The 49,176-nt window shown below is 71.7% G+C and carries 44 protein-coding genes and 1 pseudogene; 19 read left to right on the plus strand and 26 right to left on the minus strand.

Annotated features, from left to right (window positions below; all coding sequences use genetic code 11):
• The 11 genes and pseudogenes from ACIQGV_RS23640 to uvrC form a co-directional block, all read right to left on the minus strand.
• Positions 1 to 714: pseudogene (locus ACIQGV_RS23640) on the minus strand (glucose-6-phosphate isomerase); the annotation flags it as partial.
• Positions 715 to 787: 73 nt separating this feature from the next.
• Positions 788 to 1,066 carry a hypothetical protein gene (locus ACIQGV_RS23645; RefSeq protein ID WP_402497136.1) on the minus strand — a complete coding sequence of 93 codons (279 nt, stop codon included), beginning with the start codon at positions 1,064 to 1,066 and terminating at the stop codon, positions 788 to 790.
• Positions 1,067 to 1,233: 167 nt separating this feature from the next.
• Positions 1,234 to 1,521 carry an RNA polymerase-binding protein RbpA gene (locus tag ACIQGV_RS23650; RefSeq protein WP_019885342.1) on the minus strand — a complete coding sequence of 96 codons (288 nt, stop codon included), beginning with the start codon at positions 1,519 to 1,521 and terminating at the stop codon, positions 1,234 to 1,236.
• Positions 1,522 to 1,781: 260 nt separating this feature from the next.
• A complete protein-coding gene (gene secG, locus ACIQGV_RS23655) occupies positions 1,782 to 2,018 on the minus strand; it encodes a preprotein translocase subunit SecG (protein ID WP_402497138.1) in 237 nt (78 codons plus the stop codon).
• Between the two features lie 140 nt (positions 2,019 to 2,158).
• On the minus strand, positions 2,159 to 2,935 hold the full coding sequence (gene tpiA, locus ACIQGV_RS23660; RefSeq protein ID WP_402497139.1) for a triose-phosphate isomerase: 777 nt from the start codon (positions 2,933 to 2,935) through the stop codon (positions 2,159 to 2,161).
• A gap of 6 nt (positions 2,936 to 2,941) precedes the next feature.
• Positions 2,942 to 4,153, minus strand: coding sequence for a phosphoglycerate kinase (locus ACIQGV_RS23665; RefSeq protein WP_402497141.1), 1,212 nt, complete (start codon positions 4,151 to 4,153; stop codon positions 2,942 to 2,944).
• A gap of 170 nt (positions 4,154 to 4,323) precedes the next feature.
• On the minus strand, positions 4,324 to 5,334 hold the full coding sequence (gene gap, locus ACIQGV_RS23670; protein WP_402497143.1) for a type I glyceraldehyde-3-phosphate dehydrogenase: 1,011 nt from the start codon (positions 5,332 to 5,334) through the stop codon (positions 4,324 to 4,326).
• Between the two features lie 394 nt (positions 5,335 to 5,728).
• Entirely contained in the window at positions 5,729 to 6,718 is a 990-nt protein-coding gene (gene whiA / locus ACIQGV_RS23675) for a DNA-binding protein WhiA (protein WP_383706147.1), read from the minus strand.
• On the minus strand, positions 6,709 to 7,776 hold the full coding sequence (gene yvcK, locus ACIQGV_RS23680; RefSeq protein ID WP_402497145.1) for a uridine diphosphate-N-acetylglucosamine-binding protein YvcK: 1,068 nt from the start codon (positions 7,774 to 7,776) through the stop codon (positions 6,709 to 6,711). The genes whiA and yvcK overlap by 10 nt, the downstream gene beginning before the upstream one ends.
• A complete protein-coding gene (gene rapZ, locus ACIQGV_RS23685; protein WP_402497146.1) occupies positions 7,773 to 8,789 on the minus strand; it encodes an RNase adapter RapZ in 1,017 nt (338 codons plus the stop codon). The genes yvcK and rapZ overlap by 4 nt, the downstream gene beginning before the upstream one ends.
• Positions 8,786 to 10,960 carry an excinuclease ABC subunit UvrC gene (gene uvrC / locus ACIQGV_RS23690; RefSeq protein WP_402497148.1) on the minus strand — a complete coding sequence of 725 codons (2,175 nt, stop codon included), beginning with the start codon at positions 10,958 to 10,960 and terminating at the stop codon, positions 8,786 to 8,788. Before uvrC ends, rapZ begins: the two co-directional genes overlap by 4 nt.
• 443 nt (positions 10,961 to 11,403) lie before the next feature.
• Between uvrC and ACIQGV_RS23695 the strand changes: the two genes are divergently transcribed.
• On the plus strand, positions 11,404 to 12,351 hold the full coding sequence (locus ACIQGV_RS23695) for a hypothetical protein (RefSeq protein ID WP_402497150.1): 948 nt from the start codon (positions 11,404 to 11,406) through the stop codon (positions 12,349 to 12,351).
• A 69-nt stretch (positions 12,352 to 12,420) separates the two neighbouring features.
• On the opposite strand, the gene ACIQGV_RS23700 is transcribed toward ACIQGV_RS23695, so the two are convergent.
• Positions 12,421 to 12,843 (minus strand): Rieske (2Fe-2S) protein, encoded by a 423-nt coding sequence (locus ACIQGV_RS23700; protein WP_402497151.1) that lies wholly within the window; start codon positions 12,841 to 12,843, stop codon positions 12,421 to 12,423.
• A 542-nt stretch (positions 12,844 to 13,385) separates the two neighbouring features.
• On the opposite strand from ACIQGV_RS23700, the gene ACIQGV_RS23705 reads away from it, so the two are divergent.
• Both ACIQGV_RS23705 and ACIQGV_RS23710 read left to right on the plus strand, forming a co-directional pair.
• Complete coding sequence (locus ACIQGV_RS23705; RefSeq protein ID WP_402497153.1) at positions 13,386 to 14,519, plus strand: LacI family DNA-binding transcriptional regulator; 1,134 nt, start codon at positions 13,386 to 13,388, stop codon at positions 14,517 to 14,519.
• On the plus strand, positions 14,516 to 15,424 hold the full coding sequence (locus ACIQGV_RS23710; protein ID WP_402497154.1) for a carbohydrate kinase: 909 nt from the start codon (positions 14,516 to 14,518) through the stop codon (positions 15,422 to 15,424). Before ACIQGV_RS23705 ends, ACIQGV_RS23710 begins: the two co-directional genes overlap by 4 nt.
• 87 nt (positions 15,425 to 15,511) lie before the next feature.
• Here the strand turns inward: ACIQGV_RS23710 and ACIQGV_RS23715 are convergent, their stop codons facing one another.
• Positions 15,512 to 16,375 (minus strand): helix-turn-helix domain-containing protein, encoded by an 864-nt coding sequence (locus tag ACIQGV_RS23715; protein ID WP_402497155.1) that lies wholly within the window; start codon positions 16,373 to 16,375, stop codon positions 15,512 to 15,514.
• Between the two features lie 102 nt (positions 16,376 to 16,477).
• Here ACIQGV_RS23715 and ACIQGV_RS23720 point away from each other — a divergent pair, with 102 nt between their 5' ends.
• A complete protein-coding gene (locus ACIQGV_RS23720) occupies positions 16,478 to 17,050 on the plus strand; it encodes a YceI family protein (protein WP_402497156.1) in 573 nt (190 codons plus the stop codon).
• Between the two features lie 195 nt (positions 17,051 to 17,245).
• On the opposite strand, the gene uvrA is transcribed toward ACIQGV_RS23720, so the two are convergent.
• Positions 17,246 to 20,281, minus strand: coding sequence for an excinuclease ABC subunit UvrA (gene uvrA, locus ACIQGV_RS23725; protein ID WP_402497157.1), 3,036 nt, complete (start codon positions 20,279 to 20,281; stop codon positions 17,246 to 17,248).
• A 222-nt stretch (positions 20,282 to 20,503) separates the two neighbouring features.
• On the opposite strand from uvrA, the gene ACIQGV_RS23730 reads away from it, so the two are divergent.
• The 5 genes from ACIQGV_RS23730 to ACIQGV_RS23750 all read left to right on the plus strand — a co-directional run bounded on the left by ACIQGV_RS23730 (position 20,504) and on the right by ACIQGV_RS23750 (position 24,824).
• Positions 20,504 to 21,190, plus strand: coding sequence for a maleylpyruvate isomerase family mycothiol-dependent enzyme (locus ACIQGV_RS23730; protein ID WP_402497158.1), 687 nt, complete (start codon positions 20,504 to 20,506; stop codon positions 21,188 to 21,190).
• Positions 21,191 to 21,319: 129 nt separating this feature from the next.
• Entirely contained in the window at positions 21,320 to 21,976 is a 657-nt protein-coding gene (locus ACIQGV_RS23735) for an MBL fold metallo-hydrolase (RefSeq protein ID WP_402497159.1), read from the plus strand.
• 312 nt (positions 21,977 to 22,288) lie between these two features.
• Positions 22,289 to 23,161, plus strand: coding sequence for an ABC transporter substrate-binding protein (locus ACIQGV_RS23740; RefSeq protein WP_402497160.1), 873 nt, complete (start codon positions 22,289 to 22,291; stop codon positions 23,159 to 23,161).
• A complete protein-coding gene (locus tag ACIQGV_RS23745) occupies positions 23,158 to 24,072 on the plus strand; it encodes an amino acid ABC transporter permease (protein ID WP_402497161.1) in 915 nt (304 codons plus the stop codon). The genes ACIQGV_RS23740 and ACIQGV_RS23745 overlap by 4 nt, the downstream gene beginning before the upstream one ends.
• Positions 24,073 to 24,095: 23 nt before the next feature.
• The gene (locus tag ACIQGV_RS23750; RefSeq protein WP_402497616.1) at positions 24,096 to 24,824 is read left to right on the plus strand and encodes an amino acid ABC transporter ATP-binding protein; all 729 of its coding nucleotides are present in this window, start codon (positions 24,096 to 24,098) and stop codon (positions 24,822 to 24,824) included.
• A gap of 67 nt (positions 24,825 to 24,891) precedes the next feature.
• Here ACIQGV_RS23750 and aroQ read toward each other — a convergent pair whose 3' ends face one another.
• Positions 24,892 to 25,365 (minus strand): type II 3-dehydroquinate dehydratase, encoded by a 474-nt coding sequence (aroQ, locus tag ACIQGV_RS23755; RefSeq protein WP_402497163.1) that lies wholly within the window; start codon positions 25,363 to 25,365, stop codon positions 24,892 to 24,894.
• A gap of 103 nt (positions 25,366 to 25,468) precedes the next feature.
• Here aroQ and ACIQGV_RS23760 point away from each other — a divergent pair, with 103 nt between their 5' ends.
• Positions 25,469 to 26,515: a S66 peptidase family protein gene (locus ACIQGV_RS23760; protein WP_402497164.1), complete on the plus strand. Its 1,047-nt coding sequence runs from the start codon at positions 25,469 to 25,471 to the stop codon at positions 26,513 to 26,515.
• A gap of 62 nt (positions 26,516 to 26,577) precedes the next feature.
• Entirely contained in the window at positions 26,578 to 27,888 is a 1,311-nt protein-coding gene (locus ACIQGV_RS23765; protein ID WP_402497166.1) for an MFS transporter, read from the plus strand.
• Positions 27,889 to 27,914: 26 nt separating this feature from the next.
• Here ACIQGV_RS23765 and ACIQGV_RS23770 read toward each other — a convergent pair whose 3' ends face one another.
• The 7 genes from ACIQGV_RS23770 to ACIQGV_RS23800 all read right to left on the minus strand — a co-directional run bounded on the left by ACIQGV_RS23770 (position 27,915) and on the right by ACIQGV_RS23800 (position 36,713).
• The gene (locus ACIQGV_RS23770) at positions 27,915 to 29,015 is read right to left on the minus strand and encodes a calcium:proton antiporter (RefSeq protein ID WP_402497167.1); all 1,101 of its coding nucleotides are present in this window, start codon (positions 29,013 to 29,015) and stop codon (positions 27,915 to 27,917) included.
• A 98-nt stretch (positions 29,016 to 29,113) separates the two neighbouring features.
• On the minus strand, positions 29,114 to 29,413 hold the full coding sequence (locus ACIQGV_RS23775) for a hypothetical protein (RefSeq protein ID WP_402497168.1): 300 nt from the start codon (positions 29,411 to 29,413) through the stop codon (positions 29,114 to 29,116).
• A gap of 131 nt (positions 29,414 to 29,544) precedes the next feature.
• A complete protein-coding gene (locus ACIQGV_RS23780) occupies positions 29,545 to 30,546 on the minus strand; it encodes a TerC/Alx family metal homeostasis membrane protein (protein WP_402497170.1) in 1,002 nt (333 codons plus the stop codon).
• A 272-nt stretch (positions 30,547 to 30,818) separates the two neighbouring features.
• Entirely contained in the window at positions 30,819 to 32,846 is a 2,028-nt protein-coding gene (locus ACIQGV_RS23785; RefSeq protein WP_402497171.1) for a TerD family protein, read from the minus strand.
• A gap of 61 nt (positions 32,847 to 32,907) precedes the next feature.
• A complete protein-coding gene (locus ACIQGV_RS23790) occupies positions 32,908 to 33,486 on the minus strand; it encodes a TerD family protein (protein WP_402497172.1) in 579 nt (192 codons plus the stop codon).
• A 184-nt stretch (positions 33,487 to 33,670) separates the two neighbouring features.
• The gene (uvrB, locus tag ACIQGV_RS23795; RefSeq protein ID WP_402497173.1) at positions 33,671 to 35,815 is read right to left on the minus strand and encodes an excinuclease ABC subunit UvrB; all 2,145 of its coding nucleotides are present in this window, start codon (positions 35,813 to 35,815) and stop codon (positions 33,671 to 33,673) included.
• A gap of 40 nt (positions 35,816 to 35,855) precedes the next feature.
• The gene (locus ACIQGV_RS23800) at positions 35,856 to 36,713 is read right to left on the minus strand and encodes an MHYT domain-containing protein (RefSeq protein ID WP_402497175.1); all 858 of its coding nucleotides are present in this window, start codon (positions 36,711 to 36,713) and stop codon (positions 35,856 to 35,858) included.
• A 536-nt stretch (positions 36,714 to 37,249) separates the two neighbouring features.
• Between ACIQGV_RS23800 and ACIQGV_RS23805 the strand changes: the two genes are divergently transcribed.
• Positions 37,250 to 37,804, plus strand: coding sequence for a methylated-DNA--[protein]-cysteine S-methyltransferase (locus ACIQGV_RS23805; protein WP_402497177.1), 555 nt, complete (start codon positions 37,250 to 37,252; stop codon positions 37,802 to 37,804).
• Between the two features lie 31 nt (positions 37,805 to 37,835).
• On the opposite strand, the gene ACIQGV_RS23810 is transcribed toward ACIQGV_RS23805, so the two are convergent.
• On the minus strand, positions 37,836 to 38,264 hold the full coding sequence (locus ACIQGV_RS23810; protein ID WP_402497178.1) for a VOC family protein: 429 nt from the start codon (positions 38,262 to 38,264) through the stop codon (positions 37,836 to 37,838).
• A gap of 101 nt (positions 38,265 to 38,365) precedes the next feature.
• On the opposite strand from ACIQGV_RS23810, the gene ACIQGV_RS23815 reads away from it, so the two are divergent.
• Together ACIQGV_RS23815 and ACIQGV_RS23820 are read left to right on the plus strand one after the other, a co-directional pair.
• Entirely contained in the window at positions 38,366 to 39,271 is a 906-nt protein-coding gene (locus ACIQGV_RS23815; RefSeq protein WP_402497619.1) for a pseudouridine-5'-phosphate glycosidase, read from the plus strand.
• A complete protein-coding gene (locus ACIQGV_RS23820; protein ID WP_402497179.1) occupies positions 39,268 to 40,239 on the plus strand; it encodes a carbohydrate kinase family protein in 972 nt (323 codons plus the stop codon). The genes ACIQGV_RS23815 and ACIQGV_RS23820 overlap by 4 nt, the downstream gene beginning before the upstream one ends.
• 101 nt (positions 40,240 to 40,340) lie before the next feature.
• Here the strand turns inward: ACIQGV_RS23820 and ACIQGV_RS23825 are convergent, their stop codons facing one another.
• Positions 40,341 to 41,294, minus strand: a complete 954-nt coding sequence (locus ACIQGV_RS23825; RefSeq protein ID WP_402497180.1) for a methyltransferase domain-containing protein — start codon at positions 41,292 to 41,294, stop codon at positions 40,341 to 40,343.
• Between the two features lie 388 nt (positions 41,295 to 41,682).
• Between ACIQGV_RS23825 and ACIQGV_RS23830 the strand changes: the two genes are divergently transcribed.
• The gene (locus ACIQGV_RS23830; RefSeq protein WP_402497181.1) at positions 41,683 to 42,810 is read left to right on the plus strand and encodes a magnesium and cobalt transport protein CorA; all 1,128 of its coding nucleotides are present in this window, start codon (positions 41,683 to 41,685) and stop codon (positions 42,808 to 42,810) included.
• Between the two features lie 77 nt (positions 42,811 to 42,887).
• On the opposite strand, the gene ACIQGV_RS23835 is transcribed toward ACIQGV_RS23830, so the two are convergent.
• Together ACIQGV_RS23835 and ACIQGV_RS23840 are read right to left on the minus strand one after the other, a co-directional pair.
• Positions 42,888 to 43,307 (minus strand): CBS domain-containing protein, encoded by a 420-nt coding sequence (locus tag ACIQGV_RS23835; protein ID WP_402497182.1) that lies wholly within the window; start codon positions 43,305 to 43,307, stop codon positions 42,888 to 42,890.
• Between the two features lie 254 nt (positions 43,308 to 43,561).
• Positions 43,562 to 44,194 carry a uridine kinase gene (locus tag ACIQGV_RS23840; RefSeq protein WP_402497184.1) on the minus strand — a complete coding sequence of 211 codons (633 nt, stop codon included), beginning with the start codon at positions 44,192 to 44,194 and terminating at the stop codon, positions 43,562 to 43,564.
• Positions 44,195 to 44,368: 174 nt separating this feature from the next.
• Here ACIQGV_RS23840 and ACIQGV_RS23845 point away from each other — a divergent pair, with 174 nt between their 5' ends.
• The 4 genes from ACIQGV_RS23845 (at position 44,369) to ACIQGV_RS23860 (ending at position 48,961) form a co-directional block, all read left to right on the plus strand.
• Complete coding sequence (locus tag ACIQGV_RS23845) at positions 44,369 to 45,067, plus strand: DUF2293 domain-containing protein (protein WP_402497185.1); 699 nt, start codon at positions 44,369 to 44,371, stop codon at positions 45,065 to 45,067.
• 183 nt (positions 45,068 to 45,250) lie between these two features.
• Entirely contained in the window at positions 45,251 to 45,730 is a 480-nt protein-coding gene (locus tag ACIQGV_RS23850; RefSeq protein WP_402497187.1) for a DUF1772 domain-containing protein, read from the plus strand.
• Positions 45,731 to 45,997: 267 nt separating this feature from the next.
• On the plus strand, positions 45,998 to 47,485 hold the full coding sequence (locus ACIQGV_RS23855; RefSeq protein WP_402497188.1) for a glutamate synthase subunit beta: 1,488 nt from the start codon (positions 45,998 to 46,000) through the stop codon (positions 47,483 to 47,485).
• Positions 47,486 to 47,536: 51 nt separating this feature from the next.
• The gene (locus ACIQGV_RS23860) at positions 47,537 to 48,961 is read left to right on the plus strand and encodes a PLP-dependent aminotransferase family protein (protein WP_402497189.1); all 1,425 of its coding nucleotides are present in this window, start codon (positions 47,537 to 47,539) and stop codon (positions 48,959 to 48,961) included.
• Positions 48,962 to 49,176: the final 215 nt, after the last annotated feature.

Below are 49,176 nucleotides of genomic sequence, written 5' to 3' on the forward strand. Positions count from 1 at the left end.
CTTCTCGTCGCCGCCCAGGGCCTCCAGCAGCCAGGTGCGCGCCGAGGTGGCGTTGGTGATCGTCTCGATGGTGGTGAAGGTCTTGGAGGCGACGATGAACAGGGTCTCGGCCGCGTCCAGGTCGCGGATGGCCTCGTGCAGGTCGGCGCCGTCGACGTTGGAGACGAACCGCAGCGTCAGAGCGCGGTCGGTGAAGGCCCGCAGCGCCTCGTACGCCATCGCCGGGCCCAGGTCGGAGCCGCCGATGCCGATGTTGACGATGTTGCGGATCGGGCGGCCGGTGTGCCCGGTCCACTCGCCCGAGCGGACCCGGTCCGCGAACCCGGCCATCCTCTCCAGCACCGCGTGGACCTGCGGCACCACGTTCTCGCCGTCCACCTCCACCACCGCGTCCGCCGCCGCACGCAGCGCGGTGTGCAGCACCGCCCGCCCCTCGGTGATGTTGATCTTCTCGCCGCGGAACATCGCGTCCCGCAGCCCCGCCACATCCGTCGCCGCCGCCAGCTCCTGCAGCAGCGCGAGCGTCTCGTCGGTGATCAGATGCTTGGAATAGTCGATGTACAGGTCGCCGACCTGGAGCGTGTACGAGGAGCCGCGCCCGGGGTCCGCGGCGAACAGCTCGCGCATCCCCGTCCCGCCGAGCTCCTCACGGTGCTTGGCCAGGGCGGTCCACTCGGGCATCTGGTTGAGCCTGGTACGGCCGTGTGCGTTCATCTCGGACTTCAGCCTTCTTTCCTACCTGTCCCTGCTGCGTACCTTGCCCCGCTGCCGGTCCCAACCTAGTTGATCAGCGGGTGACATGAGCTGTCGTACGGGCGTCGCCGGACGCAACAACAGGTACGTCCGGCAGACGCGCGGGTATCAGCGCGATGACGGACAGAGCGAAGAAGGCGGCCGCGATCGGCGGCGGGGCATGTCCAAGGGCCACGGCGGCGGCGAGGACGGCGAGCGGCGGCAGCACGGCCGTGCGCGGCACACCACCGGGTCCGGACACGGCGGCGGCGCTCCGCAGCCGTCCGAGTCCCCCGCGCCGCGCGGGCGCGCACGTGCCCGGGGCGTCGTCCATGGCCACAACTCCCCCCTCACGGTCTCCGGTTCGCGGAGACGACCGATGAGAAGACCGTAGAGGCCACCACTGACAACGGGCCGGACCGAGCGGTGCCCCAGGGCGGGAGGAACCGCGGCTTCGGCCGCGGCGAACCGGCACCCGAAGGACGGTCGGGGCCGGAACTCCTAGATCTCGCCCCGCAGTTTGGCGAGGGCTTCCGCGAGGATCGCCTCGCCGTCGGCGTCGCTGCGCCGTTCGCGGACGTAGGCGAGGTGCGTCTTGTACGGCTCGGTGCGCGGCGGGGCCGGCGGGTTGTCCCGGTCCTGTCCTGCCGGGAACCCGCAGCGCGGGCAGTCCCAGGTGTCGGGCACCTGCGCGTCGCTGGCGAAGCTGGGCTGAGTCTCGTGTCCGTTGGAGCACCAGAAGGAGATGCGCAGTCGCGGCGCGGACTCGCCGCGCTCGGCCTCGCCCATCGGCCCCGCCCCGACCCGGCTACCTCGGATCGCGTTGCCACTTGCCACGGTGTAACTCCCTGCGTGATGGTGCCGCGAAGCGAGTCGGCGTGTCGCTTCGTTGCGAGCGCCTCAGTCTACGTAAGGCCCAACGCACGTCCAGTGATTGGAATGACAAAGGCCCCGCTCCCAGACGCAAGCCCCATGATAGGCCGCGCCCTGGAGCGCGTACCGAACATGGGGCCTTACGTATCGGATTGTTCCGGCGTGCGTGCCGTGGGTCAGTTGTTCACCTTCATCAGGAGGCCGAGCACGACAATGCACGCGAACCACAGCAGACCGATCACCACGGTGATGCGGTCGAGGTTGCGCTCGGCGACCGAGGAGCCGCCGACAGAGGACTGCATGCCGCCACCGAACATGTCGGAGAGGCCGCCGCCCTTCCCCTTGTGCATCAGCACCAGCAGCATCAGCAGCAGGCTGAAGACGATCAGGGCGATGGAGAACCCCAGAACCACAGCTGGACCAACTTCCTCGGATTCGGATGGACGACGCGGGGCCCAGCAACAGTGCTGGACCCCGCAAGGGTACGACGGATCGCCGCTACCGCATACTCATGTCCTCCCGGTTCCCCGCAGGGCGTCCCGGGAGGGCCGTGTCACTGGTCGCGGAAGCGGACGATCTTGACGAACTCGTCGGCGTCGAGCGACGCTCCGCCGACCAGGGCGCCGTCGATGTCGGCCTTCGCCATGATCTCGGCGACGTTGCCGGACTTCACGGAGCCGCCGTACTGGATGCGGACCTTGTCGGCCAGCTCCTGGGAGTACAGCTCGGCCAGCTTGCCGCGGATGGCGGCGCAGACCTCCTGCGCGTCGTCGGCGCCGCAGACCTTGCCGGTGCCGATGGCCCACACGGGCTCGTACGCGATCACGACGGACTCGGCCTGCTCGGCCGGAAGGTCCTTCAGACCGCCCTCGACCTGGGCGAGGGTGTGCGCGACGGCGTTGCCCGCCTCACGGACGTCCAGCTCCTCGCCGACGCACATGATCGGGGTCAGGCCGTGCTTGTAGGCGGCCTTGACCTTGGCGTTGACGACCTCGTCGGTCTCGGCGTGGTACTGGCGGCGCTCGGAGTGGCCGATGGCCACGTAGGTGCACTTCAGCTTGGCCAGCATCGGGCCGGAGATCTCGCCGGTGTAGGCGCCCGAGTCGTGCGCCGAGATGTCCTGGGCGCCGTACTTGATCTTCAGCTTGTCGCCGTCGACCAGCGTCTGCACGGAGCGCAGGTCGGTGAAGGGGGCCAGGACGGCGACCTCGACGGCGTCGTAGTCCTTGTCGGCGAGGGCGAAGGCGAGCTTCTGGACGTGGGCGATGGCCTCGAGGTGGTTGAGGTTCATCTTCCAGTTGCCCGCCATGAGCGGCGTACGGGTGGTCATGCGGGGTCAGTCCTCCAGTGCGGCGAGGCCGGGGAGCGTCTTGCCCTCGAGGTATTCGAGGGAGGCGCCGCCACCGGTCGAGATGTGTCCGAACGCGTTCTCGTCGAAGCCGAGCGTACGCACGGCCGCGGCGGAGTCTCCGCCGCCGACGACGGTGAACCCGTCCGAGTCGACGAGGGCCTGGGCGACCGCCTTGGTGCCCTCGGCGTAGTCGGGGTGCTCGAAGACGCCCATGGGACCGTTCCAGAAGACGGTCGCGGCGTCGGTGAGCTTGCCGGCGTACAGCTCGCCGGTCTTCGGGCCGATGTCCAGGCCCAGCTGGCCCTCGGGCATCGAGTCCGCGTCGACGGCCGTGTGCTCGGTGGGCGCCTTGGCCTTCAGGTCCGGGAAGCCCGGGGAGACCACGACGTCGACCGGGAGCACGAGCTCGACGCCCAGCTTCTCGGCGCGCTCCAGGTATTCGGTGACGGCCGGGATCTGGTCCTCCTGGAGCAGCGAGGTGCCGACCTCGTAGCCCTTGGCCTTGAGGAAGGTGAAGGCCATGCCGCCGCCGATGAGGATGCGGTCGGCCTTGCCGAGCAGCTGGTCGATGACGGCCAGCTTGTCGGAGACCTTGGAGCCGCCGAGGGCCACGGCGTAGGGCCGCCGGACCTCGTCGGTGAGCTTCTTCAGCACGCCGACCTCGGTGGCGATGAGGTAGCCGGCGTAGTGCGGCAGCTTGCCCGGCAGGTCGTACACCGAGGCGTGCTTGCGGTGCACGGCGCCGAAGCCGTCACCGACGTACACGTCGGCGAGGGCGGCGAGCTGCCCGGCGAAGGCGGCGCGCTCGGCGTCGTCCTTGCTGGTCTCACCGGCGTTGAAGCGCAGGTTCTCGATGACCGCGACCTGGCCGTCGGCGAGGCCGGCGACCGTGGCCCGCGCCGACTCGCCGACCGTGTCGGCGGCGAAGGCGACGTCCGCGCCGAGCAGTTCGCCGAGGCGTGCGGCGGCGGGGGCGAGCGAGAAGGCCGGGTCCGGGGCGCCCTTGGGGCGGCCGAGGTGCGAGGCGACGACGACACGCGCGCCGGCTTCGGCGAGGGCCTTGACGGTGGGCAGCACCGCGCGGATGCGGCCGTCGTCGGTGATCGTGGTGCCGTCCAGCGGCACATTGAGGTCGGCGCGGACGAAGACCCGCTTGCCCGCGACTCCTTCGGCGAGGAGTTCGTCGATCGTCTTCATTTTCGGGGGACTCCTACAGGGGGCTCGTTCTGCTCGTGACCGGGTGACCGGGCCTGATCCTAGAGAGGTGGGCCGGTCGTGACGCACGTCAGGGCCCGGACCGGGCGCGTCCCTGCGCCTGGTCCGAGCCCTGCTCGCGCTTCAAGGTGTCTGCTTCAGCCGATCAGGGATCAGAGCTGGTAGCCGACGAACTTGGTGAGGTCGACGAGACGGTTGGAGTAGCCCCACTCGTTGTCGTACCAGCCGAGGATCTTCACCGTGTTGCCCTCCTGGACCATGGTCAGGGAGGAGTCGAAGGTGCAGGAGGCCGGGTCGCTCACGATGTCCGAGGAGACGATCTCGTCCTCGGTGTAGGCCAGGTAACCCGCGAGGTCGCCGTCCTCGGACGCCTTCTTGAACGCGGCGTTGACCTCGTCCTTGGTGACCTCGCGCTGGAGCGTCACGACCAGGTCGGTGGCCGAGCCGGTGGGGACCGGGACGCGCATGGCGATGCCGTCCAGCTTGCCCTTGAGCTGCGGGAGGACCAGGGCCGTGGCCTTCGCGGCACCCGTCGTGGTCGGGATGATGTTCTCGGCGGCGGCGCGGGCGCGGCGCAGGTCCGAGTGCGGGAAGTCCAGGATGCGCTGGTCGTTGGTGTACGCGTGCACCGTCGTCATCAGGCCCTTGACGATGCCGAAGTTCTCGTCGAGGACCTTCGCCATCGGCGCCACACAGTTGGTGGTGCAGGAGGCGTTGGAGATGACGTGGTGGTTCGCCGGGTCGTACTTGTCCTGGTTGACGCCCATCACGATGGTGATGTCCTCGTCCTTGGCCGGAGCCGAGATGAGGACCTTCTTGGCGCCGCCGGCGAGGTGCTTCGCGGCGTCGGCCTTCTTCGTGAAGATGCCGGTCGACTCGATGACGATGTCGACGCCCAGCTCGCCCCAGGGGATGTCGGCCGGGTTGCGCTCGGAGAGCACCTTGATGGTGTGACCGTCGACGGTGATCGTGTCGGCGGTGTGGGTGACCTCCTGCTTCAGGCGGCCCAGGATCGTGTCGTACTTCAGCAGGTGGGCAGTGGTCGCGGTGTCACCCAGGTCGTTGACAGCCACGATCTCGATGTCGGCACCCTGCTCCAGGAGCGCGCGGAAGTAGTTACGACCGATGCGGCCGAAGCCGTTGATGCCTACGCGGATCGTCACGAACCGATCTCCTCGTTGGTACGCCGGCCATGCGGTGCCGGCGAGCTCTGTTTGGGATGTCCCCGACCGCCTACGACCCTACCTCCCTGAAGCGCCGGAGGTGACATCGAGACGGCCCATACACGGCACCGCCATCCTTACCCGTCAGTAGGGGTACGGACCGCCCGGGCCGAAAGGCACTCGTCACTCGAAATGACTATGGAAAGTCGGGCCCATCGCCCCCCTCACGCACCTCGGCAGTGACAAGTGGTTGCCAGGTTCATGCCACTCCAAGATCGATTCAAGAGCGCCTCACGGACACACGGAACACGCCTCGTGGACGCACGGACGCGCCGGTTCCGGGACCCGGGCGGGTCCCGGAACCGGCGCGTCCGGATGCGGTGCGAGCCGGAGGTCAGCCGGCGAGGTTGTCCGCCAGCTCCTCCGAGAGGTTGGCCTCCGTGCCCGGAATGCCCAGGTCGGAGGCGCGCTTGTCGGCCATGGCCAGCAGGCGGCGGATACGGCCGGCGACGGCGTCCTTGGTCAGCGGCGGGTCGGCGAGCGCGCCCAGCTCCTCCAGGGACGCCTGCTTGTGCTCCATGCGCAGCCGGCCGGCGGCGGCGAGGTGCTCGGGGACCTCCTCGGCGAGGATCTCCAGGGCGCGCTGGACGCGGGCCCCGGCGGCGACCGCGGCACGGGCCGAGCGGCGCAGGTTGGCGTCGTCGAAGTTGGCGAGACGGTTCGCCGTGGCCCGCACCTCGCGGCGCATCCGGCGCTCCTCCCAGGCCAGCACCGACTCGTGGGCGCCGAGCCGGGTGAGCAGCGCACCGATCGCGTCGCCGTCGCGCACGACGACCCGGTCCACACCGCGCACCTCGCGGGCCTTCGCCGCGATCGACAGCCGGCGGGCGGCACCGACCAGGGCGAGCGCGGCCTCGGGACCGGGGCAGGTCACCTCCAGGGAGGAGGAGCGGCCGGGCTCGGTGAGCGAGCCGTGCGCCAGGAAGGCACCCCGCCAGGCGGCCTCGGCGTCGCAGGTGGCGCCGGAGACCACCTGCGGGGGCAGACCGCGGATCGGGCGGCCCCGGCCGTCGACCAGGCCGGTCTGGCGGGCCAGCTGGTCGCCGCCCGCGACGACGCGCACGACGTAGCGCGAGCCGCGGCGCAGTCCGCCCGGCGCCATCACGATCAGCTCCGAGCTGTGGCCGAAGATCTCCAGGATGTCCCGCTTGAGGCGGCGGGCCGCCATCGCGGTGTCCAGCTCCGCCTCGATCACGATGCGCCCGCTGACCAGGTGGAGGCCGCCGGCGAACCGCAGAATGGCGGAGACCTCCGCCTTCCTGCAGCAGGTCCGGGTGACGGGGAGCCGGGAGATCTCGTCCTTCACCGCTGCCGTCATCGCCATGGGCCGATCCTTCCATGCATCCGAAAAATACGGTCGTACGCGGCGGCCAGGAGCTCCGCGTCGTGCCGCGGGGTCCCGTCGGGCCGCGCCACCGGCGCCAGCTCGACCGCGGCCCCGAACCGCTTGGCGGCGTCGGTCAGGGAGTCGCGGTCGGGCACGGCGGCCTCGTCGGCCAGCACCACGTCCAGGGCGAGTTTAGGGGCGTGTCGTCCCAAAACCTCCAAATGACGCTGCGGGGAGAAGCCGTCGGTTTCCCCGGGCTGCGGGGCGAGGTTCAGCGAGAGTACCCGGCGGGCCCTGGTCTCCATGAGCGCGTCCAGCAGTTCGGGCACGAGCAGATGCGGTATGACCGAGGAGAACCAGGAGCCGGGGCCCAGCACCACCCAGTCCGCGTCCTGGACCGCCGCGACGGCCTCGGGCACGGCGGGCGGGTCGTGCGGCACGAGATGCACCGACTGGACCTCGCCCGGGGTGAGGGCGACGGTCGCCTGGCCGGCGACGATGTCCACGTCCTCCGGCCGGTCCGGGTCGTGCCCCTTGACCAGCGCCTGGAGCTCCAGGGGCACGGCGGACATGGGCAGCACGCGTCCGTGCGCGCCGAGCAGCTTGCCGACCAGGTCGAGGGCCTGGACATGGTCGCCGAGCTGCTCCCACAGCGCGACGATCAGCAGATTGCCGACCGCGTGGTCGTGCAGGTCGCCCTTGGAGTGGAAACGGTGCTGGATGACTCTGGACCAGGTCTGGCCCCAGTCGTCGTCGCCGCACAGCGCGGCCAGCGCCTTGCGCAGGTCGCCGGGCGGCAGGACGCCCAGCTCGTCGCGCAGGCGCCCGCTGGAGCCGCCGTCGTCGGCCACGGTGACGACGGCGGTGAGGTCGCCGGTGATCCGGCGCAGCGCGGCCAGTGAGGAGGAGAGGCCCCTGCCGCCGCCGAGCGCGACCACCTTGGGCTGGGTGCCGCGGCGGCGCGCCCTGGCACCCCGGGCCTCGACGGGCCGGCCGGCCCGTCCGTCGGGGATCGCCCGGCGCAGCCGGCCCAGCCGCGAAGAACGTCCGGTCATTCGCGGCCCATGTCCCGGTGCACGACCACCGTCTCCACGCCTTCCGCCGCAAGGCGCGCGGCGAGCTTCTCCGACGTGGCCACCGAGCGGTGCTTGCCGCCCGTGCAGCCGATGGCGATGGTGACGTACCGCTTGCCCTCGCGGCGGTAGCCGGCCGAGATCAGCCGCAGCAGCTCGGCGTAGCGGTCGAGGAACTCCTTGGCACCGGGCTGGTTGAAGACGAACGCGGCGACCTCCTCGTTCAGGCCGGTGTACGGGCGCAGCTCCGGGACCCAGTGCGGGTTGGGCAGGAAGCGCATGTCGGCGACGAGGTCGGCGTCGACCGGCAGGCCGTACTTGAAGCCGAACGACATCACCGTGGCCCGCAGCTCGGGCTCCTCCTCGCCGGCGAACTGGGCGTCCATCTTGGCGCGCAGCTCGTGCACGTTGAGGCTGGAGGTGTCGATCACCAGATCGGCGTCGCCGCGCAGCTCGCGCAGCAGTTCGCGCTCGGCGACGATGCCGTCGACGATGCGCCCGTCGCCCTGGAGGGGGTGCGGGCGGCGCACCGACTCGAAGCGGCGCACCAGGGCCTCGTCGGAGGACTCCAGGAAGACGGTGCGCCGGGTGACGCCCCGGCCGTCGAGGCCGGCGAGGGATTCGCGCAGATTGTCGAAGAAGCGGCGGCCGCGCACGTCGACGACGACCGCGATCCGCGCCACGTTGCCCTGGGAACGGGCGCCCAGCTCCACCATGGTGGGGATCAGGGCGGGCGGCAGGTTGTCGACGACGAACCAGCCGAGGTCCTCCAGACATTTGGCGGCCGTGGACCGGCCGGCTCCGGACATGCCGGAGATGATCACCAGCTCGGGGATGGCGGCGTCGGGGATCCCGGGGCCCGTGATGTCCTGGCTCACCTGTGCTCCGTTGTCGGGGAGTGCCTGCCGGTCCTCGGCGGCCTCCTGGTGCTCACGGCCCTGGGCGGGCCGTTCCTGCTCCCGGCCGGCGGCCGGCTGCGTCTCGTGGTCGGTCATGTCTCCTGCCCCCGTCGCTCGTGCGGGGCGCCCGTGGGCACGGGCTCCCCCGGGGCGTCCGACGTCGTCTCGGGCGTCCCCTCCTCCATGTCATCCATGATCTCTCCGGTCGCCGTGTTCACGGCGGGCGCGGCCGGGGCCGCCCGGGCGAGGGCCACGGCGATGGTCTCGGCGGTCTTGCGGCCGATGCCCGGAACCTCACAGATCTGGTCGATTGTCGCGGACCGCAGCTTCTTCACCGAACCGAAGTGTTTGATCAGCGCCTGCTTCCGTGTCTCGCCCAGTCCCGGTACGTCGTCCAGGGGGCCCGAGCGGAAGCGCTTGGCGCGTCTGGTGCGCTGGTAGCCGATGGCGAAGCGGTGGGCCTCGTCACGGACCCGCTGCAGCAGATAGAGGCCCTCGCTGGTGCGGGGCAGCACCACCGGGTCGTCGTCGCCGGGCAGCCAGACCTCCTCCAGCCGCTTGGCCAGCCCGCACACCGCAATGTCGTCGATGCCGAGCTCGTCCAGCGCGCGCCGGGCGGCGGCGACCTGAGGCTGTCCGCCGTCGACGACGACGAGCTGCGGCGGGTAGGCGAACTTCCTGGGGCGGCCGTCGTCCTCGGTGAGGGTGCTGAGGGGGGCGTCCTCCTCCCCGGGAGCGGCGACCTCTCCGGGGACCCGGCCGGGGCCCGTGCCGTCGGCGGCGGCGAGCCCGCCGGGGCCCGCGGACCCGCCGGGACCGTCCTCGCGGCCGGCGGTGCCGTCGTCCTCGGCCCACTCGCCCGTCCGCTCCTTCTCGGCGAGATAGCGCCTGAAGCGGCGCGTGATCACCTCGTGCATCGAGCGGACGTCGTCCTGGCCGGCGAAACCCCTGATCTGGAAGCGGCGGTACTCGCTCTTGCGCTGGAGCCCGTCCTCGAAGACGACCATGGAGGCGACGACGTCGTCGCCCTGGAGGTGCGAGATGTCGTAGCACTCGATGCGCAGCGGGGCGCTGTCCAGGTCGAGGGCTTCGGCGATCTCCTCCAGGGCGCGTGAGCGGGTGGTGAGGTCGGAGGCGCGCTTGGTCTTGTGCAGGGCGAGCGCCTGCTGGGCGTTGCGCTGCACGGTCTCCATCAGGGCCTTCTTGTCGCCGCGCTGCGGGATGCGCAGCGAGACGGCCGAGCCGCGCCGCTCGGTGAGCCACTGCTGGACCGGCTCCGCCGGTTCGGGCAGGGCGGGGACGAGGACCTCCTTGGGGACGCTGTCACCGGTCTCCTCCCCGTACAGCTGCTGGAGGGCGTGCTCGACGAGGGCACCGGTGGTGACCTCCTCGACCTTGTCGGTGACCCAGCCGCGCTGGCCGCGCACCCGCCCGCCGCGGACGTGGAAGATCTGGACGGCCGCTTCCAGCTCGTCCTCGGCGACCGCGATCAGATCGGCGTCGGTCGCGTCGGCGAGCACGACCGCGTTCTTCTCCATGGCCTTCTTCAGGGCCTCTATGTCGTCACGCAGCCGGGCGGCCCGCTCGTACTCCATGTCCTCGGCGGCCTCCGTCATCCGCTTCTCCAGACGGCGGAGGTGGGTGCCGGTGCGACCGGTCATGAAGTCGCAGAACTCCCCGGCGAGTTCGCGGTGCTCCTCGGGCTCGATCCGGCCGACGCAGGGAGCCGAGCACTTGCCGATGTAGCCGAGCAGGCAGGGGCGGCCGGTGCGGGCGGCGTTCCTGAAGACGCCGGCCGAGCAGGTGCGCACCGGGAAGACCCTCAGCAGCAGGTCGACGGTGTCCCGGATCGCCCACGCGTGCACGTACGGGCCGAAGTACCTGACGCCCTTCTTCTTGTGGCCGCGCATCACCTGGACGCGCGGGAACTCGTCGTTCATCGTCACGGCGAGATACGGGTAGCTCTTGTCGTCGCGGTACTTGACGTTGAACCGGGGGTCGTACTCCTTGATCCAGGAGTACTCCAGCTGCAGGGCCTCGACCTCGGTGGACACCACGGTCCACTCCACGGACGCGGCGGTGGTCACCATCGTCCGGGTGCGCGGGTGCAGGTTCGCCAGGTCCTGGAAGTAGTTCGCCAGGCGCTGGCGCAGGCTCTTCGCCTTCCCGACGTAGATCACCCGTCGGTGCTCGTCACGGAACCTGTACACCCCCGGGGAGTCCGGGATCTCACCCGGCCTGGGGCGGTAGCTGGAGGGGTCGGCCATGACTCACACCCTACTGGCGAGCGGTGACACTCCGGCGAGGCTGTGGACGAGCATCCGGGAACCGTGATCTGCGGGAGGATCCGTGTCCGCCGGGCCCGCCGGGCACCGCGGCCCCCCTCCCCGTGCGACGGGTGCCGCCGCGCTCCCCGCGGCCCCGCACCTGCAAAAGTCCGAGCGGCCCGGATCCGTGCGACCGCCCTTCGGACCGACCCGGTGATCACCACGTCGTCCGGGGCCCCGGCGCCGCCATGTGGCGCGCAAGGAACCACCGCCGAGCGTGCGGTGTTGTCGGGACTTGGTCAACACGCTTCAATGCGGAGGAACTCGGGGCCGTGCACGACGGCGCGGATGAGGCAAGCCCCCGGCGCCGACGGGGTGGCCCCCGACAGCACCCGCGTGAACGGTCTGACCAGCCGTTGTGAACCACACAGAAAGGCCCCTGCATGCCGCACGCCACACCACACGCGGACGTCGCCACCGCGGAACTGGACACGGCTCTGCGCGGCGGCCCCTTCCACGTCGCCCTGCGCGCCGCCATCGCCGCCCGCGGCCTGCCGCTCCAGCGCGTGCAGCACCATCTGTCGCGCCACGGGGTGAAAGTCGGCGTCACCAGTCTCAGCTACTGGCAGCAGGGCGCCCGGCGCCCGCAGCGCCCCGAGTCGCTGCGGGCCGTGCGCGCGCTGGAGGAGATACTCCAGCTGCCGGAGGAGTCGCTGATCCGCCTGCTCGCCAGATCCGAGGACGGCACCGCCGGACAGCACCCCGCCGCCCGCTCCTACCGCTCCCTCGTCCAGGCATCGGGCGTCCTGGAGCGCCTCCTGATCGAACTGGAGTCCCCCCGCGACGGCGGACTGCACATGCTCGGCCATCACGAGCAGGTCCGCATCGGGGCACAGCGTCAGCTCCTCGGCCGCGAGTCCCACCACATCGTGCGTGCCCACCGCGACGGGGTGGATCGTTTCGTCGCCGTGCACCACGGCGATCCCGGGTGCGCGCCCGACCACATGTCGGTGCGCGCCCTGGAGAACTGCCGCACCGGACGCGTCCGCCGTCACCACGAGACCGGCATCCTCGTCGCCGAGCTGTTGTTCGACACCCGGCTACGGGCCGGAGATACGTTCCTCTTCCGGTACGCCGTCGAAGACGCCACCGCCGGCGCCTCCTACGAGTGCGTACGTACCTTCGGCCCTCCGGGCGGCCAGTACGTCCTCCAGGTGACCTTCGACGAGCGGGCCCTGCCGGCCCGCTGCCACCGCTTCACCCAGCACTCGGCCGCGGCCCCCCGCAGCGGCCGCCAGGAACTGCCCCTCACGGCCCGCCACCACTCGGTCCACCTCGTCGAGCCCCGCGTGCGCTCGGGCATCGTGGGGATCGGCTGGAACTGGGAGTAGCGGACGCACCGCGAGGAGCGGGCCGCCCCGCGCAGGACGGCGGAGGAGAGTCGTGGAGGCGGGACCGCCTCAGGTCCGCGGGCCCACGACGACCCTGCCGTTCTCCACCCGCACCGGCAGTTCGCTCAGCGGCACGGTCGCCGGGCGGTGCAGCACCTCTCCGGTGGCCGCGTCGAACTTGCTGCCGTGGCAGGGGCAGATCAGGGTCGACCCCTCCAGCTCGTTGACGGGGCAGCCGCCGTGGGTGCAGATCGTGCTGAACGCCTTCAGCGAGCCGTCCGCGGACCGGCTGACCACCACGTTGTGGTCCAGGTTCAGGTCGGCGCCGCCCTTGGCGACCTCGCTCTCGGCACCGAGGTCCACCGGGGCGGTCGGCGTCGCCGGTACCGCTCCCGCTCCCGGCGAGCACGCGGTGAGGCCCATCCCCACGGCAGGGGCCGCCGCCGCTCCGCGCAGGACGGTACGACGGCTCGCGGCGGGTCGGCCGGACATACGGGTCTCCACTGGTCAAGAGGCACAGGCACGCCGACCCTACCGGGGCCTTCCGCACGGGGCGGCGCGGGGGCGGTACGAAGCCGGCGCGGGGGTTGCGCGGGGCCGTGCCGGGGTTGCGCGAGACGGACGCGGGGCTCGTGGGGCACCGGCGCGAGAACTTGTGCGGGAGCGCGTGCTGGGCGCGTGCGAGAGCGCGGGCGGGGATCGGGCGGGAGCGGGTGCGGGGGATCGGGCGGGAGCGGGTGCGGGGGATCGGGCGGGAGCGGGTGCGGGGGATCGGGCGGGAGCGGGTGCGGGGGATCGGGCGGGGACCGGTGGGACTGGTGAGACCGGTGGGGCCGGTGGGGCCAGTGGGGCCGGACAGCGGGGCAGAGCTCGCGGGACAGGGACGTGAAGGGCGGGGAAGGAGCACCCTCGGAGGACGTAAACGTTTGCGCAAGCGTTTACGCGAGACTCGTGGATGGGATACGTTCCCGCCCTGAGGGCCACGGCGTCCACGCCCCGGCGCCCCGGCCCCCTGTCCGAGGAGGGGTACCGCCATGCCGACCATGACCGACGTCGCCCGCGCCGCCGGAGTCTCGGTGGCGACGGTCTCGCACGTGCTCAACGGCACCCGGCCCGTGCTGCCCCACACCCGCCAGGCCGTCCTCGACGCCGTCGAACAGCTCGGGTACACGCCCAACACCCTCGCCCGGTCCCTGGTGACCTCCCGTACCCGCTCCATCGGCCTCGCGGTCTCGGCGATCAGCAACCCCTACTTCACCGAGATCCTCCAGGGCGTGGAGGCGAGCGCCCTGGAACACGGCTACAGCCTGCTCATCGCCGATCCGCACGACGATCCCGGACACGAGCGCAAGGTCGTCCAGCTGCTGCACGAGCGCCGGGTGGACGGCATGATCGTCGCGCCCTCGGCCGACCCGCGCGGCCTTGTCGCCTACCTGCGCCGTCACTCCGTGCCGACGGTGTTCCTCGACCGGCTGGTCGACACGCAGACGGACGGCGGCCCGCCCTTCGACCAGGTGTGCGCCGAGAGCACCGCGCCGGTCGCGCAGCTGGTCACGCACCTCGCCGGGCTGGGCCACCGCCGTATCGGGCTCGTGGCCGGTCTGCCCGGGCTCAGCACCACGGGCGAGCGGATCACCGGGTACCGGCACGGCCTCGCCGCCGCCGGGCTGCCCCACGACGAGCGTCTCGTCGTCCACGGCGACTCCGCCGCGACCGGTGGCGAACGGGCCACCACCGCCCTGCTCTCCCTCGGCGCCCCGCCGACCGCGCTGGTCACCGCGAACAACGCGATGACCATCGGCGCCCTGCGCGCCCTGCGGGACCGGAAGCTGTCCGTGCCCGGCGACATCGCCCTGTGCTGCTTCGACGACTTCGCCTGGGCCGACCTGTTCTCCCCCCGTCTGACCGCGATCGCCCAGCCCAGCAAGGACATCGGCGCGCACGCCGTCCAGGTCCTCCTCGACCGGCTCGCCGTCCCGGACCGGCCCGCCCGGACACTGCGGCTGCCCTGCGCCTTCGTGCACCGCACGTCCTGCGGATGCCCCGAGGAGTCCGGCGGCCGGCTGGGCCCGGACAGCGGCACGCCCCTGCGGCCGTCTCTCCAGCCGCCCCTCCAGTCGTCCGAGAACCACCGTCCCGCGCAGCCCACGGAAGGAACCGTCTCGTGATCGTCGTCGCCGGTGAGGCCCTGATCGACCTGGTACCGCAGGGCACGGGTCCCCTCGCCGCCCTGAAGCCCGCGCTCGGCGGCGGCCCGTACAACACGGCCGTGGCGCTGGGCCGGCTCGGCTCCCCCACCGCCTTCAGTTCGCGCACCTCGCGGGACGCCTTCGGCGATGCGCTGCTCGACGGGCTGCGGCGGGCCGGGGTGGACGTGTCGGCCGTCCGGCGCGGACCGGAACCGACCACGCTCGCCGTCGCCACGATCGGCGAGGGCGGGTCGGCGGCCTACTCGTTCTACGTCGACGGCACCGCCGACCGGCTCTTCACCGCGCCGGCCGAGCTTCCCGCGGGCACCCGCGCGGTGTCCTTCGGGACCTGCTCGCTGGTGCTGGAGCCCGGGGCGAGCGCCTACGAGGAGCTGATGCGGACGGCCGCGGCACAGGGCCTCTTCACCGCACTCGACCCCAACATCAGGGCGGTCCTCATCCCGGACGCGGACGCCTACCGGGCACGGTTCAAGAGCTGGCTGCCGTCGGTGTCGCTGCTCAAGCTCTCCGAGGAGGACGCCCGCTGGCTGGGCGGCACCCCGCGGGAGTGGCTGGCCGCCGGGCCCTCGGCCGTCGTGATCACCCGCGGCGGCGATGGTCTGACCGCGTTCACCTCCGACGGCGCCGAGTACTCCGTGCCCGGCGAACGGGTCGACGTCGTGGACACCATCGGTGCCGGGGACACGGTGAACGCGGCCCTGCTGCACGGTCTGGCGGCACGGGACGCCCTGTCCCCCGCGGCGGTCGCGGCCCTCGGCGCCGACGGGTGGAACGACCTGTTGCGGTTCGCGGCCCGCGCGGCGGCGATCACCTGCTCACGAGCCGGGGCCGAGCCGCCGTACGCGCACGAGATGAGCCGCTGACCCGGACGGCCGGGATCCACCTCCGGCGCCCCGGCCCGGCGGCTCCGGCGTCCCCGCTCCGCGGCCGTCCGAGAGACGCAGCGAGGTTCAGCCCGCGCGGCCCAGTGCCCGCAGGGCGCCGGGCCGACGGCCGCTCAGACGGTCCAGGGCCGTGGCCGTGGCGTCGTCCGCGGGCAGGTGGACGACGATGCGCTGGCCGTCGTCCGGCAGGGCGAGCGTCTCGTGCAGCAGCCGCAGCGATCCGGCCTCCGGGTGCTCGACCCGCTGCGAACCCGTCCGTCGCGGGGCCGTCGCCACATCCGCGAACCGGTCGGCGAACTCCGCCCCCGCCGTCACCGTCAGCTCCTCGGCCAGCTCCGCGACGTACGGGTCCCGCAGGGGTACGTCGTGGCGGAGCTGTGCGACCAGGTTGTCCGCCTCCCGCGCCCAGTCGGGGTAGGCACTGCGGGCGCGGGCGTCGGTGAACAGATGCCGCAGGATGTTGGGGTGCTCGCCGTCGAGGAGCCCGACCGGGCCGAACAGGAGCTCGTAGCCGGTGGTGTGGGCGATGACGTCGCCGATCCAGTTGAGGACCACCGCCGGTGCCGGCTCCAGCCGCTCCAGGACCGCGAGCACCGTGGGACGCGGGGTGCGGCTGAGCGGCGGGGCGGCCGCGCACACCAGCGGGTCTCCGCCGTCCGCCTCCTTGGTGAGGCGGCGCAGCACCATACGGTCCCGCAGGGTCAGGTTCAGCGCGTCGGCGAGGGCGCCGAGCACCTGGGCCGACGGGTTGCGGTCGCGGCCCTGTTCCAGCCGGGTGAGGTACTCGACACTGACACCGGCCAGGGTCGCCAGCTCGGCGCGGCGCAGCCCGGGGGTGCGGCGGCGCGGGCCGACGGGCAGCCCGACCTCCTCCGGGGTCACGGCCTCGCGCCAGGCCCGCAGATAGGTGCCCAACTCGTTGTCGCTCACTCTGCGAACGTACCAAGCGCCGGCGTGCGGGAGGGTGGCCCTGCCACTACCAGGCTCCGCCCGGTCTCCCTCGCGCGCGGCGCTGCACCGAGGGTGGAGGACATGACGCAGAACGACATCTCGAACGCGCCGACCGTCGCCGCCCTGCCGCTCTCCCCCGGCGACTGGGTCCTGGACCCCCTGCACTCGGCCGTCAACTTCACCATCCGGCATCTGGGCATCGCCAAGGTGCGCGGCCGCTTCGCAGATGTGCAGGCCGCTCTCCACGTGGGCGGGACGCCGGAGGAGGTGCGGGTGACCGCGGAGATCGCGCTCGCCTCCATCGACACCGGGAACCCCAACCGGGACGCCCATGTCCGCTCGGCCGAACTGCTCGACGTCGAGAAGCGCCCGACCATGGCCTTCCGCTCGACGCGGGTGTCGGGCGAGGGCGAGGACTGGTCCATGGAGGGCGATCTGACGATCGGCGACGTGACCCGGCCGGTCACGCTCGCCGTCGAGCTCGGCGGGCTCGTCGACGTGCCGATGGACGGCAGCCGGCATGCCGGCTTCGAGGCGACGGGCGAGATCCGGCGCAGCGACTTCGGGCTCGATTTCGCGGCCGGTCTTCTCAGTGATGTTGTCAAGATTCAGCTGGACATGGAGTTCGTGGCACCGCAGGGCCAGGGCGGCTGATCATGCAACGAGCGGCGCCCCGCGGGGAGTTCCCGCGGGGCGCCGCTCGTTTCCGTCCGTGACACGGACGCGCTGCCCGGCCCGGATCGATCCGCCGACCTGCCGCACTGCGCCGGACTGCCGGACTGCCGGACTGCCGGACTGCCGGACTGCCGGACTGCCGGACTGCCGAGCTGTCGGCTGTCGGCTGTCGGCTCAGGCTTTGCGTGCCCTCGTCGTCTTCTTCGCGGGCGCGGCCTTCTTCGTCGCCGCGGCGGCCTTCTTGGCCGCCGTGCTGTCGGCGGCCCCGCTCGTCCTGGCCGTGGCGGCCTTCTTCGCCGTGGACCTGGCCGCGACGGTCCTGGCCGCCGTCTTGCGCGGGGCCCTCACCGGCGCGGCGTCACTGATCCGGTCCGCGCCGAGGATCTCCCGCAGGAACTTGCCGGTGTGGCTCGCCGGTACCCCGGCGACCTCCTCCGGCGTGCCCTCGGCGACGACCAGACCACCGCCCGCACCGCCCTCGGGTCCCATGTCGACGACCCAGTCCGCGGTCTTGATCACGTCGAGGTTGTGCTCGATGACGATGACCGTGTTGCCCTTGTCGACGAGGCCGCCGAGGACCTTCAGCAGCTTGCTGATGTCCTCGAAGTGCAGGCCGGTGGTCGGCTCGTCCAGGACATAGACGGTGCGCCCCGTGGAACGCTTCTGCAGCTCGCTGGCGAGCTTGACGCGCTGCGCCTCGCCGCCGGACAGGGTGGTCGCGGACTGGCCGAGGCGGACGTAGCCGAGACCCACGTCGTTGAGGGTCTTCAGGTGGCGGGAGATCGCCGGGACCGCCTCGAAGAAGTGCATCGCCTCCTCGATCGGCATGTTCAGGACCTCGGCGATGGACTTGCCCTTGTAGTGGACCTCCAGGGTCTCCCGGTTGTACCGGGCCCCGTGGCAGACCTCGCACGGGACGTAGACGTCCGGGAGGAAGTTCATCTCGATCTTGATCGTGCCGTCACCGGCGCAGTTCTCGCAGCGGCCGCCCTTGACGTTGAAGGAGAAGCGGCCGGGCAGGTAGCCGCGGACCTTCGCCTCGGTCGTCTCCGCGAACAGCTTGCGGATGTGGTCGAAGACGCCGGTGTAGGTCGCCGGGTTGGAGCGCGGGGTGCGGCCGATGGGCGACTGGTCGACGTGGACGACCTTGTCGACGAGGTCGTCCCCTTCCACGCGCGTGTGGCGGCCCGGCACATTGCGTGCGCCGTTCAGTTCGCGGGCCAGGTGCGTGTAGAGGATGTCGTTGACCAGCGTCGACTTGCCGGAGCCGGACACGCCGGTGACGGCCGTGAACACGCCGAGCGGGAAGGAGACGTCGATGTCCTGGAGGTTGTTCTCCCGGGCCCCGTGCACGGTGAGCTGCCGCCCCGGGTCGCGCGGGCGGCGGATGTCGGGCAGCGGGATGGACTTCCTGCCCGACAGGTACTGGCCGGTCTGCGACTCGTCGTTGGCGAGCAGTTCCTTCAGGGAGCCGCTGTGCACGACCTTGCCGCCGTGCTCACCGGCGCCGGGGCCGATGTCGACGATCCAGTCGGCGACCTTGATGGTGTCCTCGTCGTGCTCGACGACGATGAGCGTGTTGCCCATGTCGCGCAGCCGGACCAGGGTCTCGATCAGCCGGTGGTTGTCGCGCTGGTGCAGGCCGATGGACGGCTCGTCGAGGACGTAGAGCACGCCGACGAGGCCGGAGCCGATCTGGGTGGCCAGACGGATGCGCTGGGCCTCACCGCCGGAGAGGGTGCCGGCCGCGCGGTTCAGCGACAGATAGTCCAGGCCGACGTCGACCAGGAACCGCAGCCGTTCGTTGACCTCCTTCAGCACCCGCTCGGCGATCTTCTTGTCGCGGGCGTTGAGCCTCAGCTCGCCCAGGAAGTCCGCGCAGTCGCTGATGGACATGGCGGCGACCTCGGCGATCGACCTCTCCATGATCGTCACCGCGAGGACGAGCGGCTTCAGCCGGGTGCCCTCACAGGTGGGGCAGGGCACCTCGCGCATGTAGCCCTCGAAGCGCTCCCGGCTGGCGTCGGACTCGGCCTCGCTGTGCCGGCGCTTGACGAAGGGCACGGCGCCCTCGAACGGGGTCGTGTACACCCGCTCGCGGCCGTACCGGTTGCGGTAGCGGACCTCGATCTGGGTCTTGTGGCCGTGGAGCAGTGCCTTCCTGGCGCGCTGCGGCAACCCCGCGAAGGGGATGTCGGTGCGGAAGCCGAGGGCGTCCGCGAGGGCGCCGATCAGGCGGCTGAAGTAGTCCTTGGTGTGCCCGTGCGACCAGGGGTGGATGGCGCCCTCGTCGAGGGACTTGTCCTCGTCCGGGACGATCAGCTCGGGGTCGACCTCCATGCGTGTGCCGATGCCGGTGCACTCGGGGCAGGCGCCGAAGGGCGAGTTGAAGGAGAAGGAGCGGGGCTCCAGCTCCTCGAAGGACAGATCGTCGTACGGGCAGTACAGATGCTCCGAGTACATGCGCTCGCGCTCGGGGTCGTCCTCGGGGAGGTCGACGAAGTCGAGCACGACCATGCCGCCGGACAGGCCGAGGGCGGTCTCGACGGAGTCGGTCAGGCGGCGCTTGGCGGAGTCCTTGACGGTGAGGCGGTCGACGACCACCTCGATGGTGTGCTTCTCCTGCTTCTTCAGCGTGGGCGGCTCGGACAGCTGGATCGTCTGCCCGTCCACGCGCGCACGGGAGTAGCCCTTGGTCTGGAGGTCCGCGAAGAGGTCGACGAACTCGCCCTTGCGCTCGCGCACCAGCGGCGACAGCACCTGGAAACGGCTGCCCTCCGGCAGCTCCAGCACCTTGTCGACGATGGCCTGCGGCGACTGGCGCGCGATGGGGCGGCCGCACTCGGGACAGTGCGGCTTGCCGATGCGGGCGAAGAGCAGCCGCAGGTAGTCGTAGACCTCGGTGATCGTGCCGACCGTGGAGCGGGGGTTGCGCGAGGTCGACTTCTGGTCGATCGAGACAGCCGGGGAGAGACCTTCGATGAAGTCGACGTCCGGCTTGTCCATCTGCCCGAGGAACTGGCGGGCGTACGAGGAGAGCGACTCCACGTAGCGGCGCTGCCCCTCGGCGAAGATCGTGTCGAAGGCCAGGGAGGACTTGCCCGACCCGGACAGGCCCGTGAAGACGATGAGCGAGTCCCGAGGCAGGTCGAGCGAGACATTCTTCAGGTTGTGCTCGCGCGCGCCACGGACGATGAGACGGTCGGCCACGCCGGTCCGCACCTTTCTTGAGAGAAGTGACAGGGGCGGGGCCCCCGTCTTCATCAGACTAGGGGGAGCCACTGACAACGCCGGTCGGATTCACCGGTTGTCAACAATCCCCGGCCTTCCAGCATGCCCGACGCCGACACCGACCATATAGCACGCACATTCGATTTACGGGCACGATCCGACTCCTTCACCCGAAGGAGTGGCGCGACTAAGGTCGGTTCCATGAGTGATCACGCACATGACCTGGCCCGTGTACGGGAAGCGACCGAACAGCTCCTCACCGCGGTCGCCAAGATGGACAACGCAGCCGTGGCCGAACCGTCACGCCTGCCGGGCTGGAGCCGCGGCCATGTGCTCGCCCACCTCGCGCGCAACGCGGACGCCCTCGTGAACGTCCTGGAGGGCCGCCCCATGTACGCCTCCGCCGAGGCCCGCGACGCGGACATCGAGCGGGACGCCCCGCGCCCCCTGGACGCGCAGGTCACGGACGTCCGCGAGAGCGCTGCCCGGTTCCTGGCGACGGGCGACGCCCCCGCCGACTGGTCGCGCACCGTGGAACTGCGCAACGGCGTGACGGACACGGCGTCCCGTGTGCCCTTCCGGCGCTGGGTCGAGGTCGAGCTGCACCATGTGGATCTCGGGATCGGCTACGAGCTGGAGGATGTGCCGGCGGAGTTCACGGAGCGGGAGATCGACTTCCTCGCCGACCGGTTCTCGGGCCACCCCGACGTCCCCGCGACCCGCCTCACCGACGGCACGCGCGCGTGGAGCACCGGCCGGGAGGCCGACCGGCCCGAGGTCACGGTCACGGGCACCCCCGCGGACCTGCTGGGCTGGCTCGCCGGACGCCGGGACGGCGCGTCCCTGTCGGCGGACGGCGGCACCCTGCCGGCGCTGCCGCCTCTGTAGCCGGCCCTCCGCCCGCGCGGACGCCTCCCCCGCCCGCCTCCGCGCGGACGCCTCCCGCCGGCTTCGGCGCTCCCGCCGCCGAAGGCCGACGACAGGCCCGCTCCGGTCTCCCGGCGATAGGCTTCCGCCATGACGTACAGGGGACAGGTGACGGTCGGCGGCCCGGCGGATGTGCACGAGCTCAAGGACCTGATGATCACCAAGATCGCGGTCGGCCCGATGGACAACAACGCCTATCTGCTGCGCTGCCGGGCCACGGACGAGCAGCTGCTGATCGACGCGGCCGCAGACGCGCGCGCCCTGCTCGGCATGATCGGTGACGACGGGATCGCCTCCGTCGTCACCACCCACCAGCACGGGGACCACTGGCAGGCGCTCGCCGAGGTCGTCGCGGCCACCGGCGCGCGCACCTACGCCGGCCGGGACGACGCCGAGGGCATCCCCGTACCGACCGACGTGCCGGTCGACGACGGCGACACCGTCCGCGTGGGCCGCGTGGAGCTGACCGCGCGCCACCTCGTGGGACACACGCCCGGTTCGATCGCCCTCGTCTACGACGACCCGCACGGTCACCCGCACGTGTTCACCGGGGACTGTCTGTTCCCCGGCGGGGTCGGCAACACCCGCAAGGACCCGGTGGCGTTCGCCAGTCTCATCCGCGACGTGGAGACGAAGATCTTCGACGTGCTCCCCGACGAGACCTGGGTCTACCCCGGCCACGGCAACGACACCACGCTCGGCGCCGAGCGCCCGCACCTGCCGGAGTGGCACGCGCGCGGGTGGTGAACTCCCCCGCGCGGGCTTGCTCATGACGTACGGCGCGTGTTGCGTGCGGACCGCAGTGCACGCGCCGAGGGCGCGCACAGGTGCTCCCGGTGCGGAACGCCGCGCGGTCGGCCGGGCGCGGCCCCGCACGGGACGACGGCGCCCGCGCGGAAGGGACCGCCGCCCTCCGGTTCCCCCTTGGCCGGCGGCCCGGGCGGGCCGTCCACGGGGCGTCGCACGCACTGTTCATGTGATCGCAACACCCGCTCCCACCATGCGGACAGGTGACGGTGCGACCTCGACAACGGTGCGGTTCGCTGCCACTCTCCCGCCATGTTTCTCGCCCCCGGCGCCCTGCGCCGCGCCGTCACCGCCGCGACCACCGTCCTCCTCGCCGCCGCCGTCGGCTGTGCCCCGCAGCCGGAGGGGACGGCGTCGGGGCCGTCCACCGGTACCTGCGCGAAGGGCGAGCTGGCCACCGAGACGCCGGGCAGGCTGACGATCGCCACCGACGAGCCCGCCTACGAACCCTGGTTCAAGGACGACGAACCGGCGAACGGCAAGGGCTTCGAGTCGGCGGTCGCCTATGCCGTGGCGGAGCGCCTCGGTTACGGCAGGAGCGCCGTCGTCTGGCGGTCCGTTCCCTTCAACAAGGCGTTCGCGCCGGGTGAGAAGACCTTCGACTTCGACATCAACCAGGTGTCCGTCAGCGACGAGCGCAGGAAGGCCGTCGACTTCTCCTCCGGCTACTACGACGTGCGCCAGGCCGTCGTCGCGCTGAAGGACTCCGACGCCGTGAAGGCGAAGACCGTCGCCGACCTCAGGAAGTCCAGGCTGGGTGCCCAGGTCGGCACCACCAGCCTCGACTACATCGCCGACGTGGTGCGGCCCGAGCGGGCGGCCGCCGCGTTCGCCAGGAACGACCAGGCCAAGTCAGCGCTGAAGAACGGCCAGGTCGACGCCATCGTGGTCGACCTGCCGACCGCCTTCTACATCACCGCGGCCGAGGTGACGGACGCCCGGATCGTCGGCCAGTTCGAGAACCGGGGAGCGGCGCCCGAGCAGTTCGGTCTCGTCCTCGACAAGGGCAGCGTCCTCACCGCGTGCGTGTCGGACGCCGTCGACGCCCTGCGCGAGGACGGCACCCTGGCCCGCATCGAGCAGGAGTGGCTCTCCGACGCCGTCGACGCGCCGGTGCTGAAGTGACGGTCACCGAGGGCGAGACGGGCCGGGAGAGCCCCGACGACGGCGGGACGCCCGAGGCCGACGACGCCTACGTCCCCTCATCGCGCCGCCTGGAGCGCGAACGCCACAAGCGGGTCCGCGCGCGCCGCGCCACGGGGATCGCCGCGCTGTCGACCCTGGTCACGGCCGCCGCCCTCTACCTGGTCGTGGTGAACGCGCCCGGCTGGCCGCGCACCAAGGAGACGTTCTTCGACGGGGACTACGCGCGCGAGGCGTTCCCCGAGGTCCTCGAAGGGCTGTGGCTGAACGTGCGGCTGCTGCTGGTCTGCGGCGCCGCCGTCCTGGTCCTCGGCATGCTGATCGCCGTCGCCCGCACGCTGCGCGGCCCGGTGTTCTTCCCGCTGCGCGCCCTGGCCGCCGCCTACACGGACTTCTTCCGCGGGCTTCCGCTGATCATCAACCTGATGATCGTGGTGCTCGGCGTGCCCGCCCTGCGGCTTCAGGGCGTGACCGTGGACCCGGTCGTGCTCGGCGGTGCCGCGCTGACGCTGACGTACTCCGCGTACGTGGCCGAGGTGTTCCGCGCGGGCATCGAGTCCGTGCACCCCTCCCAGCGGGCGGCGGCCCGCTCGCTGGGCCTCAGCAGCCGTCAGGCGCTGCGCCATGTGGTGCTCCCCCAGGCCGTACGCCGCCAGGTGCCACCCCTGCTGAACGACCTGGTGTCGCTGCAGAAGGACACCGGGCTGGTGTCCATCGGCGGCGCGGTGGACGCCGTGCGGGCGGCGGACATCATCGCGGGCCGCAGCCTCAACTACACGCCGTACATCGTCGCGGGCCTCGTCTTCGTGGCGCTGACCATCCCGATGACCCGCCTCACCGACTGGGTCACGGCCCGGACGGACCGCCGCCGCGCCCAGGGAGGCGCTCTGTGAACGACACCGCACCCGTGCTGCGCATGAAGTCCGTGCGCAAGACCTTCGGCGGGACGGTCGTCCTGCGGGACGTCGGCCTGGAGGTGGCCCCGCACACCGTCACCGCGCTGATCGGGGCCTCCGGTTCCGGCAAGTCCACGCTGCTGAAGTGCGCCAACCTGCTGGAGGAGATCGACGACGGGGCGATCTGGCTGGACGACGAGGAGATCACCGGCCCGCGCGTCGACCAGGACGCGGTGCGGCGCCGTATCGGCGTGGTCTTCCAGGCGTACAACCTCTTCCCGCACATGACGGTCCTGGACAACATCACCCTCGCCCCGCGCCGGGTGCACGGCGTGCCGCGCAAACAGGCCGAGGAACGCGCCGGAGAGCTGCTGGAGCGGCTCGGACTGGGCGGGAAGGCCCGGGAGTATCCGGACCGGCTCAGCGGCGGCCAGCAGCAGCGTGCGGCGATCGTGCGCGCCCTGGCCGTACGGCCCCGGCTGCTGCTGCTCGACGAGATCACCGCGGCGCTCGACCCCGAGCTGGTCGGTGAAGTGCTCTCCGTGGTGCGCGGCTTGAAGGACGAGGGCATGACGATGCTGCTGGCCACGCACGAGATGGCGTTCGCGCGGGAGGTGGCCGACCAGGTCTGCTTCCTGGACGCGGGCGTCGTCCTGGAGCGCGGCGGCGCCGAGCAGGTCCTCGGCGATCCGCAGCAGGAACGCACCCGGCGGTTCCTGCGACGGATCGTGGAGTCGGGGCGGCTGTAAGGGGCTGCGCCCATGGACAGCGGGGCTTACCTCCGGGCAGGACCGGCCCGGGACCGGCCCCGCCGGGTCAGGTCGCGGCCCGCCCGGTCCCGGCCAGCCGCGCGACGCGCTCGACGCCGAACACGTACCCCTGCACCCCGCAGCCCGCGATGACACCGTCGGCCCGCAGCGACACGTAGGAGTGGTGACGGAACGACTCGCGCCGGTGGATGTTGGAGATGTGCACCTCCAGCACCGGCATGCCGTCGCAGGTGTTGAGCGCGTCCAGGATCGCGACCGAGGTGTGCGAATAGGCACCGGGGTTGATCACGATGCCGCAATGACCGAGCCGGGCCTCGTGGATCCAGTCGACCAGTTCTCCCTCGTGGTTGGACTGGCGGAAGTCGACCGTGCCGCCGTGCGCGGCCGCCGCCTCGGCGCACATGGCCTCCACGTCGGCGAGCGTGTCGGAGCCGTAGATCTCCGGCTGGCGCTGCCCGAGCAGATTCAGGTTGGGGCCGTTCAAGATCATGATCGGGGCGTCGGCCAGGGTGCGGGGCACAGCTTCCTCCGGTCCTTTCGGGTGGGGCGGCCCGCCGGGAGCCGCTGTTCGCACCCGGTTTATCACGGTGCGACGGGCCCGCGGCCACCCCTAGCATCCCGTCATGACCACACCCGTCTATCCCCCCAAGCCCTCACCGGGCGACCGCATAGCCGTCATCTCTCCCGGCGCGGGGCTGCCGGGACTCTTCCCGCAGCCCTACGAACTCGGACTGGAGCGGCTGCGCAAGGAGTTCGGCCTCGAACCGGTCGAGTACCCGGCGACCCGGAAGATGGGCTCCACACCCCAGGAGCGTGCGGACGACGTCCACGCCGCCTTCGCGGACCCGGACGTCAAGGCGGTCATCGCGTCGATCGGCGGAGACGACCAGATCACGGTGCTGCCGCTGCTGGACCGGGAGCTGATCCGGGCCAACCCGAAGCCGTTCATCGGACTCAGCGACAACACCAACCTGCTGGCCTACCTGTACAACACCGGCATCGTCGGCTATCACGGCGCGAGCGTGATGTGCGAGCTGGGCCGCCCCGGCGCGATGAACCCGCTGACCGCGGAGTCGCTGCGCGCGGCGCTGTTCACCTCCGGCCCCTACGAGCTGAGGCCCGCCGGGCACTGGAACGACGTGAACCGCGACTGGGCGGACCCGGCGACCTTCGAGTCGGAGCCCGCGATGCGGCCCGGCGACGGCTGGACCTGGGTGAACGCCGACCGCGTGGTGGAGGGCCGCAGCTGGGGCGGCTGTCTGGAGATCCTCGCCTGGCTGCTGATGGCCGACCGGGAGATCGCGCCGGACCCGGCGTGGTACGAGGGCGGCGTTCTCCTTCTGGAGACGTCGGAGGAGATGCCGAGCGGCGAGGAGGTCTTCCGCATCCTGCGCAACATGGGCGAGCGCGGACTGCTGAGCCCCTTCTCGGCCCTGCTGATGGGCCGGGCGAAGACATGGTCCTTCGAGAAGCCCAACACCCCCGAAGCGGCCGCTCGTTACGCGCAGGAGCAGCGGGAGGCCGTACTGCGCGCCATGCGGGTGTACGCCCCCGACACCCTGATCGTCTTCGACGTGGACTTCGGTCACACCGACCCGCAGCTGGTCCTCCCCTACGGCGGCCTGATCCGCGTCGACGGACCCGCCGGGCGCATCACCGTCACGTACTGAGGCGCGTGCCGCACCACCGCACGCCCCCGTAACCCGCGATCACCGTGGGTAGTTGACGCGGCATGCACGACGTACGCACAGTGAGGGCACCCGGCATGCTGCGGCTCGCGGTCGCCTCGCTCGCCGGGACGGCCATCGAGTTCTACGACTTCTTCGTCTACGGGACGGCGGCGGCGCTCGTCCTGGGTCCGCTGTTCTTCCCGACGTTCTCGCCGGTGGCGGGCACGCTCGCCGCGTTCGGGACCTTCGGCGTGGGCTTCGTCGCGCGGCCGCTGGGATCGGTGCTGTTCGGGCACATCGGGGACCGGCACGGCAGACGGCCGGTCCTCGTCGCCTCCCTGCTGCTGACCGGCGCCTCGACCGTCGCGGTCGGCTGCGTCCCGGCGTACGACACGATCGGCGTGGCCGCGCCCGTCCTGCTGCTGATGCTGCGTTTTCTGCAGGGGCTGGGCCTGGGCGGGGAGTGGGGCGGGGCGGTCCTGCTGACCGCCGAGCACGCTCCCGCGGAACGGCGTGCCCTGTGGTCGAGTTTCCCGCAGGTCGGGCCCGCGGTGGGCTTCGTGCTGGCCAACGGGCTGACGCTGGCGCTGGCCGCCTCGCTGTCCGAGGCACAGTTCACGCAGTGGGGCTGGCGGGTGCCGTTCTGGGCGGCCGGGGTGCTGGCGCTGGCGGGGCTGTGGCTGCGCTCCTCGCTCGCCGAGAGCCCCCGCTTCCTGGAGATCGACGACCACGCGCGGATGCCGCTCGCCGAGGTGCTGCGCGACCACTGGCGGCTGGTGCTGCTGACGGCCGGCGGCCTCGCGGTCGGCTACGCGATCTTCTACGCCGTGACGACGTGGTCCCTCGCCTACGCCACCGAACGGCTCGGCGTGAGCCGTACCGTCATGCTGACCTGCATCATGGCCGCCGTGGTCGTGAAGGGGGCGCTCACCCCGGCGGCGGCTCTGCTCGGCGACCGCTACGGCCGGCGGCCGATGTGCCTGGCCGGCTGCACCGCGGCCGCTCTGTGGATGTTTCCGATGGTGGCGCTGCTGTCGACCGGGGAACCGCTGCTGATGTTCCTCGGCTTCCTGGGCGCACTGCTGTCGTTCATCGCCATGTTCGCCGTCGTCGCGGCGTATCTGCCGGAACTGTACGAGCCGCGGGTGCGCTGCACCGGTGCGGCCGTCGGATACAACCTCGGCGGGGTGCTCGGCGGCGCGCTCACGCCGATCGTGGCGACGGCCCTCGCCGAGCAGGGCGGCCGCGTGCCGTGGGGCGTCGCCGCGTATCTGACGGGTATCGCGCTGCTGAGCCTCGTCTGCTTCGCGCTGCTGCCGGAGACCCGGCCGGCACGCGTCGAGGCGGCACGCGCAGAGGCGGCCGCGGGCTGAGACGCCGCAGAGGATCCCGGGTGTTCCTAGGGGTTGACCGCCAGTTCCAGGTACGCCGCGAAGATCACCAGGTGCACACCGCCCTGGAGGGGTGTCGCCCGGCCCGGTACGACCGTCAGCGAGCCCACCACGATGGTCAGGGCGAGCAGCACCATGTGGATGGCGCTGAGGCCGAGGACGAGCGGCCCGGAGAGCCAGATCGTCGCCAGGGCGACCGCGGGGATGGTCAGACCGATGCTGGCCATGGCGGAGCCCAGGGCGAGGTTGAGGCTGGTCTGGACCCGGTCCCGGCGGGCGGAGCGCAACGCGGCGATGGTCTCGGGCAGCAGCACCAGCATCGCGATGATCACACCCACGACGGCGTGGTGGAGCCCGGCCGCCTCCACACCGTCCTCGATGGTCGGTGACACTCCCTTGGCCAGTCCGACGACTCCGACCAGGGCCAGACCGAGCAGTCCGAGGCTGATCAGCGCGGTGCGCGAGGTCGGCGCCGAGGCGTGGTCCTCCGAGGTGATCACATCGCCCTGCCGGGTGATCGGCAGGAAGTAGTCGCGGTGGCGCACCGTCTGGGTCGCCACGAACAGTCCGTACAGGATCAACGACGACAGCGCGGCGAAGGTCAGTTGCACGGTGGAGAACTCGGGTCCGGGCTTGCTCGTGGTGAAGGTCGGCAGCACCAGACTGAGCGTGGCGAGGGTCGCGACGGTCGCCAGGGCCGCGCCGGTCCCCTCCGAGTTGAACACCGCGGTGCCGTGACGGAGCGAGGACACGAGCAGGCACAGGCCGACGATGCCGTTGCAGGTGATCATCACGGCGGCGAAGACGGTGTCCCTGGCCAGGGTCGCGCTCTTGTCACCGCCGTCCACCATGAGCGTGACGATGAGCGCCACCTCGATGATCGTCACGGCGATGGCGAGGACCAGCGAGCCGAAGGGTTCACCGACCCGGTGCGCCACCACCTCGGCATGGTGGACGGCGGCGAGGACGGCGGCGGCGAGGACCACGGTCACCACCGCCACCACCGGTCCCGGCAGATCTCGGCCCCAGGTGAAGATCAGGAGGATCACCGCGAGCACCGGCACGAGAGAGGTCCAGCGAGTGACGAGCGACTGGAGCCTGACGATCATGCGGTGATCCTCCCAGAGGTGGACGGGCCCCGCATTCCGGCCGGATGGGGTGGCCGTCCGCGGGACGCACGGTGCTGCGTGGCCCGCTGTGCGCGTCTCTATCCGAGGTCGCGCGCGTCCGGCAGACCGCAGTCGACGAAGCGGCGGCCGGTGCCGAGCGCAGCCGGCTGTTCGGAGACCTTGGTGGTCTCCGGGTCGTCACTGTTGCGCATGGCCTCCTCGTACGAATCGAACTCGATGAGGGTGTAGTGGCGGTTGGGGTTGTCGCGGTCCTTCAGGAGCGTGCGGCGGGCCGGGCCGCCCTGCTTGTCGCCCATGTGCTGCGCGGTCTCCTGGAGCAGCCGCTCCATCTCGTCCAGACGGTCGGTCTCGAAGCCGATGATCTGCACGAACTTCATGGATGCCTCCAGGCGGCCATGGCGTCTCCCGGTCCGGGAGCGCGCACAGCACCCGAGCAAGCACCGGGAGGGGCGCTCGGCAATGCGACACGGCTCCCTCCCGGTGCTGGTTCTTCGTACGGCGGACACGGTCAGGCCCCGACGCTGTCCTTCGGAGCGCCTTCGCCGTCGGCGTGCGCCGCCTCGGCCGCCGCCTGCTTCTTCGACGCCATCAGGCTGGTGACGGTGGTGACGATCAGGACGGCGCAGATCACACCGAGCGAGACCGGGATGCTGATCTCCGGGACATGGACACCGGACTCGTGCAGCGCGTGCAGCACGAGCTTGACGCCGATGAAGCCCAGGATGACCGACAGGCCGTACGACAGGTGGACCAGCTTCTTCAGCAGGCCGCCGATGAGGAAGTACAGCTGCCGCAGGCCCATCAGCGCGAACGCGTTGGCGGTGAAGACGATGTACGGGTCCTGCGTCAGGCCGAAGATCGCGGGGATCGAGTCGAGGGCGAACAGCACGTCGGTGGTGCCGATGGCGAGCATCACCACCAGCATCGGGGTCATGACCCGCTTGCCGTTCTCCTGGATCCACAGCTTGGTGCCGTGGTAGCGGTCGGCGACACCGAAGCGGCGCTCGGCCGCCTTGAGCAGCTTGTTCTCCTCGAACTCCTCGTCGTCCTCGTCCGAGCGGGCCTCCTGGATGAGCTTCCAGGCCGTCCAGATCAGGAAGGCGCCGAAGAGGTAGAACACCCAGGCGAAGCTGGCGAGGATCGCGGCTCCCGCGGCGATGAAGATCGCCCGCAGGACCAGGGCTATCAGCACACCCACCAGGAGCACTCGCTGCTGGTACTGCGAGGGCACCGCGAACTTCGCCATGATCAGCACGAAGACGAAGAGATTGTCGACGCTGAGCGACTTCTCGGTGATGAAGCCGGCGAAGAACTCGCCGGAGGGCTGGCCTCCGCCGAAGATCAGCAGGCCGAGACCGAAGAGGCCGGCCAGGGCGATCCAGACGACCGTCCAGATTCCGGCTTCCTTGATCGACACGTCATGGGGCTTGCGGCCGATGAAGAAATCGACCGCGATCAGGGCGGCGAGGCCCACGATCGTCAGGACCCAAAGGGTCACGGAAACATCCACTGCGCCTCCGGCAGTACGTCACGGCGAACAGTTCAGTCAGCGTCGTCGCTGCCGGAGGTCTCTTCCACCCGGTCGTCCCACGCGGTTGCCGCGCGGCCGGGCCGACGCCCCGGGATCTGGCCTGATCCGTATTGACGGGGTCGCCGCAGTTGGCAGGGAGTACTCCCCTCCGTGTGGAAAAGAGTACCCCGACTACCAAGGAAAGGTAAAGAGGAAGGTAAAGGAAAGGGTAAATGGGCTGGTCAACAGCCCTTTACCCGTGCTTGGTCAAGTCAGCGGTTCAGGTCCCGCCGGGCCGCGGCGACCTGGGTGAGCACCTGCTGGAGGACCTGGCTGCCGGGCGGCACGAGCGGCGGCTCGTACGTCCAGCAGTGCCCGACCCAGGGGTCGGCCAGATGATCGTCGGGCACCGCGGTCAGTCGCAGCAGCGAACGCCACAGAGGATCCAGCAGCGGTCCGTAACCCGCGGCGTCCTCACGGTCGGCGACCATCATCAGATGGACACCCACGTCCGGGCCCTCGTCCGCCAGATAGCGAAGCTGGGTCACAGCCCGGTCGTCGAAGCCGTGCGGGAAGTCATTGACGATCAGCAGCTGCTGGGAGGTGTCGAAGCCCGGCGGCAGCGCGTCGGACGCCCCGCCGCGCACCGCCATCTGCACCAGGTCGACCCGCTGCGTCAGCCGGGCCAGCACGTCCGCCACCCCGGCGGCGCCGACGGCGGGCGGGCTCGCCAGCACGCCGGTCTGCACGAGGGGCGCGAGGGCCTGGACCCCGGAACCGGCCGGGTCGATGGCATGCACCGTGAACTCGCCCGCCGGATACACCGCGAGCAGCCGTGCCGCGTGAGCCACCGCCGTCTCCAGCGCCAGGCGCCGCAGGTCGTGGGAGTCGGTGAAGGACGCGTCCCCCGCTCCCGTCCGGCCGCTGTCGATCCACAGGCCGCGCTCCAGCGGCAGGCGGACCAGCATCGGGATGCGCAGTTCGGCGGACTCGGGCAGATGGAGATCGCCCAGACGCAGGGCCATCGGCAGCTCCATCGGCACGCGGTAGCCGTGCCAGACGGGGTTGTCCCAGCGCGCGTACGCGGCGGGCAGCGCGGGCTCGACGACGTCCGACTCGGCTGTGAGCTGGGCGAGGTCCCGGTCCAGGGCCGCCCTGGCCTGGTCGACGAGCTGGGTGTGCTTGGCACGGGCGGCCTCGCGTGCGGCGTCGCCCTGTCCGCCGATGCGGGCACGCGGGTCCGACAGCACCTGGTCGAGTTCCTTCTCCATACGGGAGTCGGCGAAGTCGACGGCGCTGCGGTACGAGGCCGTGGCACGGGCCAGGTCCTCGAACATGCCCCACACCTGGTTGTAGAGCCGCTCGTCCATGGACCAGCCGCTCGCGTCGCCCGCCACGGGCGTCGCGGGCTGTCCGGGCCGGGCCGGGGGCGCGGTGGGAGCGGGCGGCGGCGGAGCCGCGTTCTGCCGGCGGGGATGGCTGTAGTCGATCGGGCCGCCGGAGGTGGACGTCGACGGCTGGGGGCCGGCGGAGGGGTCGACCGGGGTCGCCTCCGGTCCGCCGGTGTGTCCCGTCGGCACCGGGCCGTGACCGGTGTTCGGGCCGGTGCCGGTGTACGACGAGCCGGTCTGCGGGCTCGTACCGCTGTACGGCGAGCCGCTGTTGTCGGGGCCGAGCGCCGGGGCGGCGGTGTGCCGGGAGCGGTCACCGTCCGCCGTGCGCGGCGGGGGCGCCGCCACGGACCGGGCCACGCCCTGGGTCACTGCCTCGTTGATGTCGCCGGCGAGCCGGTGCGCCTCGGCCAGGCCCTGGTCGGCGAGCAGCTCCGCGAGGCCGCCTGCATACCCCTGGCCGATCGCGCGGACCTTCCACGCGCCCTGACGGCGGTAGAGCTCCAGGGCGACGACGGCCGACTCGGTGTCGAGGCCCGTGACGGTGTAGTTGGCGACCTCGGTGCCGTCGAGGCCGGTGACGGCGACGAACGGGGCGGCCACGGCTCCGAAGCGGACCGGGCCGCCCACGCCTGTCGGCAGAGCGAGCAGGAGGCTGACCCGGTGCACCGCGTCCGCGACCGCGTCCAGGTCCACCGCCAGGCGGTGTTCGGCAGCCGCCTGGCGGGAGACCTCAAGACCCGGCTGGGTGGGTGCGCCCGGGTGGGCGACCCATTCCACGCCGTGCACCTTGCCGTGCTCGTCGCTCAGCGTGGCCGCGGCCACGATCGGCTTGCCGGCCGAGACCCGGATCTCTAGACGGGTCTCGGAGAGCGGGTGGTTCTGTCCCCGCACCAGCTCGGCCGTCATCGCCTTCGTCCCCCTGTGTCGCTCGTGGTGATGTGATCTGGGTCGGCTGCCCGGGCCGTCCTCAGAGGACCGGCAGGATGGCCGGCATCAGGTCCTGGAAGGTACGGCCGTTGGCCGGGCTGCCCAGGGCCGTCATCGCCCAGCCGGTGCCGCTGCGGTGCACCTTCGCCATGATCTGGGCGGTGTAGGCGCCGCCGCCGGCGAGGGTGTAACGGGCGAGCTCCTGGCCGTTGGTCTCGTCGACCAGGCGGCAGAACGCGTTCTGCACCTCCTGGAACGTCTGGCCCGTGAAGGAGTTCACGGTGAAGACGATCTGGTCGATGTGGACCGGGATGCGCTGGAGGTCGACGAGGATGGCCTCGTCGTCGCCGCCCTGGCCGACACCGCCGACGAGGTTGTCACCGGTGTGCCGGACGGAGCCGTCGTCGCTCACCAGGTGACGGAAGAAGACGACGTCGACCGGCTGCTTGTCGGCGAACAGGACCGCGGAGGCGTCCAGGTCGATCTCCCGCGTCCGCGAGCCGAACAGGCCACGCCGGGGGGCCGCCTGCCAGCCGAGACCCATGCGCACCGCAGTCAGGCTGCCGCCGTCGTTCTTCTGCAGACTGATGGCCTGACCCTTGGTCATGTTGACGGTCACGCGCTGATTCCCCTCTCGAACTGTCCCCTGCCGCCGCGAAGTACGCGGCTGACCGAAACCCTACGCAGGGGCACTGACACTGCCGAACCCCGGCCCCGACTTTGTGTCGGTCTTGCAACACAGCACGTACGACGGGGCGCCCCGGGCGCCAGCCGCGGTGTCGGCCGACGCCTCAGGAGGTCCGTCAGGCCAGTCCGGCCTCCCGCATCTGGCGCAGTTCCTTCTTCATCTCCGACACCTCGTCACGCAGCCGTGCCGCGATCTCGAACTGGAGGTCCGCGGCGGCGGCCCGCATCCGCGCGGTCAGCTCCTCGATCTGGTCGGCGAGCTCCGCGGCGGGGCGGTCGGTCGGCACGGTCTCCGCGGCCCTGCCCTTCGCGGACCTGGCCTTGGTGTCCTTCGCCGCCTTGCCGCCGAGGGAAGGCACGGGCGCCTTGGTGCCCCCGCCGTCCTTCTTGGCGCGGTAGCCGGTGCCCAGGAGCTGCTCGGTGTCGACGCCCTCGCGCGCGATCTGCGCGACGATGTCGTTGATCTTCTTGCGCAGCGGCTGCGGGTCGATCCCGTTGGCCTTGTTGTACGCGATCTGCTTCTCCCGGCGGCGGTTGGTCTCGTCGATGGCCTTCTCCATCGCCGGGGTGATCTTGTCGGCGTACATGTGGACCTGGCCGGAGACATTGCGCGCCGCGCGGCCGATGGTCTGGATCAAAGAGGTGCCCGAGCGCAGAAAGCCTTCCTTGTCGGCGTCGAGGATGGCCACCAGCGACACCTCGGGCAGGTCGAGGCCCTCGCGCAGCAGGTTGATGCCGACCAGGACGTCGTACTCACCGCTGCGCAGCTCTCGCAGCAGCTCGACACGGCGCAGGGTGTCGACGTCGCTGTGCAGATAGCGCACCTGAATGCCGAGTTCCAGGAAGTAGTCGGTGAGGTCCTCGGACATCTTCTTGGTGAGGGTGGTGACCAGGACCCGCTCGTCCTTCTCCACGCGGGTGCGGATCTCGTGCACCAGGTCGTCGATCTGGCCCTCGGTCGGCTTGACGACGACCTCCGGGTCGACCAGGCCGGTGGGCCTGATGATCTGCTCGACGACACCGTCGCCGCGGGACAGCTCGTAGGTGCCGGGCGTCGCCGACAGGTACACCGTCTGGCCGATGCGCTCCTGGAACTCCTCCCACTTCAGCGGACGGTTGTCCAGGGCGGAGGGCAGCCGGAAACCGTGGTCGACGAGGGTGCGCTTGCGGGAGGCGTCGCCCTCGTACATGGCGCCGATCTGCGGCACGGTCACATGCGACTCGTCGATGACGAGGAGGAAGTCGTCGGGGAAGTAGTCGAGCAGGGTGTTCGGCGGGGAACCGGGCTGCCGGCCGTCGAAGTGCATCGAGTAGTTCTCCACGCCGGAGCAGCTGCCGATCTGGCGGAGCATCTCGATGTCGTAGGTGGTGCGCATCCGAAGGCGCTGGGCCTCCAGGAGCTTGCCCTGCTTCTCCAGCTCGCCGAGCCGCTCCCCCAGCTCCTTCTCGATGTCGTTGACGGCCCGCTCCAGGCGCTCCGGGCCGGCGACGTAGTGGGAGGCCGGGAAGACGTAGAGCTGCTGGTCGTCGCTGATGATCTCGCCGGTGAGCGGGTGGAGGGTGGACAGGGCCTCGATCTCGTCGCCGAACATCTCGATGCGGACGGCGAGCTCCTCGTAGACCGGGAAGATCTCGATGGTGTCGCCGCGCACCCGGAACGTGCCGCGTGTGAACGCCATGTCGTTGCGGGTGTACTGGATGTCCACGAAGCGGCGCAGCAGCTGGTCGCGGTCGATCTCGTCGCCGACACGCAGCGGGACCATGCGGTCCACGTACTCCTGGGGGGTGCCCAGGCCGTAGATGCAGGAGACCGAGGCGACCACGACGACGTCGCGGCGGGTGAGGAGCGAGTTGGTCGCGGAGTGGCGCAGCCGCTCGACCTCCTCGTTGATCGAGGAGTCCTTCTCGATGTAGGTGTCCGACTGGGGGACGTACGCCTCGGGCTGGTAGTAGTCGTAGTACGAGACGAAGTACTCGACGGCGTTGTTGGGCAGCAGCTCGCGGAACTCGTTCGCCAGCTGGGCGGCCAGCGTCTTGTTCGGCGCCATCACGAGGGTGGGGCGCTGGAGCTTCTCGATCATCCACGCGGTGGTGGCGGACTTGCCTGTGCCGGTCGCGCCCAGCAGGACGACGTCCTTCTCTCCGGACCCGATACGCCTGGCCAGGTCGGCGATGGCCGCCGGCTGGTCGCCGTTGGGCTGGTAGGGGCTGACGACCTCGAAGGGCGCCACCGTGCGTTCGATGTGGGAAACGGGCCGCATGGGATCCACCGTACGACCCACCACTGACAACGGGGCGGGATCAGCGGTTCTGCGAGGCCCGGGGCCCACCGCGCGTGACCACGGGGCGCGGGGGACGCCGGCGGGGCGGGGCCGTGTGGCTGTGGGCGGGGACGCCCGGCTTCTGCTCCTCGCGGGGCCGTTCCGCTCCGCCCATGACCATCCGGGGATCGAACATCACGACGACACCGGCGAGGAGCAGGAACGCCAGGGGGCCGATCAGCATCGGGGCGAGCAGGCTGGCGGCCGACTCGCCCGAGGAGGGGTCCGCGGTGCCGTGGAGGTGGACGCTCACCCCGGCCATGCCCGTGTAGTGCATGCCGCTGACGGCGAGGCCCATGACGAGGCTCGCGCCGACGCTCCAGGTGAAGCCCCGGATCTGCCCGGCGGCCCACAGGGCGGCGGTGGCGGCGGCCATGGCGATGACGACGGAGACGGTCACGCTGAGCGTGCTGTACTGCAGGCGCCCGTCCAGGCGCATCCCGGCCATGCCGAGGTAGTGCATCGAGGCGACGCCGAGACCGGTGATCGTGCCCCCGGTGAACAGGGCCGCACCGCTCGGGCCCCGGTAGCCGACTATGAAGATCCCCACGCCCACCATGACGATCGCGACGCCGAGGCTGGCGTACGTGGTGGCCCGGTCGTAGTGGATCGGGGCCTCCTCGACCCTGAAGCCCATCATGGCGATGAAGTGCATGGTCCAGATGCCGGAGCCGATGGCCGCGGAGCCGAGGGCGAGCCATCCGGGGCGCCAGGACCGCGCGATCAGCAGGGATCTCGTGGTGCAACGCAGGCCGAGGGCACCGCCGAGACAGGCCATCAGATAGGCCACCACGGGGGTGACCAGGCCATAGCTGAATCCGTCGACCGTGCCTTGCATGCGCGGTTGCCCTTCCGCCTTTGCTTACCGCAAATATTCGAGCTCGCCCCTCCCCGTGACCGCTCGGGCGGTCGGGACCGAGTGCAGAGAGTATGACTGCCCCCGGAACGGTCGAACGATTTTCCGGCAAAGAAACACGGGCCCGCCCCAATGTGCGGCCCAGGTGAGCGGCCGGAGGTCACACCGTTCCGTCCGTGCCCGTCACGCGCCCGCCCCGGATGTCACCCTCTGCGGGCACGGTGGAGCCGTACGTGCCTGAGCCGTACCCGGCGATCGGGCGGGAAGACCCTCGGGGGTCCTCACCGACGAGGGGCGGCTCGACGACGGGCATCCGCAGGACGGGCCGGTCGTGCGGAGCATCGGCACGGACCGTGTCCGCGCCGTGCACGAGCCGATGCCGTCGCCCGGGACGGGGCTGCTCGGCGTGGCGCCCGCCCGGGACGGGCGGGGCCGGCCCGGTGCGCCGGCCCGGTGCGCCGGCCCGGTGCGGTGCCTGCTCGCGGGGCGTTGTCAGTGGCGGGTCGTACGGTGGGGCCATGAACAGCCATGGGCAGAACGAGCAGCAGGTCGTGTGGGCCGTCGTCGGCACCGGCATCGGCCCGCTGCTGCTGGCGGCGACGCGCGACGGCCTGGTCAACGTCGTGTTCCACGCCACCGACGCCGTGCGCGACCGGGCGCTGGACCGGCTGGCGTCGCGGCTCGGCACCGAGCCGGTGGAGGCGCCCGCCTCCCCGCTGCTGGCCGAGGCGATACGCCAGGTGGAGGCGTACTTCTCGGGTGGGCGGCGCGGCTTCGAGCTGCCGCTGGACTGGTCGCTGATCTCGGGCTTCAACCGCCAGGTGCTGCGTGAGCTGGCCTCGGGTGTCCCGTACGGCACGGTCGTCGGCTACGGCGACCTGGCCGACCGGGTCGGCCAGCCGGGCGCGGCCCAGGCGGTGGGCGTGGCGATGGGGTCCAATCCGCTGCCGGTGGTGGTGCCCTGCCATCGGGTCGTGGAGAGCGACGGCGGCATAGGCGGCTTCGGCGGCGGGCTGGAGACGAAGCGCAAGCTGCTCGCCCTGGAGGGCGTGCTGCCGGAGCCGCTGTTCTGAGGACGCCCTCCCCGGCTGTGGGCGAGCAGGGCTACGCGTAGTGGCGTGCCTCGACGACATTGCCGTCGGGGTCGCGGAAGTAGAAGCTGCGTCTCGCGCTGCCGCGGGCGCCGAAAGCGTCGTGGGAGTAGTCGGAGACGGGCACGTCCAGGTCCTCCAGCCGGGTCCGCAGGGCGTCGAAGCGGTCTGCCGGGAGGGCCAGGCAGACGTGGTTGACGGGGTGCCCCGCGCTGTCGGCGGCGCCCGGCAGCATCGTCATGCGCGCGGCCGTGTCCAGGGCCATGAGGTCGAGGACGCTGTCCTCGCTGACACGTACCGAGGGGAAAGGGGCGCCGCCCTCGGTGTACTCGGTGAGGCGCACGGGTTCCAGGCCGACCGCGGTCTCGTAGAAGCGGGCCGAGGCGACGGGGTCGCGCACCCAGAGGACGACATGGTCGAGACGTGCCGTGTTGTCCGTCATGCCCCCAGGCTGAGGGACCGTGGCACCCGCCGCAAGGGTTTGACCGGGGGCGCCGCCCGCCAGAGATGAGGGAAGACCGACCGACAGGAGGCAGACGCGTGGTGCTGGTGGTGTCCGAAGAGGTGCGGGAGGCGGTCCAGGCGCACCGCCCGGTGGTGGCCCTGGAGTCCACGATCATCGCGCACGGGCTGCCACGCCCGCGCAACCTGGAGGTGGCGCTGGAGCTGGAGGCCGTCGTACGGAGGGAAGGGGCGGTACCGGCCACGATCGCGGTCCTGGACGGACGCCCCCTGGTCGGACTGGACAAGCAGCAGCTGGAGCGCGTCGCCAACGAGGACGGGATCCGCAAACTCGGTCATCGCGATCTGGCACTGGCCGTGGCGTCGGGGGCGAGCGGGGCCACGACGGTGTCGGCGACCGCGGCGCTGGCGGCGCTGGCCGGCGTCCGGGTGTTCGCGACAGGCGGTCTCGGCGGGGTGCACCGGGAGTGGACGGTGACCCAGGACGAGTCGGCCGACCTGGGCCTGCTGGCGCGCACCCGGATCACGGTGGTGTGCGCCGGGGTGAAGTCGATCCTGGACGTACCGGCGACACTGCAGCGGCTGGAGACGCTGGGGGTCGCGGTGGCCGGATACGGCACGGACCGTTTCCCGGGCTTCTATCTGTCGGACTCGGGGCAGCCGGTGGAGTGGACGCTGGACGACCCCGAGCAGGTGGCGGCGGCGATGCGGGCCCAGGACGCGCTCGGGGCGGCGGAGTCGGCGCTGATCGTGGCCAATCCCGTGCCCGAGGAGGAGCAACTGGATCCCGGGCTGCACGCGCGTGTGCTCGCCGACGCGCTGCGGGCGTGCGAGGCGGAGGGGATCAGCGGCCAGGCGGTCACACCGTTCCTGCTCGATCACCTCGTACGGCACACCGACGGCGCCTCGCTGAGCGCCAATCTCGCGGCGGTGCGCGGCAATGTGCGGCTGGCCGCGCGGATCGCGGCGGCCTGGGCCGGGAAGTGATCCCGCCCGCGGACGGGGCGCTCCTGGTGGCGGGGGACGTGATCACGGACGTCGTCGCCCGTCATCGGGGACCGCTCGCGTCGGGCACCGACACGGCCGCCGCCGTCCGTCTGGTGCCGGGCGGGGCGGGCGCCAACGTGGCCTGCTGGGCGGCGCACTGGGGAGGCCCGGAGGTGCGCATGCTCGGAAGGGTCGGAGCGGACTCGGCGGCCTGGCACGAACGGGAGCTCGCCGGATACGGTGTGCGGCCCCTGCTGGTCGTCGATCCGGAGGCGCCGACCGGGACGGTGGTGTGCCTGGTGGACACCGAGGCGTTCGCGGAGCGGACGTTCCTCACCGACAGCGGCGCGTCCCTGCGGCTCGGCCCCGACGACTGGTCGGAGTCCCTGCTGGACGGTGTCGCCTGGCTGCATCTGTCGGGCTATCTGCTGTTCTCGGAGCCGGGCCGGGCGCTGGTGGCACGAGCGATCGGATCGGCACGCGCACGGGGTGTTCCGGTCAGTCTGGATCCGGCCTCGGCGGGCTTTCTCAAGGGACTGGGCGCGGAGCGTTGCCTCGCTCTGCTGGAAAGTGTGGACGTCCTGTTGCCGAGCCGGGACGAGGCATGTCTGCTGACCGGTCTGCCGGACGCCGTGGACGCGGCGGCCGAGCTCAGCCGTCATGTCCCGCTGGTCGTCGCCAAGCAGGGTGCGGCCGGTGCGCTGGTGGCCCGGTCGGGCACCGTGCAGGCCCGGGTGCCGGCCGCGCCGGCGACTCCCTGCGACACCACCGGGGCCGGCGACGCCTTCACCGGGGCCTTCCTCGCCGCGCTGCTCACGGGCGCGGGGCCCGAGGACGCGGCGGCGCAGGGCGCACAGGCCGGCGCGCGGGCGGTCGAGCGGGTGGGCGGCCGGCCGCCGACGCGTGCCGCGCGTGGGGCCGGTGAGCGGCCGGAAGGGCGTGGGCCTGCGGGGACGGACCGACGGTAGGGCACCTCTCCCACCGGCCGCAGGTCCGGAAGCTCATCGGGCCACCGGCCTGTCGGCAGGTCCGAAGGCTCACCGAGCCATCGGTCCCCGGCCCTGTACGCCTACGCCTTGCGCCCCCACGCCGAGATCAGCGCGGGTGCCGCCAGGTCCAGGGTGCCCGAGGAGACGTGGGACAGATGGCGGTCGATGTCGTGGTCGGTGGCGAGGCCCGCCGTGACGAGCCGGTCCCGGACCTGACGGATCGTCGCCGATTCGAGTGCCGCGCCGGCCGGCGAGCTGACGGGGAAGCAGGCGTCGGCCTCGACCTGACGCAGTCCGGCCTCGCGGAGCAGACGGGGCAGTGTCCTGCCGTGGGCGACGTCGATGCCGTGGTGGGTGAGGAGGGTGCGGACGCCTTTCCTGAGCCGGTTCGCCAGTTCCTGCTCGGGTCCGTGCTCATCAGGGCAGATCAGCGGCTGCAGCGCGGGGTCGCTGTCCTCGACGAGGAGCCGTCCGCCGGGCCGCAGGGCCTTGATCATGGAGCGCAGCGCCCGCTCCCGGTCGGGCACCCGGCCGAGCACGAGCCGGGCGTGGACCAGGTCGAACCCCTCCCCCGGCGGGTCCTGGGCGGACACGTCATGGACGCGCACCTCGACCGGCGGGCGGGACGGCGAGTCGGCCCAGGAGGTGTCGGTGGCGGTCGCGACGACCTTGCCGGTGGGGCCGACCTTCTTCGCCAGCCACGAGACGACGCTCGTGCCTCCCGCGCCGGCCTCCCAGCAGCGCCAGCCGGGTCCGACGCCGAATCCCTCGAAGTGCCGGAAGGTCACAGGGTCGAAGAGCGCGGCAAAGGCGTCGCGCCACTCCGCCGCCTCGGCCCTCCGACGCGCACGCTCGTCACGCCGGGGGTCCGGGTCCTGCTGCTCGCCGGAATCACGGAGGTCCGGGCTGCCGAGGAGTCCGGGGTGCTGGTCACCCTGGTCGCGCCGGTCGGGGTGCCGCTCGGAGTGCGGGTCGGGGTGCGGGCGGTCGCGGTGATCGATGTCGTCCAGCAGGTGTCCGTCGGTTTGCGTCATGCCGCGATCATCCCAGTTGTCCGGGTTGTGAGGATGTGGCGACGCTCGGGGTGCCCGCATGTCCGCCACGGCGACGCACGCCGGCCTCGCCAGGCCGACGTGCGTCACGAGCAGGGCGGCACCACCGGCAGACGGCGCCACCGTCGGGCGACGCCACCGGCAGATGACGCCACCGGGTGCCGACGTCTTCGGCGGACGATGCCACCGGCAGTCGGGCGCCGTCAGACGGACACCGGCAGGCGGGCGCCGACAGGCGGCGTCATCCACAAGCGGGAACAAAACGGAATCCGTGCTGTCCACAGGCCGGCCCACTGCCCGTTGCTTTTTGGCAGACTGGCGCGACAAGGCGCGGGAAGGCGGCGCAAGGAGAACCACGCAAGGAGTCCCGATGTCCATGGCAGGGAATCTGCGGAAGGTGACGAGCCTCGGCACGGTCAACGGCCTCCGCAGAGTGGCGCGACTGGCGCGACGCCGGCGCCGGGTCGACCTGAGCCACCCCGCCCGGTCGCCTCTGGGCTCCTCGGTCGTCAACTGCGTGGCCTACGAGGACGGCGCACGCCTCCCGGTCCACGGCGACCTGGCCGCCGCGGTGAGGCGGGTGCGCAAGAGCGGCGCGGGCTTCGTCTGGCTGGGGCTGCACGAGCCGACGGACCATGAGTTCGCCGGTGTGGCGGAGCTGTTCGATCTGCACCCGCTGGCCGTCGAGGACGCGATCGAGGCGCATCAGCGTCCGAAGGTCGAGCGGTACGGCGAGACGCTGTTCGCCGTGTTCAAGACCGTCTGCTACATCGAGCACGAGGAGTTGACGGCGACCAGCGAGGTGGTCGACACCGGCGAGATCATGGTCTTCGTCGGCCCCGACTTCGTCGTCACGGTGCGACACGGCCGGCACGGCTCGCTCGGCCCGATGCGCGAGGAACTGGAGTCCGACCCGGCACAGCTCGCCAAGGGGCCCTCCGCGGTGCTGCACGCGGTCGCGGACCATGTGGTGGACGACTACCTCAACGTCATCGAGTCGGTGCAACTGGACATCGACCAGGTGGAGACGGACGTCTTCGCGGAGAACGGCGCGCGGGCCGATCCCGGCCGCATCTACCAGCTCAAGCGTGAACTCCTGGAGCTGAAGCGGGCGGTGGTCCCGCTGGGCCGTCCGCTCCTCGACCTCGCCGACCGTCCGATGCGTGTCGTCGATCCGGAGATACAGGCATATTTCCGCGACGTCTCCGACCATCTCATACGGGCGACGGAACAGATCGCGTCGTTCGACGAACTGCTCAACTCGATCCTCCAGGCACATCTGGCACAGGTGACAGTGGCGCAGAACGAGGACATGCGGAAGATCACGGCGTGGGCCGCCATCATCGCCGTACCGACGATGGTGTGCGGGGTCTACGGCATGAACTTCGAGCACATGCCGGAGCTCCAGTGGCGCTACGGCTACGGCATGGTCCTCGGCGTCATAGCCGTGGCCTGCGTGGTGCTCTACCGCGGATTCCGGCGCAACGGCTGGCTCTGAGGCGCGACGCCCGAGGCGCTCCGCCCGGCGGCCGGGGCCGGGCGGAGCGCCTGGAGCGAAGCGCGGCGTGGACGAGGTCAGGACTGGGCGTAGACCCGCTCCGCCCACATCCCGATCTGGTCCTCCGGCAGGTGCCGGGCCAGATCGGCCTCGCTGATCATGCCGACGAGGCGCTTGTTCTCGATGACGGGCAGACGGCGGATCTGGTGGTCCTGCATCTCCCGCAGCACATCACCGATGTCGGCGCTGCTGTCGACCCAGCGGGGCGTGCCCTGGGCCATCTGACCGCAGGTGACCTTGGACGGGTCGTGTCCCATGGCCACACAGCCGACGACGATGTCGCGGTCGGTGAGGATGCCGCAGAGCCGATCGTTCTCGTCACCGATGGGCAGCGCTCCGACGTTGAGGTCACGCATCAGCTGCGCGGCGCGGTCGAGGGTCTCGTGGACAGGGATCCACTGTGCACCGCGGTGCATGATGTCTCCGGCGGTGGTCATGAAGGTACCTCCCGGTGCCGGACGGCCGGCGCGGCACGGGAAGCACCGCTGGTACCGGCGCCCTCAATTCTCGCCGCGGTACCGGGCCCCCGCACCCGCAGCGACGGCGACCGCCGCAGGCGCGCACGGGAACGGGGACGGCCCCGGGCCCGGGACGGCCCGCCGTCGGTCTCCCGCTGTCCCTCGTCCACCACCGTCAGCGCCGCTCACTGTCCGCCGCCAGCCGCCCGCCGTCAGCCGTCAGCCGTCAGCCGTCAGCCGCTCCACGCGGGATGGCGCGGATCGTCGGCGCGCACGACGACATCCGCGACGTCGGCCGGTCCGGTCTCGTCCGAGTAGCGCTCGAAAGCGGGCAGCGTCCAGCGGTCCGCTTCGGGAGTACGGCGATGCAGGGCGCCCGTGGAAAGAGGGAGGTGGACGGACAGATCGAAGGGGAACCAGTTCTTCAGCAGGAGCGGCCCGTGGAGCAACAGCAGCGATCCCGGAGGGAGTCGGACATAGGGACTGCGGGTGGCGCGGTCGGTGGCCGGGTCCCACAGGTCGGGCAGGACGCGTCCGTCGCCGCCGGGTTCGAGAGGTCCGAACACCTCGCGCCACAGGGCGCCGGTGTCGAACCAGCCCCCGTAGTACGCCTCCACGTCCTGGTGCCCGTACTCCAGACGGAGCGAGGCGGGGCGCAGGAACCCCTCCGTGCCCACGACCAGCGAGGAGCGTCCGCGGACACGCAGCGCCTCCGACACACGCTCGGCCAGCTCTCCGGGATGCGCGGCCGGAGCGCCGTCGAAGGCGACACGCGGCCAGGGGCTTCTGTCGGCCGGCTCCAGGTCGAGAAGGCGGTCCGCGAGGGCGTCGGCCAGCCGGTCCCAGGTGATCGCTTCGAGTCGCACACGGCCATGATGCCGCGCGCCCCGGACCGACCTCGGCGGCGGGTACGACAACGGCCGCGGGGACACGGACGGCAGAGCGGCACGGGGCGCGACGCGGGGGGACACGAAAGGAACACGAAGGGGATGAGGAGAGGAGCGGAATGGAGCGGAGGCGGTCACGGGCATGAAGCGGATATGGCAGTTCCCGCGGCTCATCCGCACCGGACCGGACTTGTCGTCGTCCAGCCCCTCAAGCGCAAGCGTTGCTGCGTGTGCCGCCGTGGGCCGCTGTCCCTGCTCACCCTGGAGGAGGGAGCGCCGCGCTGCCTGGACTGCGCGGATCTCGGTCACCTGGTGTTCCTGCCGCGCGGTGACACGGCGCTGACCCGAAGGGCGCGGGAGGAGAGCGGCCTGTCGGCGGTGGTGGTGCGCTTCAACCGGCGCAAGAGCCGGTACGAGCGGCAGGGGGTCCTGGTCGAGGAGGCGGCACTCGCCCGGGCCGAGGCCCGATGCCTGGCGGACGCGGAGGCGCGGCGGAGACGACGGGCCCGGGACGCGCACCGGCGGGCGGTGGAGGATGCGCGGTTCACGGAGGCGTTCGCCGCGGAGATACGGCGTCTGTTGCCGGGCTGCCCCCCGGACCGCGCCCGGCAGATCGCCGGGCATGCCTCGGCGCGCGGCAGCGGCCGGGTGGGGCGCAGCGCGGCCGGACGGGCGTTGTCCGAGGGGGCGGTGGTCTCGGCCGTCGTGGCGTCGGTGCGGCACATGGACACGGACTACGACCTGCTGCTGATGAACGGCGTGCCGCGGCACGAGGCACGCCGAAGGATCATGCCTGCGGTGGAGACGGTGCTGCGGGGCTGGCGGGAGGAGGGAACGGGCTCGGCCGGGTGAGGTCCGTCGCGCAGAGGGGGCTCCACGGCTGTGGACGCTCGCGTATGGGCGCGCGCCCTTCGGCCATGGCCGCCAAAGCCGCCCGGGCATTGACTGAGGGCGACGGCAGGAGGACCCGCCCGGCGCGGCCGGGACGCGGGAACGGGAACGACGCGGGAGCGGGAACGGGAACGGGGTGTGGGCATGATCGAGGGACCGTACTTCTGGCTGACGGTGGCGGGGGTGCTCGGGACGGGGCTGACGGCGGGGGCGTTCTGCGCGTTCTCGACGTTCGTGATGCGGGCACTGGCAGCACTGCCGTCCGCGCAGGGTGTGGCGGCGATGAACGCCATCAACAGGGCGGCGCCGAGACCGGCCTTCATGGTGGTGTTCCTGGGCGCGACGGTGCTGTGCGCGGTGCTGGCGGTCGTGACGTTCGTGGTGTGGCCGCGGGAGGGGAGGACGGAGCTGCTGCTGGGCAGCGCGCTGTACGTGTTCGGTTCGTTCGGGGTGACCGTCGCCGCGAACGTGCCGCGCAATGACGCGTTGCTCCGGCTGGAGCCGGGCAGTGCGGAGGCGGACGCGTACTGGCCGGCGTATGTGCGCGAGTGGACGCTGTGGAACCACATACGGACGGTCGCCTCGGCGGCGGCCGCAGTGCTCTTCGTGCTGGCCGTCGCCTGACCCGGACGCGGCCACGGGATCCGGCCCGGCGAGTCCACGGGATCCGGCCCAGCGAGTCCACGGGATCCGGCCCGGCAAATCCCCTGGGCCCGGCCTGCCGAGGTGACCGCCGCCCCCGCCGGAACGGCGGCGCCCGCTCCTCCGAGGACTGCCCGGCAAGCGCTGTCCAGCCCTCTGCGGACCGGGCGAAGGGGACGTATCGTTGCCGGAAGGGTGCCCTGTCGAACGGAGCACGGCCGGTCGTACGCGCAGGCAAGGATGACGGCCATGGCAGATCCCAAGGGGTTCATGACCACACCGCGCCAGGACTGGCCCCGGCGACCGGTGGAGGAACGGGTCCGGGACTGGGACGAGGTGTATGTCCCGGGGGCACTGCTGCCGATCATCAGCAAGCAGGCGGACCGGTGCATGGACTGCGGGATCCCGTTCTGCCACGACGCGTGTCCGCTGGGGAACCTGATCCCGGAGTGGAACGACCTGGTCTCCCGGGACGACTGGCGCGCGGCGGCGGACCGGCTGCACGCGACGAACAACTTCCCGGAGTTCACCGGACGGTTGTGTCCGGCCCCGTGCGAGGCGGGGTGTGTGCTGGCGATCAACCAGCCGGCGGTGACGATCAAGAACGTGGAGTGCGCGATCGCCGACCGGGTCTGGGAGGAGGGGTGGGCGCCGCCGAGGCCGCCGGACCGGCTGTCGGGGAAGACGGTCGCGGTGATCGGGTCGGGGCCGACCGGGCTCGCGGCGGCGCAGCAGCTGACCCGGGCCGGACACACGGTCGTGGTCTACGAGAAGGACGACCGGCTCGGCGGACTGCTGAGGTACGGCATTCCCGAGTTCAAGATGGAGAAGCGCCATCTGGAGCGGCGGCTGGGGCAGATGCGGGCCGAGGGGACACGGTTCCGGACCTCGACGGCGGCCGGACGGGACATGGGCGCGGACGAGCTGCGGGTGCGCTACGACGCGGTGGTCGTCGCCACCGGCGCGACCGCCTGGCGGGAACTGTCGTTGCCGGGGCGCGAGTTGGCGGGGATCCATCAGGCGATGGAGTATCTGCCGCTGGCCAACCGGGTGTGCGAGGGGGATCTGGAGAGTTCGCCGCTGTCGGCGGCGGGCCGGCACGTGGTGATCGTGGGCGGCGGCGACACGGGCGCGGACTGCCTGGGCACGGCGGTGCGGGAGGGCGCGGCGTCGGTGACGCAGCTGGACATCTACGCGCAGCCGGGCGAGTCGCGGGACGAGGACACCGAACCGTGGCCGACGTATCCGAAGGTCTACCGGCTGTCGGCGGCGCACGAGGAGGCGCGCGAGCTGCGGACGGCACCGGCGGCGGACGCGGACGCGAGGCTGTTCGCGGCGTCGACACTGCGGTTCACCGGGGACGCGGGCGGGCATGTGCGGGCGCTGCACCTGGTGGAGGTCGACGAGCGCCGCAGCCCGCTGCCGGGCACGGGGCGCACGCTGCCCGCGGACCTGGTGCTGCTCGCGCTCGGTTTCTCCGGGCCCGACCGGGCGGACGGGCTGGTGGACCAGCTGGGGGTCGCGCTGGAGCCGCGCGGGACGATCGCCCGGAACGCCGACTTCGCCACCAATGTGCCCGGGGTGTTCGCGGCGGGCGATGCCGCACGGGGGCAGTCGCTGGTCGTGTGGGCGATCGCCGAGGGCAGGGCGGTGGCCGCGGCGGTCGACCGCAGGCTGACGGGGAGTTCGCGGCTGCCGGCACCGGTGTCGCCGTTCGACCGGCCGATGTCGGTGTGAGGCGCGGCCGTCGGGAAGGATCTCGGGCGACCGGTTGTATGGTCCGTCGTCATGACGGATTCGTGGGTCAATGTGGCGGAACGGATCGGGGCCGATCTGCATCTGGAGCTGTCGGGACCGGGCGGGCGGCGGGCCGCGCTGATCCGGGCACTGCGCGAGGCCGTGCGCAGCGGCCGGCTGGCACCCGGCACCCTGCTGCCGCCGTACCGGTCGCTGGCGGCCGATCTCGGGATCGCCCGCAACACGGTGGCCGACGCCTACACGGAGCTGGTCGCGGAGGGCTGGCTGACGGCCAGGCAGGGGTCGGGCACCCGGGTGGCCGACCGGGCCGAGCCGGTACGCCGGGCCGTGCGGGCGCCCGGGAGGGCGCGGGCCCGCACGCGGGGTCCGCTGCACGATCTGCGGCAGGGGACACCGGACGCGTCGGAGTTCCCGCGCACGGCCTGGCTGGCCTCCTACCGCAGGGCTCTGCAGAAGGCGCCGAACGAGGTGTTCGGGCCGGGTGATCCCGCCGGGCGGATCGAGCTGCGCGAGGCGCTGGCCGAGTATCTGGCACGCGCGCGGGGCGTGCGCACCGAGCCGGGCCGGATCGTGGTCTGCTCGGGTTTCGCGCATGCGCTGCGGCTTCTGTTCGGGGGCGGTGTGCTGCGGGGTCCGCTGGGGGTGGAGGCGTACGGGCTGGGTTTCCACCGGGGGCTGCTGGCGGGCGCGGGGGTGCGCACGGTGCCGCTGCCGCTGGACGAGCACGGGGCCCGCGTCGATCTGCTGGAGCGTGAGCGTGCGGTGCTGCTCACTCCGGCGCATCAGTTCCCGACGGGCGGCCCGCTGCACGCGGCCCGGCGGTCCGCGGTCGTCGACTGGGCACGCGCGCGGGGAGGGGTGGTGCTGGAGGACGACTACGACGGCGAGTTCCGCTACGACCGCAAGCCGGTCGGCGCCGTGCAGGGTCTCGATCCGGAGCGGGTCGTCTATCTCGGTTCGGTGAGCAAGAGCCTGTCGCCGGCGCTGCGGCTGGGCTGGATGGTGCTGCCGGAGAGGCTGGTGGAGGAGGTGCTGGCGGTCAAGGGTGACAGGGAGGCGTGGGCGAGCGTGCCGGACCAGCTCGCGCTGGCCGATTTCCTCTCCTGCGGGTCGTACGACCGTCATGTGCGGCGTATGCGGCAGCGCTACCGCGGCCGCCGGGACCGGCTGGTGGCGGCGCTGGCCGCGCAGGCCCCGCACATCGAGGTGACGGGCGTGGCGGCCGGGCTGCACGCGGTCCTGAGGCTGCCGCCGGGGACCGAGCCGACCGCGGTGAAGGGGGCCGCCTGGCAGGGGGTCGCCCTGGACGGGCTGTCGGCGTTCCGCCATCCGGAGACGGACATGGTGTCCATGGACGGCCTGGTGGTGGGGTACGCGACGCCGCCCGAGCACGCCTACGAGGCGGCGCTGGAGGCGCTGTGCGGGGCGCTGCCCGCAGGCGAGCCGGCGGAGTAGTCCGTCCGGTAGGCGGGCGGAGGGTGCGTTCCGGGGGCCTGGGGCCGTCCCCGGGACGCCGGGAGCCAGGGAGTCGTGGAAAAGCCGTTGCGGGGGCGCCCGGGGGGGGGGCCCCCCCCCCGGGGTGGGGGGGGAAAAAAAAAAAAAAAGGGGGGTTCGAAGAACAAAAAACGGGGTCGCGCGGGGGGGTGGGGTCAGCCGGGATGGAGGCCCCC

The organism is Streptomyces sp. NPDC093094, from assembly GCF_044754345.1.
Lineage (GTDB): Bacteria > Actinomycetota > Actinomycetes > Streptomycetales > Streptomycetaceae > Streptomyces.

Excerpts from the sequence above, each read along its gene's own strand:
- ACIQGV_RS23645 (WP_402497136.1), bottom strand. The coding sequence starts at position 1,066 with ATGGACGACGCCCCGGGCACGTGCGCGCCCGCGCGGCGCGGGGGACTC.
- ACIQGV_RS23650 (WP_019885342.1), bottom strand. The coding sequence starts at position 1,521 with ATGGGCGAGGCCGAGCGCGGCGAGTCCGCGCCGCGACTGCGCATCTCC.
- tpiA (WP_402497139.1), bottom strand. The coding sequence starts at position 2,935 with ATGACCACCCGTACGCCGCTCATGGCGGGCAACTGGAAGATGAACCTC.
- ACIQGV_RS23665 (WP_402497141.1), bottom strand. The coding sequence starts at position 4,153 with ATGAAGACGATCGACGAACTCCTCGCCGAAGGAGTCGCGGGCAAGCGG.
- whiA (WP_383706147.1), bottom strand. The coding sequence starts at position 6,718 with ATGGCGATGACGGCAGCGGTGAAGGACGAGATCTCCCGGCTCCCCGTC.
- yvcK (WP_402497145.1), bottom strand. The coding sequence starts at position 7,776 with ATGACCGGACGTTCTTCGCGGCTGGGCCGGCTGCGCCGGGCGATCCCC.
- rapZ (WP_402497146.1), bottom strand. The coding sequence starts at position 8,789 with ATGACCGACCACGAGACGCAGCCGGCCGCCGGCCGGGAGCAGGAACGG.
- uvrC (WP_402497148.1), bottom strand. The coding sequence starts at position 10,960 with ATGGCCGACCCCTCCAGCTACCGCCCCAGGCCGGGTGAGATCCCGGAC.
- ACIQGV_RS23695 (WP_402497150.1), top strand. The coding sequence starts at position 11,404 with ATGCCGCACGCCACACCACACGCGGACGTCGCCACCGCGGAACTGGAC.
- ACIQGV_RS23700 (WP_402497151.1), bottom strand. The coding sequence starts at position 12,843 with ATGTCCGGCCGACCCGCCGCGAGCCGTCGTACCGTCCTGCGCGGAGCG.
- ACIQGV_RS23705 (WP_402497153.1), top strand. The coding sequence starts at position 13,386 with ATGCCGACCATGACCGACGTCGCCCGCGCCGCCGGAGTCTCGGTGGCG.
- ACIQGV_RS23720 (WP_402497156.1), top strand. The coding sequence starts at position 16,478 with ATGACGCAGAACGACATCTCGAACGCGCCGACCGTCGCCGCCCTGCCG.
- ACIQGV_RS23730 (WP_402497158.1), top strand. The coding sequence starts at position 20,504 with ATGAGTGATCACGCACATGACCTGGCCCGTGTACGGGAAGCGACCGAA.
- ACIQGV_RS23735 (WP_402497159.1), top strand. The coding sequence starts at position 21,320 with ATGACGTACAGGGGACAGGTGACGGTCGGCGGCCCGGCGGATGTGCAC.
- ACIQGV_RS23740 (WP_402497160.1), top strand. The coding sequence starts at position 22,289 with ATGTTTCTCGCCCCCGGCGCCCTGCGCCGCGCCGTCACCGCCGCGACC.
- ACIQGV_RS23750 (WP_402497616.1), top strand. The coding sequence starts at position 24,096 with ATGAAGTCCGTGCGCAAGACCTTCGGCGGGACGGTCGTCCTGCGGGAC.
- ACIQGV_RS23760 (WP_402497164.1), top strand. The coding sequence starts at position 25,469 with ATGACCACACCCGTCTATCCCCCCAAGCCCTCACCGGGCGACCGCATA.
- ACIQGV_RS23765 (WP_402497166.1), top strand. The coding sequence starts at position 26,578 with ATGCACGACGTACGCACAGTGAGGGCACCCGGCATGCTGCGGCTCGCG.
- ACIQGV_RS23770 (WP_402497167.1), bottom strand. The coding sequence starts at position 29,015 with ATGATCGTCAGGCTCCAGTCGCTCGTCACTCGCTGGACCTCTCTCGTG.
- ACIQGV_RS23775 (WP_402497168.1), bottom strand. The coding sequence starts at position 29,413 with ATGAAGTTCGTGCAGATCATCGGCTTCGAGACCGACCGTCTGGACGAG.
- ACIQGV_RS23785 (WP_402497171.1), bottom strand. The coding sequence starts at position 32,846 with ATGACGGCCGAGCTGGTGCGGGGACAGAACCACCCGCTCTCCGAGACC.
- uvrB (WP_402497173.1), bottom strand. The coding sequence starts at position 35,815 with ATGCGGCCCGTTTCCCACATCGAACGCACGGTGGCGCCCTTCGAGGTC.
- ACIQGV_RS23800 (WP_402497175.1), bottom strand. The coding sequence starts at position 36,713 with ATGCAAGGCACGGTCGACGGATTCAGCTATGGCCTGGTCACCCCCGTG.
- ACIQGV_RS23805 (WP_402497177.1), top strand. The coding sequence starts at position 37,250 with ATGAACAGCCATGGGCAGAACGAGCAGCAGGTCGTGTGGGCCGTCGTC.
- ACIQGV_RS23810 (WP_402497178.1), bottom strand. The coding sequence starts at position 38,264 with ATGACGGACAACACGGCACGTCTCGACCATGTCGTCCTCTGGGTGCGC.
- ACIQGV_RS23825 (WP_402497180.1), bottom strand. The coding sequence starts at position 41,294 with ATGACGCAAACCGACGGACACCTGCTGGACGACATCGATCACCGCGAC.
- ACIQGV_RS23830 (WP_402497181.1), top strand. The coding sequence starts at position 41,683 with ATGTCCATGGCAGGGAATCTGCGGAAGGTGACGAGCCTCGGCACGGTC.
- ACIQGV_RS23835 (WP_402497182.1), bottom strand. The coding sequence starts at position 43,307 with ATGACCACCGCCGGAGACATCATGCACCGCGGTGCACAGTGGATCCCT.
- ACIQGV_RS23845 (WP_402497185.1), top strand. The coding sequence starts at position 44,369 with ATGGCAGTTCCCGCGGCTCATCCGCACCGGACCGGACTTGTCGTCGTC.
- ACIQGV_RS23850 (WP_402497187.1), top strand. The coding sequence starts at position 45,251 with ATGATCGAGGGACCGTACTTCTGGCTGACGGTGGCGGGGGTGCTCGGG.
- ACIQGV_RS23855 (WP_402497188.1), top strand. The coding sequence starts at position 45,998 with ATGGCAGATCCCAAGGGGTTCATGACCACACCGCGCCAGGACTGGCCC.
- ACIQGV_RS23860 (WP_402497189.1), top strand. The coding sequence starts at position 47,537 with ATGACGGATTCGTGGGTCAATGTGGCGGAACGGATCGGGGCCGATCTG.